This window comes from Streptomyces sp. NPDC102360 (assembly GCF_044766085.1).
Taxonomy (GTDB): domain Bacteria; phylum Actinomycetota; class Actinomycetes; order Streptomycetales; family Streptomycetaceae; genus Streptomyces.
In genome coordinates, this window is record NZ_JBIWLG010000001.1 from 576,338 (window position 1) to 632,223 (window position 55,886).

Here is a 55,886-nt window from a genome sequence, read left to right on the forward strand (position 1 = left end):
TGCCGCCGGTGTAGCTGATGACCTGGCGGTAGAAGCGGCGGGAGTCGACTCCGCGGGCGTTGCTCAGGACCAGCGCGCCGTTCGTGGAGAAGGGGGAGGTGTCCACGATCGTCGTCGAGACGGCGAGCGCGGCGATCAGGCCCGCGGCGTTGAGATGGCTGGACAGCAGCAGCGGTACGGCGACGGGGATGATCGCGGTAATGATCGCCGTGGAGGACGCGAAGGCCGAGGTGATGGCCACGGTGAAGCACAGCAGCAGGGCGACGAAGAGCGGGGCGCCCAGGCCCGCCGCGTGCTCGGAGATCTTCTCGATGATGCCGGCCTTCTCCAGCATGGCGATGTACGTCATCATGCCCGCGACCAGCAGCAGCGTCGACCAGCTGATCCCGTCCACGGCCTTCTCCTGCCGCTTCATGTCCACCAGCGCGAGCAGCGCGCCCGCCGCGAGCGCCAGCAGCCCGATCTCCAGATGGAAGCCGAGCGCGCCGACCACGAGGACGACCAGGGCGCCGAGGGTCAGCCACTGGCGCCAGTCCGGCATGGCGGTGACGGCCACGTCCTCGTCCTCAAAGGCCTCTTCCGCGTCCTCGGCCAGCGGTGCGGGGCGCTTCGAGAGGACCGCGTAAGTCACCGCCGACAGCACCAGGTTGATCACGAAGCTGGCCGTGAACAGGGTCACGGGGGAGACCTGAAGCGTGGTCTTGTCGACGACCCCCAGCACCAGCGCCCCGGAGACGGCAAGCGGCGAGAACGCCCCCGCGTGTCCGCCGCTGATCACCATCATGCCGACGACCAGCGGGTTCAGCTTGTAGCGGTGGGCGAAGTTCATGCCGATCGGGACGAGCAGCGCGACCGCGGCCGGGGTGAACGTGCCAAAGGCCGTAAGCAGCGCCGCTACCAGGAACAGCACCCACGGAATGAGCGCCACCTTCCCGCGCACCATGCGGACGCCCGCCGTGACGAGCCAGTCGATGGTGCCGTTGCGGCGGGCCACGGAGAACAGATAGGTGACCCCGACGATCGTCACGAAGAGATCCACCGGGAACCCTTCGAAGATCTCCTCCTGCGTGAGCCCGAGGGAGGCGGTGCCGACCACGAAGGTCGCGACGAAGGCGAGGATGCCCAGGTTGATCGGCAGCACGGTGCCGACCACGAACATCACCAACAGGGCGCCTATGGATATCACTAGAGCAGACATCATTGTCCTTGGTGCGGTGGGGACAGGGCAGTGCGGGGGGTGGGTGCGTTCGTGCGTCCCGGTCAGGCGGCGCGCGGTTCGCCTGTACCGGGTACGTAGATGCGCGCGTCGGCGAGCAGCCGTGCGGCCCGCCGTACGGTGACCCGGCCCGGCAGGCCGTCCCGTACGTCGGAGCAGCGGACCGCCACCACGCCCGCCGGGGTGCCGAGGCGCAGCCAGCCGTCGTCGCGGGCGGCCGCGACACCGTGGACCACGGAGTCCTTGAGGAGTCCCGCGGCGGCGAGGGCGACGGCCGAGGTGAGGCCGATCGCAGGGTGCGGCGCGTTCATGCTGAGCATGCGTACCGAGACGTCGTAGTCCTCGGCGGCGACGTGCTCGCCGAGCGTCGTGGTGTACGCCCCCGGGGACCCGACGAGGCCCACCTTCGGCACCGCGTCACCGGGCGTCCGTCCCGGCTCGACCAGACCCATCAACGGCGCGGCGGCATGCCGCACGGCGCGCAGCCACGGCACATCGGCCCGCACCTGGTCCAGGGACTCGGTGCCGCTCCGTCCCGCCCCGTCGGCGTCGACGAGGACGACCGGGGCTCCGGCGTCGACCATGCTCACGAGGACCGGCTCGGCGCCGTGGACCGGCAGCTTCTGCGTGACCTGCCCGGTCGGCAGCAGGGCGCCTGTGGTGCCGCCCGCCGGGTCGAGGAAGGTGAGGCCGACGGCGACACCGCCGGCCCGCGTGCCCGGAACGGTCTGCCTCCCGAAGTGCTGCACCACGCCTCCCGTGGTGTCCACGACACCCTCCAGGACCGCGCCGGTGTTGCTGTTGCGCATGACGACGCGGGTCCGGTCGCCCGCGATCGGCACCATTCCCTTCGCCACCGCGTACAGGGCGACGCCCGTGGCGCAGTTGCCGCAGTTGCTCGTCCACTCCACGGTGGAGTCGCCGATGCCCACCTGCGCGAAGAGGTAGTCGATGTCGACGCCCGGCTCGGGCGAGACACTGACGACCGCCGCCTTGGAGGTGGTGGGGGTGGCGCCGCCGACCCCGTCCAGTTCCACGGGGTCCGCCGCGCCGTACGCGGCGACCAGCATCCGCGCCAACTCCCCGCGGTCCGCGGGGACATGGACCTGGTGGAACAACCAGCACTTGCTGGTGCCGCCACGCACGAGCGTCGCAGGGGTGTGCACGTCTGAGGCTCTTCCTTGATCAGTGGGGAACGCCGGCGGAACGGGCCGCTCCGGCGATTGCCAAGACCATCGCAGAACCGAGACTTGGGGACAATGGCAGTTCACTTCACTCGGGTTTAGCTGCGCTAAAGTCGGCTAAGGTCGGACCCATGCTGAACGTGCGCCGCCTGCTGCTCCTCACCGAGGCCGCCGAGCGCGGCTCGCTCACCGCGGCCGCGGAGGAACTGGGCATGACCACCTCCGCGGCCTCCCAGCAGATGTCCCTCCTGGAGCAGGAGGCGGGGCAGCCGCTCGTGGAGCGGCTGCCCCGCGGCATCCGGCCTACCCCCGCGGGCGCCGCGCTGGCCGAGCGGGGCCGCGCGGTACGCCGTGAACTGCGCGCCGCCGAGGCCGACCTGCACTCCTTCGCCGCCCTCGACCAGGGCACGCTGCAACTCGGCTCGTTCCCCACGGCGAGCGCGTCGCTGCTGCCGCTGGCGCTCACCAAGTTCCGCCGCAGCCACACCGGAATCCGCATCGAGGTGCGGGCGGGCGTGCTCGCCGAACTACGCGAGATGCTGCACACGGGCGAGGTGGAGCAGGCGCTGCTGTGGGACTACGAGTGGAACCGGATCGACGACCCGGCCCTCGCGCTCACCCACCTCCTGGACGACCCCACCGTGCTGGTCGTCCCCGCCGACTCCCCGCTGCGCGCCCACTCACCCGTACATCTGGGCGGTCTCGCGGACCAGGAGTGGATCATCCGCGCGGACAACCATCCCGTCGCCGACGTGCTGCGCCGCAGCTGCCGCCAGGCCGGCTTCGAACCGCGGATCGCCTACGCCTCGCACGACTACCAGGAGGCGCAGGCGATGGTCGCGGCCGGGCTCGGCATCGCGCTCGCGCCCCGGCTCGCCCTCACCAGCCGGCGCAGCGACGTGCGGCTGCTGCCCTTCGCCTCCGACGTCGCCGCGCCGACCCGCCGCATCCTCCTCGCCCGCTCCACGTCCCGGCCCGCGACGCCGCCCGCGCAGGCGATGGCGCGCGTCCTGCGCACGGTGGCGCGGCGGTTCGCGGCGCCGGGACTCGACCGGGCGCAGCTCGGAGCGGTGCGCCGCGGCTGAGGCCGGTGTGACGGTGAGTTCAGATGGCCAGCGTCGCGGACCGCGTGGAGTCCGATGAGGGGCCCGTCTCGATCTCGTACGTACCCGGTTCCACGGCCAGGTCCAGGGACCGGGTCACCGAGGCGAGGACCGTGTCGTCGAGGGCGAAGGTGACCGTGGCCTTCTCGCCCGGCGAAAGGTCCACGCGCCGGAAGCCGCGCAGCTCACGGACGCGCGGCCAGGACGTCGCGCCGCCTATCCGGCGCACGTAGAGCTGCACCGTCTCGCGGACCGGCCGGGACCCGGTGTTGGTGACCTCGACCTCGCACACCCTCTCGGAAACACGTGGCGTGCCGAACTCCGTGGTGGTGTACGACAGTCCGTGGCCGAAAGGGTAGAGGGGTGTCCCCGGTTCGTCGACGTAGCCGCGGAAGCCGTGGTCCTTGGAGTTGTAGAAGACGGGGAGCTGGCCGGAGGAGCGCGGCACCGACACGGGCAGCCGTCCGCTCGGTTCGCAGGCGCCGAGCAACACGTCCGCGACGGCCCGGCCGCCCCACGGGCCCGGGTACCACGCACTCACCAACGCCCCCGCGCTGTCCGCGAGTTCGGGCACCGCGTGCGGGCGGCCCTGGATCAGCACCGCCACGCACGGTGTGCCGGTCGCCGCCACCGCCTCGGCGAGCGCCCGCTGCCCGGCGCCGAGCCGGATGTCGGCGAGGTCGACGCCCTCGCCGCAGGTCATCTCCGTCGGGTTGCCGGTGGCGATGACCGCGGCGCCGTTGTCGTCGAAGAGGGTGTCGTGTTCGCGTGCGCTGGAACCGCCGAGCACGAGCACCGCGACATCGGACGCGGCGGCCAGCTCCACGGCCTCCGCGACCCCCGAACGGTCGTCGCCCACCAGGTCGCAGCCGCGCGCGTACGTCACGTCCGCCCCGGCCTCCCGCAGCCCGGCGAACACCGAGACACCACTGCCCGGCCGCTGCGGCGACGTGTAGTCGCCGATCTGCTGCGGGATGGAGTCGGCATTGGGGCCGATGACGGCGATGCGCCGGGCATCGGGGCGGAGGGGGAGCAGCGCCCCGTCGTTGTGCAGGAGTGTGATCGAGGCGCGAGCGATCCGCTCACTCAACTCCGTTGTAGAGGAGGCCTGTTCGCGCCGATCGGTGACGTACGGCTGCTCGAAGAGCCCGAGGCGGAACTTCAGTGTCAGGACGCGGGCCACCGCCGCGTCGAGGGTCGCGGCCGGGACGAGGCCGCGCTCCACAGCCGTTCCCAGTTCCGGGAACACACCGTCCCACAGGCTCAGGTCCGTGCCCGCCGACAGCGCGAGCGCCGCCGCCGAGGGCCGGTCGCCGGTCAGTCGCACCAGGCGGTCGAGCGCACAGCCGTCCGCCATCACCAGGCCCTCGAAGCCCCAGCGTTCGCGCAGCAGGCCGGTGAGGAGGTCGTGCGAGGCCGCACATGGCAGGCCGTCGAACTCGTTGTACGCGGCCATCACACCCGCCGCCCCGGCCCGCACGCCCGCGAGGGCCGCCGGGAGGTGGATCTCGTGCAGCTCGCGGACACCGATCTCAGTGGCGGCGCTGTTCCGCCCGCCCACCGAACTCCCTTGTCCCGCAAAGTGCTTGAGCACGACGGCCGCCCGGTCCGCGCCGAAAGTCCCACCGGCGCCCTGCATCCCCTCCACCAGCGCCTCGGTGAGCCGCGCCGCCAGGTACGGGTCCTCGCCGAAGCACTCCTCCGCGCGTCCCCAGCGCGGATCGCGCGCCAGGTCGAGCGCGGACACGAGCGCGATGTGCCCGCCACGGGCCCGCAGTTCGGCCGCCGCGGCCGCCGCCGTCTCCCGGTACAGGTCCGGGTCCCAGGTGGCGCCGACCGCCAGGTTCACCGGCAGCACGGTGCCGTCGAGCGCCTGGTGGCCGTGCGGCACCTCCTCCACCATCAGGACGGGGATGCCGAGCCGTGTGTGCTCGACGACATGCCGCTGCACCGCGTCCGCGACCCGCGCCCCGTCCGCCGCCGTGATGCCGTCGGCGAAGGTGACACCGGACCACGGGTCGGCACGTTGCAGGCCGTACAGCGCGCCCATCCCGTCGAACCGCGACACCTCGTCGCGGAAGGCGTCCGTGAGCCGGTGCCCCTCCGCCGTGCGCTCGTAGGCGTCCCAGCCGTACATCCGCTGGTTGACCTGGCCGACCTTCTCGGTGAGCGTCATACGGCCGAGCAGGTCACGCACCCGGTCGGCGATGGGCGCGTCCGCGTCCTGGTACAGCTCCATGGGTCAGGCCTCCGTGTCCAGTTCGATGACCCGCACCCCGTACGGTGCGAGCGTCACCTCGTCGAGCGGCTTGCCCAGACGGTCCGCCGGGCGCACCGTCAGCTCTTCGTCCGCCTGGCTGACCAGCCACAGGAACCGCCGCCCGTCCTCGTGGACGAGGGTGTCCGCGCTGACCAGCGGCGTGTCCACGGTCACCGGCCGGGCCGCGCCCGCGACCTCGGCGAGCGCCGCGTACAGCCGGTGCGTCTGCTCCGGGTTCACCTGTGCCGTCCGCGCGGCCATGTGCTCCAGCGGGTACGTGGCGAGGACCGTGCGGCCCGCGCCGATCTCGTGGACGAGCAGGGCCGGGCGGCCGTGCGCGTCCGTCGCGACGACCCGCGCGCCGTCCGGGACGACCGGCAGCCACGCGCGGCTGTCCTCGTTGCCCGCGACGGCGAAGCGCAGCGTCTCACCGGCCCGCACGCCACCGAAGTCCTCGGTGAACGTCATGGCCAGCTCGTCGTCCTGGATCGGCTCCGCCACCCCGTACGACAGCTGCATCTCGACCCCGAACAGGCCGTCCAGATCGTGGAACCACGGCCCGCGCGTACCGGGGTGCTCGCCCGAGCAGAACGACATGTACACCGTCGCCCCCGCGCGCGCCCGCTCCTCCAGGCCGCGCCGCGTCCGCGTCGTCAACTGCCGCGTGGCCGGCAGCAGATACAGCTCTACGTCACCGTCCTCCGGCAGCCCGTCCACCTCGCGGACGAAGCCCACCGGGAGGTCCGCGCCGCGTGCGGCGACGTACCCCTGGTGCAGCGAGCTGAAGATCAGCGGCCGGTCGGCGGGGCGGCTGTACGGGTAGCCCTTCTCCAGGAACGCCGGAACCACGAGCGCCGCGCCGGCGTCCGTGCGCCGACAGCGAGGGAAGTCCACGGTCTTCAACACGTCGGCGAACGCGGCGAGTTCGCGCAGCGGCTCCTTCGGGCGGCCCGCGCTGTCCGTGATCCCGAAGTGCATCTCGAACGGATGGTGGTCGTACGGCGACTGCTCCCACAGGTCGTCGTAGTCCGTGTTGTTCCAGGCCATCCAGCCGGTCGCGCCGCCGAGCAGCGAGTTGTGCAGTGTCTGCCGGTAGTAGACGCCCGCGTTGCGCGCGGAGACGGTGTCCGTGGACACGCCGAACTCCTCCAGGATCACGGGCTTCCCGGTGACCGCCGCCAGCTCGCACTCGAACGCGGCCCGGTAGTGCTGGCGCGGCCGGTCCGTGTCCGAGCGGTAGACGTGCGGGCCGACGAAGTCCACGTACGCGTCGGTGTCGCGCAGGGAGAAGCCGTTGTCCTTGCCGGTGACCTCGATGCCCCACGCGCCGTCGCCGAGCGACACCGGCTGCGTGGCCCCGGCCGCCACCACGGCCTGACACATGAACTGCGCCCACGCCGTCACCACGTCCGATGACGGCGGGTCGACCTGGTAGATGCGGCCGTACCCAGGCATCTCGTTGGTGATCAGCCAGCCGGTCACCGCCGGGTGGTCCTTGAACCGGCGCGTCATCTCACTCGCGAACCACGCCTGGCGGCCGACCATCCACACGTCCTCGTACAGATCGCGGTTGCCGCGCCAGGCCGGGTCCCAGTTCTCGCCGGACATGTGGCCGACGATGAAGGTGGGCACGGACCCCATGCCGAGTTCCTCGTGCGCGTCGAGGAAGTCCCGGAAGCGGTCGCAGAGTTCCTCGTCGATACGGTGCGGCTCCGGGTGGAAGTCGGGCCAGTAGAAGAAGGAGCGTGTCATGTTGAGGCCGTGGTCGTGCAGGGCCCGGAGCTCCTCGCGCACGACGGCGGGGTCGTAGTTCCGCCACATGAGCGGACCACCTGTACGGGACCAGTAGTTGGCACCGAGCCAGGGCAGGACGGCGGGGTGGTGGGACAGCTGGGCGCTGTGGCGACGCATGGGAGTGCTCCAGAAGAGGTGGTGCGGGAAAAGTGTTACGGATAACGAAAAAGTGTCACGCTTCTACGAGACGGGGGTCTTCGAGGCGGGGCCGGTCGACTCCCGTACGACGAGCCGAGGGCTTTCGGTGAGCTCGGGCGCGGGCACGTGCTCCTCGCCGACCTCCGCGAGGAGTACCCGCGCTGCCGCCGCCCCCACCACGGTCACCCGCTGGTCGACGGTGGTCAGCCGTGGGTGCAGCCAGCGGCCGAGCGGCAGGTCGTCGTAGCCGATGACGGACAGATCGCCCGGGACCGAGAGGCCCGCGCGCTGGGCGGCGCCGATCCCGCACATCGCCATCGAGTCGTTGGCGTACACGATCGCGGTGGGCCGGGGGGAGAGGGCCAGCAGCCGCTCCGTCGCGGCGATCGCGGCCTCGGCGCCGAAGTCGGTGGGGATCACGGCGGCCGGGGTGAGCCCGGCCCCGGCAAGCACCTCGGTGAGCACGCCCTGCCGGAACCCGGAGTGGACCAGCTCCGGCGGCCCGGACACGTAGCCGATACGCCGGTGGCCGAGGGCGAGCAGATGCTCCACGGCCTCCGTGACACCGGTCTCCTGGTGGCTGAGCATCACTCCGTCCGGGCCGCCGAGGAGCACGAACGGCAGCCCCAGGCGCCGCAGTTGAGCCGGGCGCGGGTCGTCGATCCGGCTCTCCGTGAGCACCGCCCCGTCGACCCGGCCCTCGGCGGCGAGGCGCTCGTACAGTCGGCCCTCCTCGTCGACGTCCGCGACGAGGTGGAGGAGCAAACCGTAGCCGCGCGGCGCCAGCTCGCTCTCCAGACCGTTGATCAGCTCGCTGAAGTGCGGGTCCGTGCCCAGCACATCGCTGGGGCGGCGCACCACGAGGGCGACGGTGTGGCTGCGGGAGCGGCGCAGGGCGCTCGCCGCCGCGTTCGGCGACCAGCCGAGGCGCGCCGCGGCGTCCTGCACACGCTGCCGGGTCGGCTCGGAGATCCGGCCCGTACCGTTGAACACCTTTGACACCGCGGCCGGTGACACCCCGGCCTCGGCCGCCACGTCCTTGATGGTCGGGCGCCTGCCCGAGGTCGTCCGCGCACTCACATCTTCACCGCGCCACTGACCAGAGCCGTCTGCATCCTCTTCTGAAGCACCGTGTACACGATCCACACCGGGACGAGGGTGAGCACGGTGCCCGCCGTCAGTACACCGTAGTCCGTGCCGGTCACCGACTTCAGGGTGGGCAGGGCGACTTGGATCGTGCGCAGGTCCGGATCGGGGCCGATGAGGACGAGGGAGTACAGGTACTCGTTCCAGAAGCTCAGGAAGTTGAGGAGGAGCACCGTGGCGATGCCGGGCATGCACATCGGCGTGTAGATGTGCCGCAGTACCGCGAAGGTCGAGGCGCCGTCCATCCGCGCCGCCTCCTCCATCTCCTTCGGGATGGTCCGCATGAACTGCACCAGGATCACCACCGACAGCGGCAGCGCGGTCGCCGGGAGCAGCAGCACCATGAACGTACGGGTGTGGAACAGGCCGGCGGCGGCCGCGAGCAGGAACGTCGGGAACAGGGCGGCGAACGTCGGGATCAGGAACCCGAGCGAGAACACCTTCTCGATCACGGACGCCGCCCGGCCCTCGGAACGGGCGAGCGCGAACGCCGCCGGGACCGCGAGCCCGAGCGTCAACACCAGGGCCAGCACGGTCACCAGCGCCGAGTTCACCACAGCAGTGCCCAGGCCCGCGGTCCGGAACGCCGTCGTGAAGTTGTCGAGGCCGAAGGAGGTGGGCGGTGCGAGGGGGCTGCCGAAGATCGCGTCGTTGGACTTGAACGCGGAGGCGACGAAGTAGTACAGCGGCACAGCGAGCAGCACCGCGTACCCCCACACCAGGATGTGCGCGGGCCACCACGACCGGCCGAACTTCGTACGACGCTTGCTCAGGGGGAGACTCATGGGTGAACGGCTCCGATCGGCTCAGGGCTCAGTGGCTGGCGCGGAAGACACGGCGGACGGTCAGCAGGCCCACGAGCCCGGCCAGGAACAGGATCACGCCCACGGCCTGGCTGTATCCGAGGTCCGCCTCGATGAACGCCTTCTGGTAGACGAGGAAGGACAGCGTCGTCGACGAGGTGCCGGGACCGCCCTGGGTGAGCAGCAGCACGTTCTGCGCGGAGCCGAACAGCGTCCACAGCAGTTGCAGCATCGTCACCACACCCACGTAGTCCCGCACGACCGGGAAGTGGATGCGCCACATCGTCCGCCAGTGCCCCGCGCCGTCCAACTGCGCGGCCTCGCCGAGGTCCTCGGGGACGCTGGACAGGCGCGCCGCGAACAGCACGGCGGTGAAGCCGATGCCCGCCCAGATGTCCAGTGCGATCAGGCAGTACAGGGCGGTCGAGGGGCTGGCGAGCCACGCGTCGGTGAGGGAGTCGAGGCCGATTCCCGACAGGGCGCCGTTGAGCAGGCCGTCGGGGGAGAGGGCGGCGTAGAAGACCATCGCCTTCGCCGGTGTCGAGATCAGGCCGGGCACGAACAGCAGATACCGGATGACTCGATGGCCCGGCGGCTTCTGCGCCACGTAGTAGCCGATCATGTACGCGCACACGATCATCACCGGCAGCGCGATCACGAGCTGGACCGCCGTGTTGCGTACGGCCGCCCAGAAGGCCGGATCGGCGAAGACCGTGCGGAAGTTGTCGAGGCCCGCGAAGGACACCGTCTGGAGCATGCCCGGCCAACGCAGGGCCGCGATCACGAAGATCGCGACCATCGGGCCGACCATGAACAGCAGGTACCAGACGAGCGCGGGCAGCGCGAGGATGGTGCTGCCCTGGCGTCCCTTGCGGCTGCTGCCGGACTTTTCGGGGGTGGGGGCCCGGTCCGCGGTGACGCTGGGCCGGGACGAAGTGATCGTCATCGGGGTCGACTTCCGTTCTCGACGTGCTCGGCGCTGTCGGTGTTGTCCACGGGCGGGCTCAGGCGGAGCGGTACGCGGATTCCAGCGCCGTGCGGATGGCACGCGCGGAGGTACCGGGAGTGAACGCGGTCGACGTCGCCTGGATCAGCGGCTGGGCGGCTACCGACGGGATGTACTGGTCCGGAAGCACCACCTGGCCGACGGAGTCGCCGAGTCGCTGCGCCTTCGCCACCAGCGGGAAGTTCGTGCTGAGCGCCTCGGTGACCACCGACATGTCGCGGCCGCCCTCGGTGACGAACCGGTCGACGACCTCCGGCCGGTACATGAAGCGGACGAACCGCTCCACCGTCTTGATTTTCTTCACGCCGTTCGGGCTGATCCAGAAACCGGAGACGGTGTACGTGCGCAGGATCGTCGGCTTCTTCTGCGCGGCCCCGTCGGTGAGCGGGAAACCGCCGACCGAGGTGGTCTTGACAACGTTGTCGGGAACGCTGGCGAGAGCGGAGGACATCGCCGACTGCATGGCCGCGTGGCCGGTGTTGAACTGCGTCGTCATCGCGTCCGACGTGAGGCCCTGCGCCTTGTCGGCGAACACCCCGGCGTCGCGCAGATCCACGAAGTAGCCGATGCCCTCCTGTGCGCCGCGCGAGCCGCTGAAGTCACCGGTGCGGTACAGGTGCCGGGCCTCGGCGGGGGTGAGGAACGTCTGGATGATCTGGGCGAGCAGCTTCTGGCCCGTCCAGTCGTTGCCGCCCACCGTGAACGGGGTGATGCCCTTGCCGCGCAACTTCTTGGCGGCGGCGACGAGTTCGTCGGACGTGGTCGGCGGGGCGTCGACCCCGGCGCGCTCAAGGAGTGCGTGGTTGAAGGCGATCGGCCAGTTCGTCCCGATGTAGGGGAAGGCGCGCAGCCGGCCCTCGGTGTCGGTCCACTCGGTGACGGCCTTCGGGATGATCCGCTCGCGCAGTCCCCAGTCGTCGAGATACCCGCCGACGGGAACGGTGGCGCCGACCTCGGTCCACGACAGCGTCTTGTCGTAGAGGTTGACCATTACGACATCGGCCTCGGCGCGCGCGAGCCGCGAGGTCTCGTAGACCTGCCCGAGGTCATCGCCGTTGATCAGGTTCTTCACGGTGATGTCCGGGTTTTCCTTGCGGAACTGGTTCACGACCGCACGGAAGGTGGGGGAGCCGGGCGCGTTGCCGCCCATCTGGCTGTGGATCACGAGGGTGTCGGGGTCCGAGCCGTAGGCGTCGAGCGCACCGCACGCACTGAGCGCAGGCACCGCCGCAAGACCCGCACCCAGAGCCATGAAGCCGCGTCGATTCATCGGGGAGCGCAAGGCGGGAGGCCTCCTGTCGCGTTGGTATATCGATATACCTTCGGGGTGCGAGCACCGTAAGCAGGAAGCGGACCGGGGTCAACCCTTTGGTGTGGGTGACGTGTTGTGACCGGCTACCCCTGAGCCGTGGGCCGGACCACGATGTCACCTACGTCGACGTTGTCCGGCTGCTCGACGGCGAAGGCGATGGCGCGTGCGATGGCGTCCGGCGGGATGGCGATGTCGGCCATGGACGAGGCGAGTCGGTCCCGTACCGCAGGCGCCATGTGGTCGGCGAACTCCGTGCGGGTCATGCCTGGCGAGACGACCGTCACCCGCAGGCTGTCGCCGGCCTCCTGGCGCAGGCCTTCGGAGAGGGTGCGCACCGCGTTCTTGGTGGCGGCGTACACCGCCTGTGTCGGGACGATGCGGAGTCCCGCGGTGGACACGACGTTGACGAAGTGGCCAGAGCCCTGCTCCCGGAAGACGGGCAGCGCGGCGGCGATCCCGTACAGGACGCCCTTGAAGTTGACGTCGACCATGTTTTCCCAGTCCTCGACGCACAGGTCGTCGAGCGGGGAGATCGGTCCGATCCCGGCGTTGCTGACGAGTGCGTCGATGCGGCCGAAGCGGCTGCGCGCCAACTCGACGAGCGCGGCCAGGTCCTGGCGCTGCGTCACATCCGTGCGGATCCAGGCGACTTGGCCGCCCGACTTCTCGATGCGGCTCGCCAGATCCGCCAGGCGCTCGGTGCGTCGCGCGCCGAGGACGACCTTGGCGCCGCGTTCCGCGAGCAGCAGGGCCGTGGCCTCGCCGATGCCGCTGCCGGCACCTGTGATCGCCACGACTTTGCCTTCGATTCCCGACATCGGTGGTCCTTCCGGAGGGGGCTGGGTGGGCGTGGACAGGCCGGGCCGTGCCCACGGAGAGAAAGTGGGGAACCCCCCACTTAGGCTGATGGTGCGACCATAAGTGGGGTAGCCTCCACTTAGCAAGTGGGCACGGAAGGGGCCGGCGATGGACCGAGGTACTCAGCGGCCGCTGAGGGCGGACGCGCGACGCAACCGGGAGAAGATCCTGGCCGCCGCGGTGCGGGCGTTCACCGATGACGGCCTCGACGTGGGCCTCGAACGCATCGCCAAGGCCGCGGGCGTCGGCAGCGCGACCCTGTACCGCAACTTCCCGACCCGCGAAGCCCTGATCGAAGCGGCCTACCGCAACGAGGTGGCCCGACTCTGCGAAGCCGCCACCGAACTGCTCGCGGCGCACCCGCCGTACGAGGCGCTGCGCGCGTGGACCCGCCGCTTCATGGACTACGCGAGCGCCAAGTACGGCATGGCCGACGCGTTGCGCGCCATGGCCGCCGAGGGTGGCAACCCGTACGGGCACAGCCGCGACATGATCGAGGCGTCCATCGCCGAGCTGATGGACGCCTGTACGCGCGCCGGGGCGATCCGCTCCGACATCCCCACGAGCGACATCTTCGCCGCACTCGCGGGAATCGCCCTCACCTCGGCCGGGCCAGGACAGCGCGCCCAGGCCGAACGGCTCCTCGACCTCACCCTGGACGGGCTGAGGCGCACGGACTGACGCTCAAGCGGCTCGGGCGGCCGAGGAGGCTCAGGCGCGCAGCCCGGGGTGGGCGCGGGGCCTGCTGGGTGGGGGCAACTCCGCGAATTCCACGAAGAGTTCGGGGCGCTCGGCCTGGATCGTGCCGATGTCGTCGAACACGCCCTGGAGGTGACCGCGCAGCGCCTGCTCGGCCCCCGCCGCGTCGCGCAGTTCCAGGGCGTCGACCACCGCCCGGTGCTCGTCGATGAGGTGCTCGATGCGGCGCGGCAGCGGCAGACTCAGCCGGCGGGCGCGGTCGAGGTGCGCCTTGGCCGTGGTGACCGTGCGCCACAGTGTGCGGTGGCCGCTGGCCTCCATCAGGCGACGGTGGAAGGCCTCGTCCTGCTCGAAGAACAGGTCGTCGTCCGCCGCCTCGAACGCGGCGCGCTGCGCGTCGAGGATCGCGCGCAGCGCCGCGATGTCCTCGCCGTCGGCCCGCTTCACCGCCTCGCGCAGCGCGGCCAGTTCGAGCGCCTCGCGCATGAACTGGGCTTCCAGTACGGCGTCGACGCTGATCCGGGAGACGAACGTACCGAGCTTCGGGAAGATGTCGACCAGTGACTCCTCGCCGAGCAGGATCAGCGCCTCGCGCACCGGGGTGCGGCTGACGTCGAGCTCCGCGGCGAGTTCGTTCTCCGACAGCGGGGCGCCCGGCAGCAGTTCGAGCGATGTGATGCGCGAGCGCAGCAGTGCGTGCACGCGTACCCGGTTGGACTCCTTGGGTGTCGCCTCCTCCGGCGTGCGCCGGCCCGTCTTCCTGCTTCGTCGCTGCTCGTCCCGCATGCCGTCACCCTACTCACCTCAGCTGCGGAAATTCTTACATACAAGCCTTGTATGTAAGCGGTGGCGCAGGTAGAAAGTGACAGGCCCGCTTCCGACCGGAGGTCAATGATGACCAGCCATCCCGTCACCGGCACCGAGGTGACGACGCCGTCCGGCACGACCCCGCCGCCCCGTCCCCGCGGCCGTGGCAAGAACGTCCGCTGGGGCATCGCCGTGCTCTGTTTCGGCGGCCTCGCGGTCAACTACCTCGACCGCTCCACGCTCAGCGTCGCGCTGCCCACCATGTCCAAGGACCTGCACATCGGCCCCGAGACCCAGGGCTTCGTGCTCAGCGCGTTCTTCGTGACGTACGCGATCTGCCAGCTGCCCGCCGGCGCGCTTCTCGACAAGTACGGCGTGAAGCGGGTCTTCGCGCTCGGCGCGATCTGGTGGTCGGTGGCCACCATCGGCATGGGCCTGGTGCGCGGCGTCGGCTCGCTCGTCGGGGCGCGGATGCTGCTCGGCGCGGGCGAGGCCGCCGGCTATCCGGCGCCCGCGAAGGCCGTCTCGCGCTGGTTCCCGCGGCACGAGCGCACCCTCGCCAACAGCGTGTGGGACAACGGCGCCCGCGTCGGCACCGCCATCGCCCTGCCGCTCGTCACGATGCTGGTCTCGGTCTTCCACTGGCGGATCGCCTTCGTCGTCTGCGGACTGCTCGGCTTCCTGTGGATCATCGGCTGGTGGCGCCTGTACCACGAGCCCGCCGACCACCCGAGGCTCAGCGCGGAGGAGCGCGAGTACATCGAGGCCGGTGGCGCCCGCGTCGAGGAGACACCCGCCGAGCAGGACGGTGCGCCCAAGGTGCGCTGGCGCGACCTGTTCCGGTACCGGACGGTCTGGGGCATGATGCTCGGCTTCTTCTGCCTCAACTACGTCATCTACTTCTTCATCACCTGGTTCCCCAGCTACCTCGTTGACGAGCGCGGGTTCGACCTCCTCTCGCTCGGCTTCTTCGGCACCGTCCCCGGCCTCGTCGCCATCGCCGGATCGCTGCTCGGCGGCTACACGGCCGACCGCCTCCTTCGCAAGGGCTGGTCCACCACCAAGGTCCGCAAGACCTGCCTGATCTCCGGCACCCTGTGCTCCTCCGTCATCGCGCTCGCCGTCGTCGTACCGACCGCGTCCGGCGCGCTCGCGCTGCTCTCCCTGAGCTACGCGTCGCTGACCTTCGCCACCGCGTCCGTCGCCTCGCTGCCCGCCGACGTCGCGCCCACCGCGGGCCATGTCGCCTCCCTCGCGGGCATCCAGAACTTCGCCTCGAACGTCGCCGGCGCCCTCGGCCCGATCGTCACCGGCTTCCTGCTTGCGGCCTCCGGCGGCTCGTACCTGGTGCCGCTGCTCGTCTCCGGCGCGCTGTCGATCGTCGGGGCCCTGACCTACGCGTTCGTCATCAAGCGTGTGGAACCGCTGCCGGTTCGCGCCTGAGACCGTTGGTTCCACCTTCCGTCTTCCGTACGACAGAAAGAGATGCCCCGTGGCCACCACCACGCACCGCGCCGCCGTGCTGCACGGGCCCAAGGACCTGCGCGTAGAGGACCGTCCGCTGCCCGAGCCGGGTGACGGCGAGGTGCTCGTCGCCGTCCGCGCAGTCGGCCTGTGCGGCTCCGATCTGCACTACTACGAGCACGGTGAGAACGGTCCCAACGTGCTGCGGCAGCCGACCGTCCTCGGCCATGAACCGGCCGGGTTCGTCGTCGGTCACGGCGCCGGCGCGGACGACCTGCCCCACGGCACACCTGTCGCGATCGAGCCGGCACACCCTTGCGGGCGCTGCGCCCTGTGCCGGGCCGGGCGCTACAACCTGTGCCCGAAGGGCACGTGCTTCGGCTCGCCGCCCACGAACGGCGCGCTGACAGAACTCATCGCCGTACCAAGGGACTTCGTGCATCCACTGCCCGAGGGTATGGACGTGAAGCTGGGCGCGCTCGTCGAACCTCTCGCGGTCGCCGTGCACGCCGTGCGCCGCGCGGGCGTAGCGCCGGGTGAGCGGGTCCTGGTCACCGGCGCCGGGCCGATCGGGGTGCTCGTCGCCCAGGTCGCCGCTGCCTGCGGTGCTCTCGTGACCGTGTCCGATGTGGCGTCGGCCCGGCGCGAGTTCGCCGCCCGGCTCGGCGCCGGGACCATCGACGCGACGGCGCTCACCCCCGACCCCGACCGGGCGCACGCGCTCGCCGACCCGGACGGCTACGACACCGTCCTCGACTGCTCAGGCGTCGGCCCCGCCCTGGTGTCCGGGATCCGCGCGCTGCGCCCCGGCGGCACCGCCGTCGTCGTCGGCAACCCGAACCGCCCGGAGACCGAGCTGCCGTTGGCCTGGATGCAGCGGCAGGAGATGTCCCTGCTCACCTCCTTCCGGTACGCCGCCGGGGACTTCGCGGCGGCCGTGCGGCTGGCCGGGTCCGGCCGCGTACGCCTCGACGAGCTGGTCACCGCGGAGTTTCCCCTGGAGCGTGCCGGTGAGGCGTTGCGCTCCGCGCTGGTCGACCGGACGCAGATGAAGGTGCTCGTCACGCCCGGCGGGGTGGGCGTGTGAGCGGGATCGACTGGCGGGGGCTGCCGCGGCTGGGTAAAGGCTGGGGCTCCGCCCCCTACCTCGCGCCTCAATCGCCGGCGGGGCTTGAGGGGGCCTCCGGCATCGTCCACCTCGGCCTCGGCAACTTCCACCGCGCCCACCAGGCCGTGTACACCGCCGACGCGCTGCGGCACACCGATGGGCCCTGGGGGATCACCGGTGTGGCCACCACGCCCGGTGACCGGCCCCGGCCGGTGATCGAGGGGATGGCCGCGCAGGACGGGCTCTACACCGTGCTCACCCTGCACCGCGGCGGTGCCGTCGCCGCGAGCGTGCCCGGCGTGCACCACCCGGGGCTGGTCGCCGACGGACAGGGCGCGGACGTGGTCGCCGCCATCGGCGCCGCCACCACCCGCATCGTCTCCCTCACCGTCACGGAGAAGGGCTACACGTTCGGCGCCGACGGCCGCCTGGACCTCGACGACCCGCTCATCCGCGCCGACCTGGCGAGCGGCGCCACTCCGCGCACCACCATCGGCCTCATCGCGCGCGGACTGCAACAGCGCCAGCGGACCGGTGCCCCGCCCGTGACGGCCCTCAGCTGCGACAACCTCATGGACAACGGGCACCGGCTCCGGTCCCTGCTCGACGAGTTCATCGCCGCGCTGCCCGCCGCCGAGCGCGAGGACCTCCAGGCGTACGCCGACGCCTGCGTGTCGACACCGAACAGCATGGTCGACCGGATCGCGCCCGCCACCACCGACGAGCACCGTGCCCTGGCCGCCCGCGCGTTCGGCGTCCGCGACACCGTGCCGGTGCCCACGGAACCGTACAAACTGTGGGTCATGCAGGACGACTTCCGTGCGGGGCGGCCCGCGTGGGAGCAGGCGGGCGCGGTCTTCACCGACGACGTGGCACCGTACGAGCTGATGAAGCTGCGCCTGCTCAACGGCGCGCACTCGCTGCTCGCTTACCTCGGGCTGCTGCGCGGCCACCGCTCCATCGACCGGGCAGTCGGCGACGAACTCCTCGGCGGGGTGGTCGAGTTCGCGATGCGGGAGGAGATCCTGCCGACCGTTCCCGAGCCGCCTGACATGCCCGGAGCGGGCTACATCGGCGAACTCCTCGACCGCTTCGCCAACCCGGCGCTCGGCCACCGCACCGCCCAGGTCGGCTCCGACGGCTCCCTGAAGATCCCCGTGCGCTGGGCCGGCACCCTCACCGAGTCACTGGCCGCCGGACGTGTGCCGCGCGTGCTGGCGCTCGGTTTCGCCGCGTACGTACGGATGATCACGGCGGACGACGCGTACGACGAGCGGAGTCTGGGCACCGTCCACGACGGCGCCCGAGCCCGGCTGACCGAACTGGCGTCGCGCGCGACCGGCCCCGACGGGAAGGCCCGCCTACTGCTCGCCGAAGGCGGGCTGCTGCCCCAAGAGGCGGCCCAGCACCTGGAGTTCGCGAACACCGTCGCCGAGTTCGCCCGGGTTCTGGACGTGCACGGGGTCGAAGCCGCGCTGCGGGCCGCCGCCCGCGACTGACACACCACCCAACGACGCCACCCCCCGAGAGAACGGCACCGCATGTCCTCCACCATCACCTCCGCCGAGGTCTTCGTCACCTGTCCCGGCCGCAACTACGTCACCCTGAAGATCACCACCTCCGACGGTGTCACCGGCATCGGAGACGCCACCCTCAACGGCCGAGAGCTGTCCGTCGCCTCCTACCTGCGCGACCACGTCTGCCCCACGCTCATCGGCAAGGACCCGGCCCGCATCGAGCACGTGTGGCAGTACCTCTACAAGGGCGCCTACTGGCGGCGCGGCCCGGTCACCATGACCGCGATAGCCGCCGTCGACGTGGCGCTCTGGGACATCAAGGGCAAGGTCGCGAACCTGCCCGTCTACCAGCTGCTCGGCGGCGCCGCCCGCGACGGTGTCACCGTCTACGGCCACGCCAGCGGCAACACCATCCCCGAACTCCTCGACGACGTACGCCGGTTCAGGGACAAGGGCTTCCGCGCGGTCCGTGCCCAGGCCGCGGTCCCGGGCCTGGAGCGCGTCTACGGCATGCGCAAGGGCGACGGCGACACCTACGAGCCCGCTGACGGCAGCCTGCCGAGCGAGGAGTTCTGGGACACCGGCGCCTACCTGGACTTCGTACCCGAGTACATGGCCGCCGTCCGCGAGGAGTTCGGCTTCGGGTTCCACCTGCTGCACGACGTGCACCACCGGCTCAGCCCGATCGAGGCGGGCCGGCTCGGCAAGTCCCTTGAGCCGTACCGCATGTTCTGGATCGAGGACCCGACGCCGGCCGAGGACCAGGAGGCCTTCCGGCTGATCCGGCAGCACACCACGACGCCGCTCGCGGTCGGCGAGATCTTCAACTCGATCTGGGACTGCCAGCACCTCATCACCAACCGGCTGATCGACTACATCCGCGCCTCCGTCTCCCACGCGGGCGGCATCACACACCTGTGCCGGATCTTCTCGCTCGCGGAGCTCTACGGGGTGCGCTCCGGTTCGCACGGCGCGGGCGACCTCTCCCCGGCCTCGTTCGCCGCCGCACTCCACATCGACCTGTCGGTACCGAACTTCGGCATGCAGGAGTACATGGCCCACCTCCCCGGATACGAGGAGGTGTTCCACACGTCATGGACCTTCGAGGACGGTCTGATGCACCCCGGCGACCGCCCCGGCATCGGCGTCGAGTTCGACGAGAAGGCCGCCGAACGGTTCCCGTACGAGCGCAAGTACCTGCCGGTGAACCGGCTGAAGGACGGGGGCGTGCACGACTGGTGAGTCAGTCGAGGCAGTCCTGCGGCGCGGTCCCCGCCGCCGTCAACGGCAGTCCCAGCTGGGCGCGTTCAGTGACCCAGCGGGTGGGGCGGTGGCGGGGATCGCCGGTGCTGGTGTGCAGGCTGCGCTGCAGCTCCAGCATGCGGGCGGTGCCGACCTGATCGCCCCAGGCCAGCGGCCCCGTGGGGTAGCCGAGGCCGAGTGTCACGGCGAGGTCGATGTCCGCAGGGGCGGCGAGAGAACGCTCGGCGATGGAGGCGGCGACCGACACCACTGAGGCGAGGAGGCGCTGCGCCACGGAACCGGCGGTGTCACGGACGAGCGTCACGGTGTGTTCCGCGCGGGCCAGTACCGCGCGGGCATCGCGGGCGGCGGTCGCGTCGGCTGCCGGAGTCACCGACAGCACCCGTCGGCCAGTCGCCACGGACAGCGGGTCCACGCCGAACGTGCGCGCGGCGGGGAGTCCGTGGGCGGCGACCGCGTCGGCCACGGTGGTGCCCCAGACCGGGACCAGGACGAGAGCGTCGGCCGACGGCTGTTCACTTGTCTCGACGGTGGCGCCGGTGACGGTCAGGGTGTCGCGCAGCGCCGTGTCGTCGCCCGCCACGAACACCGGCCGGTCGGCGTTCCCCGTGACCGGTGCTTCCGTGGCGGAGCCGGGGGCATCGGGACCGTACGCGTACCAGCCCTGTCCGGTCTTGCGGCCGAGCAGGCCCGCCGTGACCCGGTTCGGAGTGAGGTAGGAGGGGCGGAGCCGGGGCTCGTGGCGGAAGCCCTGCCAGATGGAGTCGATGACCGCCGACGTGACATCGAGCCCGGTGAGGTCCATCAGTTCGAACGGGCCCATCCGCAGGCCCAGTACGTCGCGGGCGACACGGTCGATGTCCGCCGGTGTCGCCACCGACTCCTCAAGGAGTGCGAGCGCCTCGGTCACAAGGCCGCGCCCGGCGTGGTTGACCAGGAAGCCGGGGGTGTCGGCGACCGTGACCGCGCGGTGACCGCAGCTCTCGACCAGCGCCGTGAGGGCGGGTGCGATCTCGGGGCGCGTCGCGGCGCCCGGCACCACCTCCACGATCCGCATCAGCGGCACGGGGTTGAAGAAGTGCAGGCCCGCGAGGCGCGTGGGGTCGTCGAGCGTCGCCGCGATCCGTGTCACCGACAGGGAGGATGTGTTGGTCGCGAAGACGGTGGTGGCCGGGAGCGCCTGCTCCAGTTTCCCGAGGACCTCCGCCTTCGTGCCCAGGTCCTCCCGTACGGCCTCAACCACCAGCTCCACGTCAGGACCCGGCGCCCACGGGTCGTCCAGCGGGAGCAGCCGTGCCACGGCCGCCGCACAGTCCTCGGCGGTCATGCGGTCCTTGGCGACCGCGCGCTCCAGCATGGACCGTACGAAGTCCACGGCCTCCCGCACCGCCTCCGCCCGGACGTCTCCCAGCTCGACGGTGTGTCCGGCACTGGCCGCCCACTGGGCGATGCCGCGGCCCATGGCTCCGGCGCCGACGATCCTGATACGCATGGCAGTTGTAGACCTTTCGTAGGTACGGGAGACGGGCCGACGGGAAGCGGGTGTCAGCGGAGGTAGACCCGGCCGGGGTCGACGTCCTCGCGCAGCAGCCGCAGCTCCGCCGCGCTCGGCGGCTCCACCGTCTCGACACGGTTGGCCACTTGGAGGTCCCAGCCCGTCGCCTCCTTGACCTGCTCGACCGTGACACCGGGGTGCACGGCGGTCAGCCGCAGCTCCTCGCCGACGCCCTCGCGGGCCAGGATGCCCAGCTCGGTGATGACACGCGTGACACCGACGCCCAGCGGCCGGATGCCCTCCGCGAGCGCGCGGTCGGGCCCTGGTGTGGTGCAGAAGTCCAGGGTCTCGGTGAAGGAGCGCGGGTTGTGCCGGCGCATCACGACGAAGACCTCACGGGAGTTGGCCATCACCTCGATGCCGCCGCCGGATCCCGGCAGCCGCACCGACGGGTTCTCCCAGTCCCCGATGACCGAGGTGTTGAGGTTGCCCCAGCGGTCGATCTGCGCGGCGCCGAGGAAGCCGACGTCGATGTGTCCGCCCTGGAGCACGCAGCCGAACAGGGCCGGCATCGAGAGCACCGCCTCCGCGCCCGAGATGAGCACGGCGTCCGCGATGGTCTCCGGCAGATGCGAGGGGTGCGCGCCGCACACCCCGGACTCGTACACGACCTCGATCCGCGGGGCGACCGTCAGGTGCGCCAGTTCGGTGGCGAGGGTGGGAAGCCCGATTCCGGCGAACACGGTGCGACGGGCGGCCAGTTCGCGTGAGGCGACTACGGAAAGCAGCTCCGAAGAGGTGACCGTCCCGGCGGTCTCGGGCGCCTCGGATGTCTTGGACGTCGACGTCCCGGGCATGGCGGCAGTCATAGGGGTCAGATCCTTCTCGTGTGTCGCGCTCACAGTCGCCGTCCGTAGTTCACCGGTTCGCTGAGTGCCTCGCCGACCGCGAGGCCCGCCCAGAACTCCTCGCCCTGCTTGGCGACGTACTCGGCGTGGTCGGCCGTCCCGTACACCCACTCCGCCAGCCACTCCTCGAGGCGCTGCGGGTCCTTGCTGATGTGTGACCAGGCGCGGTAGAAGGCGTTGTCCCGGTCGTAATAGCCCTGGGCGAACGACGGGTGCGCGCCGCGCGGGCAGACGACGACGGCGTCCACGGCGTGCGCCGGGACGAGCGTGCGGTTGGGGTCCGAGCGGACCACGTCGTCCTCGACGAGCTCCTCGACCACGACGATCGCCTTGTCGGCCGCGTACACCGCCTCGGCCTGGATGCCGGTGAGACCCCAGATCTGGGTGTTGCCCCGGCGGTCGGCGCGCTGCGCGTGGATGATCGTGACGTCCGGGTTCACGGGCGGGACGACGTAGATCTGCTCGTCCTCGCCGTCAGGACCCGGATACGGTGAAGTCACCTTGCGCAGCGCGTTGTTGATGCCGGGCAGGTCGCTGCCGCCGTACGAGCGCAGGGGGTAGAACGGCAGCCGCTGGGAGCCGGCCAGGTAGCGGCAGATCATCCCGTAGTGGCTGTACTCCTCGAAGGCGAGCGGCGCCGGGTCGGCCCGCTCGATCCTGCGGCGCAGCTCACCGAGCGAACCCGCGGAGGAGTTGCCGACGAAGGAGGAGACGAGGCGCGAGACGCAGCCCGCGGCGAGCATCTGGTCGACGACGATGTCCGCCGTCATCCGGACCACGGTCAGATCCTTGCGGCCCTGCCGGATGATCTCGTGTCCGGCGGCGGTGGGGACGAGGTGGGTGAAGCCCTCGATGCCGACGGTGGCGCCGTCCTGCACGAAGGTGGCGATGGCCTCCTTCATCGACATGACCTTTGGTGACACGGTGCTCCTCGGTGAGTGCCTGGTGGTCGCTCTACCGTGTCAGCGCCTATTGATTGCCGTCCAATACCAAATTAAGGTCGGATCAAGACAGCTGATTAATGAATGGGGGCGGGCTCGTGGAGCTGCGTCATCTCACCGCGTTCACCGCCGTCGCCGAAGAGCTGCACTTCGGCCGGGCCGCCAAGCGGCTTCAGATGGCGCAGCCGCCGCTGAGCCAGCAGATCCGGCAGCTGGAGAAGGAGCTCGGCGTCCAGCTCTTCGAGCGCAACACCCGCTCCGTGCGCCTCACGACTGCGGGGGAGTCCTTCCTCGAACCCGTACGGACCGTGCTCGACGACCTCGACACCGCGGTGCGGGCCGCGAAGGCGGCCGGGCGCGGGGAGTTCGGCCGGGTCACCATCGGGTTCGCGGGCGCCTCCAGCCACGAGACACTGCCCCGCCTCACCCGCGCCGTACGGGCCGCGCACCCGGCCATCGAACTGGTCATGAAGGGCCAGACGTACGCCAACGTCGCGCTCGACCGGGTCGCGGACGGCTCGCTCGACCTCGGCTTCGTGCGGCTCCCGGTGACGCAGCCGGGCGTGGCCCACCGGGTCATCGACGAGGAGGAGCTGCTGTGCGCGCTGCCCTCCGACCACCACCTCGCCGCGCTCGACGAGATCCCCATCGGCATCCTCGCCGAGGAGCCCTTCGTCTCCTTCCCCGCGAACGCCGGGTCCACGGTCCGCGACGCGATGGTCGAGACCTGCGAGGCGGCGGGCTTCAACCCGCGTGTGGTGCAGGAGGCCCCCGACTCGTACACGATCCTGGCGCTCGTCGCGGCGGGCGTCGGCGTCACGCTCACGGTGTCCTCGGTCCGGCACATCCAGCAGACCGGGCTCGTCTACCGGCCCCTCGCGGGGCCGCCCATCCGGCGCCAGGCGGCCCTCGCCTGGCGGGCCGACAACCCCTCTGCCGCGCTGCGTGCGGTGCTCGCGGTCTGCGAGGAGGCGCTGCCGACTCCCGGAAGCGCTGAGGGAGAGGTTGCGGGATCGAGAGATTGAGACGTCATCCGTCTTGATGGATCGAAAACTTGGTATTGGACCGACTCAGCGGTCGGGTGCGATGGTCGGCTCACCTCCCTGAGCCGCCCGAAAGGTGTTCCGCCGTGCCTGAATCCCCGCACGACCAGGCCGATGTCGTCATCTGCGAACCACTGCGCACCCCCATCGGGCGCTTCGGCGGCGCCTTCGCCCGGCAGACGCCGGCCGCCCTCGCGGCCCGCGTGATCTCCGAGCTCGTCGCCCGCACCGGGATCGACCCTGACCGGGTCGACGAGGTGATCCTCGGGCAGGCCTATCCCTCCTCCGACGCCCCGGCCATCGGCCGCGTCGCCGCGCTGGATGCCGGCCTTCCCGACTCCGTCACCGGCGCCCAGATCGACCGGCGCTGCGGGTCCGGGCTGCAGGCCGTCCTCGACGCCGCCATGCAGATCAGGGCCGGGTTCAGCGAGGTCGTGATCGCCGGCGGCGTCGACGTGATGAGCGCCGCCCCGTACTACACGCACGACGGCCGCTGGGGCATCAAGGGCCCGGGGCTCCAGCTCCACGACTCCCTCGCACGCGGCCGGGTCACCGCGGGCGGCATCCACCACCCCGTGCCCGGCGGCATGATCGAGACCGCCGAGAACCTGCGCCGCGCGTACGCCATCAGCCGCGCCGACCAGGATGCCCTCGCCCTGCGCTCGCAGCAGCGCGCGGCCCGTGCCATCGAGGAGGGCCGCTTCGACGCGGAGACCGTGCCCGTCACCGTACGGGGCCGCAAGGGTGACACCGTCGTCAGCGCCGACGAACACCCGCGCCCGGACACCACCGCCGAGCAACTCGCCGCGCTGCGGCCCATCATGGGTAAGACCGACGCGGAGGCCACCGTCACCGCCGGCAACGCCAGCGGCCAGAACGACGCGGCCGCCGCCTGCCTCGTCACCAGCTCCGCCACCGCCGAACGGCTCGGGCTCACCCCGCTGGTCCGCCTCGTCTCCTTCGCCCGCGCCGGTGTCCCCGCCGCGACCATGGGCATCGGCCCCGTCCCGGCCACCCGCGCCGCCCTGGAGCGCGCCGGACTCACCCTCGCCGACCTCGACCTGATCGAGCTCAACGAGGCGTTCGCCGCCCAAGTCCTCGCCTGCACCCGCGAGTTGGGCCTCGGCGAGAAGGACCACGAGCAGCGCATCAACGTCAACGGCTCCGGTGTCTCCCTCGGCCACCCCGTCGGCGCCACCGGTGCCCGCATCCTCGCCACGCTCGCCCGCGAGATGCAGCGCAGCGAAGCGCGCTACGGCCTGGAGACCATGTGCATCGGCGGCGGCCAGGGCCTCGCCGCGGTCTTCGAGCGCATCGCCGCGTAACAACTCCCCATGTTTCGCAGCAGTTCCCCGTCCCCATCCGCTTGATCAACGACGTTCACGGAGCGACCCATGAGTGCGTCCACCGCCACCTCACGTGCGGAGACCAGAACCGCCAACAGAGCGGGATTCGGTGCCTTCGTCGGCTCCACCATCGAGTGGTTCGACTTCTACATCTACGGCACCGCGGCGGCGCTCGCCTTCGACAAGGTGTTCTTCCCCGAACTGGACGGCGCCGTCGGCACGTTGGTCGCCTTCGCCACCTTCTGGGTCGGCTTCCTCGCCCGCCCGATCGGCGGCATCGTCTTCGGTCACTTCGGCGACCGCCTGGGCCGCAAGAAGACACTCGTCATCACGCTGCTCATGATGGGCATCTCCACCACCGCGATCGGCCTGCTGCCGAGCTACGCGTCCATCGGCGTCGCCGCGCCGATCCTGCTGGTCTGCATCCGCATGATCCAGGGCATCGGCCTCGGCGGCGAGTGGGGTGGCTCCGTCCTCATCGCCTCCGAGAGCGCACCCAAGGGCAAGTCGGTGCTGTACGGGGCGTTCGCCCAGCAGGGCTCGCCCGTCGGCAACACCCTTGCCACGCTGAGCTTCCTGGCCATCAGCCAGCTGCCCGACGACTCCTTCGTGTCCTGGGGCTGGCGCGTGCCGTTCCTCGCCTCCGCGGTCCTCGTCCTGGTGGGCCTGCTGGTCCGCCTCAAGGTCGCCGAGTCCCCGGCCATGGCCAAGCTCATCGAGGAGAAGGAAGTCGTCAAGCTCCCGCTCACCGAGGTGCTGCGCAGCCACCCCGGCCTGATCGCCCTCGGCATCGGCGCCTGCACCATCGGCCTGTCCGCGACGTACTTCAAGTCGACGTTCGCCCTGTCGTGGGCGACCACGTCGCTCGACTTCGACCGCAGCACCTTCCTGACGATCATCCTCGTCGCCAACATCACGCAGGTCATCGTCCAGCCCTTCGGAGCCGTGCTCGCCACCAGGATGAAGAGCTGGGCCCGCGCGGTCACCGTCATGCTGGTGCCCGAACTGGTCCTCCTGCCGGTGATGTTCCTGCTGATCAGCACCAACAACTACGGCCTCGCGATGCTCGGCGTCGCCGTCGCCACCATCCCGCACTGCCTGTACTACGCGGCCCTCGCCGGCATGCTCGCCAGCCGCTTCCCCGCCCACCTGCGCTACACGGGCATCTCCCTGTGCTACCAGCTGTGCGGCACGATCCTCGGCGGCACGACCCCGATCGTCGGCCAGTTCCTGCTCAACCGGACGGGATCCATCAGCGCGGTCATCGCCTACGCCCTGTTCCAGGTCGCGTTGACGCTGGGCTGCATGCTGCTCCTGCTCAAGCGCCCCAACCACGACGAGCTGGCACTTGAAGCCCCGCTTGAGGACGAGAGCCGGCGGGGTCCGGGGCGGAGCCCCGCGACCGCAACCCCGAACGGAGCCGACTCATGCCTCTGACCGTGCACGGCATCCCGGAGATTCTCCGCCTCGCCGGACGCGACCTCGGGCACTCCGACTGGAAGGAGATCACCCAAGAACTCATCGACGCGTACGCGTACGTCTCCGGGGACCACCAGTGGATCCACACGGACGTCGAGCGCGCCGCGTCGGGGCCGTACGGGCGCACCATCGCCCACGGCTACATGGTGCTCAGCTGGGGCATCCCGATGTTCGGCGAGCTGCTCCAGGTCAAGGGTGTGGGCCGGGCGCTCAACTACGGGGTCAACCGGGTCCGTTACCCGGCTCCCGTGCCCGTCGGCAGCCGCGTGCGGCTGCATGCCTCCGTCACCGAGGTGACGGAGGTCGCGCGGGGCGGTGTGCAGATGACGCGGGCGTTCACCTTCGAACTGGAGGGCTCCGAGAAGCCCGCGTGTGTGGCGGAGTCGCTCACGCACTTCTACCCGTAGACGGCTGGTGTCTCAGTCGCGGTCCAGCGGGGCCGGCCGTTTCACGGAGGAGAGCACCGTGAGCGCGCCGGACTCCGGGGACGCGAGGGACATCCGCTCCAGTACGTCCAGCACGTGGAAGGCGAACTCGCCGGACGCGCGGTGCGGGCCGCCGTCCAGGTGCCGGGCCAGGTCGAGGACGCCGAGTCCGCGGAACGGTCCGGTGGCGGGCGCCTTCGCCTCGGTGACGGCGGGGAGTTCGCTCCACTCGGTGTCACCGCGGCGCTTGACGCGCACCGGGCGGTCGAAGGTGTTGGGGTCGGGCAGGGAGAGCGTGCCGCCGGTGCCGTAGATCTCCAGGTGTGGCAGCTCGGTGTCCCACACGTCGAAGGAGTACATCACCGTCGCCAGCACCCCCGAGTCGAAGCGGAGGATGGAGGTGGCGTGCGTGGGCACCTCCACCGGCACCGACTCGACGGTCCGCTCGGGGGCCGTCACCGCGAGCTCTTTCTCGGCCATCGTGTTCGCGCCCATGACGTCGCGCACCGGGCCCAACAGGTTGACCAGGGCGGCCACATGGTACGGACCCCAGTCGAGGACAGGACCGCCGCCCGCCTGGAAGAAGAAGCCGGGGCTCGGGTGCCAGGCCTGGACCCGGCTGGAGCGCACGAAGCTCGTCGCGGCGAACGGCGTGCCGATCAGGCCCTGGTCGATCGCGGCGCGCGCCGTCTGCCCGGCCGTGCCGAGGAACGTGTCCGGCGCGCCGCCCAGTGTGCGGCCCGTCTCGGTCGCGGTCTCCAGGTTGGCGCGGGCCAGCTCGGTGGTCGCGGCCAGCGGCTTCTCGGTGTAGACGTGCTTCCCGGCGCGCAGGGCGGCCTCGTTGAGGGCCGCGTGCACGGCGGGCGGGGTGATGTTGACGACGATCTCCACGTCGTCGTCGGCAAGGAGTTCCTCGGTGGTGCCCGCGGCCGGGATGCCGAACTCGGCCGCGGCCGTGCGGGCCCGCTCCAGGTCCACGTCGGCGACGCGGGTGACGGTCAGCTCGGGGAGGGTGGCGATGCCGGCGGCGTAGGCACGGAAGATCGAACCGGTGCCGAGTATGCCGACGTTGACGCTGCGGCTCATGAGGGTGTGACGTCCCTTCGGGCGGGGTGGGTTCGGGGGACGAGACCTCCGCCGGGAAGCACACGATCTTGTGTCAATCAAACACCGGGCTCGGGGGATGTCAAGGGTGCGCGCGTCGACTCATGAGGCCGGGACGCCCTGTGCGCCCCGGCCCAGGTGACGCTCCATCAGGTCCACCACGCCGTCCGGTGAGAGCACGTGTTCCACCGCGAGGACGGTGCCACCGACCCGTCCGGCCCGGTCGGCGAGGGTGCTCGGTTCGAGGACGAGTCTGCGGGTGGCCAGGGGGAGTGCCTGGCGGTAGACGACCGAGCGCACCCCGGCGAGCAGTTCGTCGCCCGCGCCGGCGAGGGCTCCGCCGAGGACCACGCGGGCCGGGTTGTAGACGTGCAGCAGCAGGGCCACCACCTCGCCGATCCGCTCGGCTCCCGCGCGGACGACGCGCAGTGCCTCGGGGTCGCCGTGGGCCACGAGGCGGGCCAGGTCGCCGGTGCCGCTCAGCTCCGAACCCATGCTGTCCCGGGCCGCGTTGAGGTGGCGGATCATCACCGCCGCCGAGGCGACCGCCTCCACGCAGCCGCTCTTCCCGCACCGGCACACCACCTTCGAGGCGCCGCCAGAGATGACCGGAAGGTGTCCGATGTCGCCCGCGGCGCCGTCCGCCCCGCGGTGCAGTTCGCCGTCGGCGGAGATCAGGCCGCCCCCGATGCCCGTCGACACCTTCACGAACAGCAGCGGGAGTTGGTCCTCGGGCAGGCTGCGGGCCTCGCCCAGCGCCATCAGGTTCACGTCGTTGTCGACGAGCACCGTGCAGCCGAAGCGCTCCGCGAGTGCGTCGCCCACGGGGTACCCGTCCCAGCCCGGCATGATCGGCGGCCGGACGGGGGACCCGGCGGCGTGATCGACGGGCCCCGGAAGGCCGACCGCCACCGCGCACAGCGGAACACTTCCGTCGGCCGCCGAGGTGAGCAGCTCGCGCAGGGCCGCCTCCACCTCCCCGAGCACCGCCCCGGGGCCCTGCGCCAGATCCACGGCTATGTGGCCGGTGGCGAGGGGGTTCTGCGAGAGGTCGGCGACGGCGAGGCGGGCGTCGCGTGCCCCGATGTCCACCGCGGCCACGAGCCCCGCCCGTGGGTTGAGCGTCAGGAGCTGGGGCGGACGCCCCCGACCGGCGCGGGCGGCGCTCCCGCCCTCGGACACCACACCGGCCTCGATCAGCGCGTCCAGGTGCCGGGTGACGGTCGAGCGGGCGAGGCCCGCACGTTCCACCAGGTCACCGCGGTGCACGGCGGTGCCGGACGCGATGAGGCGGGCCAGGGTGGAGTACAGCAGCCCGCCGCCGTCCCGGAACCGCAAGGTGGGCACGGAGAGTCGGGCGCGGGGGAGTGTCGAGGTGGACATGGCTGCATACCGTACGCGCTCATCTCCATTTATGACTCTCAAGATGCAGTAACTTTCCCTTGTCAGGGCCAAATTGAATGTCCTACGTTCAAGACCGGGACGAGTTACCTCCGCCGACGGAGTGCACGACGCCATGTGTGTCACATACGTCGTATGTGTCACGTACGTCATGTGTGTCATGTGTGTCATGTGTCGACGTCGAAAGGAGGGCGGCCGCGATGGCCCCGCCCGCACCACCAAGCCCTGACCCGACGGCCGTTCAGGTCCGCTCCGCGATCGTCGGTGCGGGCATGATCGCAGAGGTGCACCGCCGCTCCGTCCGCACCGCCGGAGGCCGGCTGACCGGTGTGCTCGCCTCCACTCCGGAGCGTTCCGTGCAGGTCGCCGCCGGCTGGTCGGCGCCCGGTCAACCCGTCGCCGCCTACGGTGACTTCGACGACCTGCTCGCAGACGCGGACGTCGACGTCGTGCACATCTGCACCCCCAACCGCACCCACGCCGCATACGCCGAACGCGCCCTCGCGGCAGGGAAGCACGTGGTGTGCGAGAAGCCCCTGGCGACCTCCGTGGCCGACGCCGAACGCCTGGCGCAGGCCGCCGAGCGGGCCGGAACCGTCGCCGCCGTGCCGTTCGTGTACCGCTACCACCCCCTCGTACGGGAACTGCGCAGCCGGGCCCGTGCCGGGGAGTTCGGCAACTGGCATCTGCTGCACGGCAGTTACCTCCAGGACTGGATGCTCGACCCGGACGCGTCCGGCTGGCGCGTGGACCCGGCGGCCGGGGGAGAGTCCCGCGCCTTCGCCGACATCGGCTCGCACTGGTGCGACCTCGTCGAATGGGTCACCGGCGAACGCTTCACGGAACTGACCGCGCACCGTACGGTCACGGTCCCGGAACGGCCCGGCACGGAGGTCAAGTCCTTCGCGAGGGTGGCCGGTTCAGGGGAGCGGGCCACCGTCACCACCGAGGACGCCGCCGCGCTGCTCCTGCGCACCGAGAACGGGGCGCTCGCCTCCACCGTGGTGTCCCAGGTCTCCGCGGGCCGCAAGAACCGCCTCTGGTTCGAACTCGACGGCTCCGCCGGCAGCGCCGTCTTCGACCAGGAGAACCCCGACACCCTCTGGCTCGGCGGCGATGACTCCTCCCGCATCCTGCACCGCGGCGCGGGACACTCCTCTCCCGAGCAGCGTCGCCTCAACGTCGTCCCGCCCGGTCACCCGCAGGGCTACGTCGACTGCTTCGCCGCGTTCGTCGCGGACGTGTACGCGGCCGTCACCACCGGCGAGGCACCCGAAGGGCTCCCGCTCTTCGACGACGGGCTGCGCTCCGCCCGCCTCGTCGACGCCTTCCTGACCTCATCCGCCAACGGCGCCTGGACAAAGGTGAACTGACAGATCATGAGTGACATCAAGCTCGGCATGCTCACCGCCTGCCTGCCCTCCTGGGACCTCGACAAGATCGCGGAATACGCCTCCGGCCGCGGCTACCAGGCTCTGGAGGTCGCGGTCTGGCCCGGCACCGGAGGCCGCGACTTCGAGGCCGCCCACCTGCCCGTCGCCACCTTCAACGGCGAGGACGAGGAACGCACCCGCGCCCTCCTCGACCGACACGGCCTGGAGATCTCCGCACTCGCCTACTACGAGAACCACCTCCACCCCGACCCCGACCAGCGCGCCGCCTACGGAACCCACCTCAAGCACGCCATCGACTCCGCGCAGCGCCTCGACATCCCGTACGTGGGCACCTTCGTCGGCCGCGACTGGACGAAGCCGGTCGCCGAGAACCTCGCCGAAGCCGAGCGCATCTTCCCGGAGTTGGTGGACTACGCGGGCGAACGCGGCGTCAAACTCATCATCGAGAACTGCGTGATGGAGGGCTGGCACCCCGACGGCTACCCCGGCAACCTCGCCTACTCCCCGGAGCTGTGGGAGTGGATGTTCGACCTGGGTCTGTACCTCAACTGGGACCCCTCGCACCTCACCTGGATCGGCATCGACCCGGTCGAGACCATCGCCCCGTACGCGGACCGGATCGTGCACGCCCAGGCCAAGGACGTCGAACTGCGCCCGCACGACCGGCAGCGCTACGGCCACTTCGGGCCCGCCCGCGACCGCTCCAAGAACGCCTGGGACATGGGCTGGTGGCGCTATCGCGTCCCCGGGCGCGGCCAGGTCGACTGGGGCACCGTCCTCGACCGCCTCTACGAGCACGGCTTCACCGGCACCCTCTCCGTCGAGCACGAGGACCCCGTCTGGGGCGGCACCCCCGAGAAGGTCGTCCAGGGACTCGACATCGCCCACAGCACGCTCCGCCCCCTCATCGTCGACTGACATCGCCCATCGTCTCGGAGGACCCGCACCCATGACCGCAACGAACGCCCCCACCGGCACCCTCGCCGTCCAGCTGTTCAGCCTCCGCGAGGACCTGGAAAAGGACCGCGCCGGCACCCTCATCCGGCTCGCCGGCCTCGGCTACCGGCATGTCGAGCCCTTCGGCTTCGGAGACTGGCGCACCCCTGCCGAAGAGCGTCTCGCCAAGGCCCGTGCCCTGCGCGCGGACCTGGACGCGGCGGGCCTGTCCGTCTGCTCGCTGCACGCGTCCCTCGCGGCCGAGGGCCTCGACACCCTCGCCGAAGAGTGCCGGATCCTCGGCACCGACACCGTCTTCATCCCGATCCCCGGCGTCGTCGAGGGCTTCGACGGCGGGGACCACTTCGGCCGTGACGTGTTCGGCGACCTGGACACCCTGACCCGGTTCGCCGCCCGTGTCGACGAGGCCGCCACCGAACTGGCCGGGCACGGCATCCGGCTCGGCTACCACAACCACGAGCTGGAGTGGACGACGCTGTCCGACGGCCGCCACGGGTACGACGTGTTCTGGGAGCTGGTCGGCCCGCAGGTCGTCGCCGAACTCGACGTCTACTGGGCGACCGTCGCGGGCCAGGATCCGGCGGCGGTGCTGCGTGCGCTCGACGGGCGGGTGGTGGCCGCGCATCTCAAGGACGGCAAGGCGGTGCGCCAGGAGCCGCAGACTCCGATCGGTACGGGTGACGTCGACGTCCCCGCGGCCATCGAGGCCGGCGGCGCCGCGATGGCCTGGCACATCGCCGAGATCGATGCCACCGAGTTCGACCGGTTCGACCTCCTGGCCCGCAACCAGAGCGCGCTCATCGAACTGGGCCGCACGCAGGCCTGACCCGCCACGCCGGCCCCACGCCTCGGGGCTCCGCCCCGGACCCCGCGCCTCAATCGCCGGCGGGGCTCAAAAGATCGGGGCTCCGCCCCGGTGTGTCCGCCCGCAGCGGGCGACCGCCGCTGCCTTGGGCAGTCTGCCGCCTTGGGCGGCAGGGTGGGCAAGGCGGCCCCCGGTGCTGCGCAACGAGAACCACAGGCTTCGCCCCGTCGGAGCGGGACACCCCCACGCGTCAGCGCAACCGTCCCGGTCCGGCGTCCCCCCATCCGCCCTGGCTCGCAAGGAGGCGAACCATGGGATCGACCACGCCCGGGACCGACCACACGGCAAGAGCCGACACCGCGTCCGTCCCGCCACCCACCCGCAAGGCCCCGCCCCGGCTGCTCGTCTTTCTGGCGATCGCCCAGGCCGGCCTCTACCTCGCACTTCTCACACCCGTCTACGTCAGCCTCACCCTGAAGCTGCAGACCCTCACCGTCGACGGCGACGCCATCACCGCCCTGGCCACCGTCTCCTCGATCGGCGCGGTCGGCGCCTTCCTCGCCAACCCGGTCTTCGGCCGGATCAGCGACCTGACCACGGGCCGTTTCGGTCGCCGCCGCCCCTGGCTGGTGGCCGGAGCCGCCGGGCTCACCTGCTGCCTGCTGGTGATCGCCCTGGCCCCCAACGTCGCCACCGTCGCCGTGGCCTGGTTCTTCGCCCAGGTCAGCGCCAACGCCGCCCTCGCCGCCTACCTGGCCTCGGTCGCCGACCAGGTGCCGAGCCGTCAGCGCGGCAAGGTCTCCGGTCTCATCGGCCTGATGCAGAACGCAGGTGTGCTGGGCGCCGCGTACGCGGGTCAACTCCTGGGCCGCGACATGCTGTTGCTGTTCATGGTGCCCGGCCTCGTGGGCCTCGCCGCCATGGTCCTGTACGCCGTGATGCTCCCGGACGTCCCGCTGCGCGAGCGCCCGCGGACCGACGGCGGCTGGCGCACCGCGGCCAAGACGTTCTGGGTGAACCCGCGCCAACACCCCGACTTCGCCTGGGCGTTCGCCTCCCGCTTCATGGTGATCCTGGCGTCGTACATGTTCACCACGTTCCGGCTCCTGTACCTGGAGCACCAGCTCGACCTGTCCGCGAGCGAGGCCACCGGGGCGATGGCCACCGGCATCCTCGTCTACACCGTCGCCCTGATGGTCGCCTCGCAGACCGCCGGCTGGCTGTCGGACAAGACGGGCCGACGCAAGGTGTTCGTGGGGGCGGCCACGCTGCTCTTCGGCATCGGCACGTACATGCTGGTGCACGTGGACTCCGTGGGCGCCTTCTACTGGGCGGAGCTGGTGCTCGGCCTCGGCTACGGCATGTACATCGGCGTCGACATCGCCCTGGTCATGGACGTCCTGCCGGACCCGGACAACGCGGCGAAGGACCTCGGTGTCTTCAACGTCGCGAACGCGGGCCCCCAAGCTCTGGCTCCGGGCCTCGCGGGCTTCCTGGTCACCACGGTCGGCGGTGACAGCTACGCGACGATGCTGCATGTGGCCGCGGCGATCTGCGTGGTGGGCGCGCTGGTGGTGATCCCCATCAAGAAGGTGCGCTGAAGGAACGGCCGAGGGCGTGGCACGCATCGCGCGCCACGCCCTCGATTCACCGCACGGGCGGCTGCGTTACTTCTTGACCGGAGTCATCTTCTCCGCGAAGCCCGGGTGCTTCTTCAGCCAGGAGCGCACCGCGTTCTGCTGCTCACCCTTGTCGACCTTGTTGATCATGGACTCAAGCTCCATGAGCTGCTTTTCGCTCATCTTGAAGTTCTTGAGCCAGCCGGCCACCCGCGGGTGCGCGTCGGAGAAGCCCTTGCGGCCGACACCGCGCAGGTCGTCGCCCTTGCCCCAGGCGTGCTTGGGGTCCTTCAGGTTCTTCATGTCGTAGTCGGCGTAGGCCCAGTGCGGGGTCCAGAGGCTGACGACGATCGGCTTCTTCGCCGCGTACGCGCGCTTGAGTTCGGCGAGCATCGCGGGCGTGGAGCTGTCGACGACCTTGAACCTGGAGCGGAGGCCGTAGGCGGGCATGACCTGCTTCTTCAGGAGCGCCGTCAGACCCGCGCTGGCCTCGATGCCGGTGATCTTCCCGCCGAACTCGCCCGCGTGGCTGTTCAGGTCGGCGAGGGAGTCGACGTCCTTCATGTACGCGGGCACGGCCAGCTTGTTCTCCATCTTGCCGGTGTACCAGGTGCCCAGGGACTCGACGTCCTTGCCGTACTTCTTCCAGTACGGCGCGTGGGTGACCGGGAGCGAGGCGTCCGTCTGGAAGTCCACGTCGCCGCGGGACAGCGCGGTCCACAGCGGCCCGAGCTCGAACTGCTTTACCTGCACCTCGTAGCCGCGCCGCTCCAGGGCCTCCTTCCACAGATACGTGGTGGCGGTCGCCTCGTCCCAGGGGATGTAGCCGATGGTGACCTTCTCGCCGTTGCCGACGCCGGACACCGTGGACTTCTCCGTGCCGCCGAAGGCGCCGAGGCCGCCGGCGACGAGCGCGAGGACGACGACGCCGATCCCGGCGAACGCGGGGCGGGGGCGGTGGTTCCAGAGCTGCCGTCCGAAGCCGGTGGTGTGCCGCCGCTCGGCGAGGCGCCGGCCCAGCGGCGAGACCTGGGTGCCGAGCGCGCCGGTCATCCGGTCGAGGTAGACGGCGAGCAGCACGATGGCGATGCCCGCCTCCGCGCCGAGTCCCACGTTGAGCTGGCCGATGGCCTCGTTGACGTCGGCGCCGAGGCCTTCGGCGCCGACCATGCCCGCGATCGCGGCCATGGAAAGGGCCAGCATGATGACCTGGTTGACGCCGGTCATGACGGTGGGCAGCGCCAGCGGGAACTGCACACGCAGCAGCGTCTTGCGGGGCGTTGTGCCGAACGCCTCGGCGGCCTCCACCAGTTCGCGGTCGACCTGGCGGATGCCCAGCTCGGTGAGACGGACGCCGGGCGCCAGGGCGAAGATGAGGGTGGCGACGATGCCCGCGGGGGCGCCACTGCCGAAGAACAGGATCGCCGGGATCAGGTAGATCATCGCCGGCATCGTCTGCATGAGGTCGAGGACCGGCCGCACCGTCGCGCTGACCCGCTCGGAGTACGCGGCCCAGACGCCCACCGGCACCGCGATGACCAGCGCCAGGATCGTGGCGACGAGCACGAGCGACAGCGTCATCATCGCGTGCTGCCACAGCCCGAGGGAGTCGATGAAGGCGAAGCCGACGAAGGAGAGGACACCGGCGAGCAGCCCGCGCAGCCACCACGCGCAGACGGCGAAGATGCCCGCGAGGAGCAGGGGTTGCGGGGCGTCGAGCACGGCGAGGATGCCGTCGTAGCAGCCCTCGAAGATGGCCTTGAAGAAGTCGAAGAGCCAGGCGGCGTTGTTCAGGAGCCAGTTGACGACGGTGTTGACCCAGTCGCCGAAGGGGATTCTAGGCACGAGCGGTCACCGGGTCCCCGGCCGCACCGAGCACGGCCAGCAGCCGCTCCTGGCTCACCACGCCGACCAGTACCTCGTCCTCGACGACGGCGACGGGCTCGGCGGCCCGCTGCGCGCAAGGCGCGAACAGCTCGGCGAGCGGAGTGTCGGGGCCGACGCGTGCGGGTGCCTTGGCGAGGAGTTCGGTGTCGGTGAGGTCCGTGCGGCCCGAGACCGAGCCCGAGCCCGAGCGCAGTGCTTCGGGGGACTCCATGACGGCGCCGGCGGTCAGCACCCGCGAGCGGTCCACGTCCTGGATGAAGTTGGCGACGTAGTCGTCCGCCGGGCGGACCAGGATGTCCTCGGGTGTGCCGTTCTGCACGATGCGGCCGTCGCGCATGACGGCTATTCGGTCGCCCAGGCGCATGGCCTCGTTGAGGTCGTGCGTGATGAAGACGATGGTCTTCTTGAGCTTCTTCTGCAGCACGAGCAGCTGGTCCTGCATGTCACGCCGGATCAACGGGTCGAGGGCACTGAACGACTCGTCCATCAGCAGCAGTTCGGCGTCGGTGGCCAGCGCGCGGGCCAGGCCCACGCGCTGCTGCATGCCGCCGGACAGCTCGTCGGGGAAGGACTTCTCCCAGCCCTCGAGCCCGGTCAGCGCGAGGGCCTCCGCGGCACGCTGCTCGCGCTCCGCGCGCGGCACACCCTGCACCGCGAGGCCGTAGGCCGCGTTCTCGAGCACACTGCGGTGCGGGAACAGCGCGAAGTGCTGGAAGACCATGCTGATCTTGTGGGAGCGGACCGCCCGCAGTTCCTTGGCGGGCAGGGCGGTCAGGTCATCGCCGTCGAACTTCACGTGTCCCGAGGTCGGCTCCGACAGGCCGTTGAGCATGCGCAGCAGCGTCGACTTCCCCGAACCGGACAGACCCATCACGACGAAGATCTTGCCGGATTCCACCGAGAAGGAGGCGTCGATCACGCCGGCGGTGGTCCCTTCGGACCGCAGCTCCTCGCGGTCGGCCCCGGTGCGGAGCCGCTCGACCGCCTCTTCTTGTCGACTGCCGAACACCTTGTACAGGTGCTCCGCCTCCAGCCTGACTGACACGTGAACCTCTATCTCTTCGACCTGCGAAAAGTTGCAGCATCAAGCAACGTTCGTCGGTCGTGGCGCCTGCCCCGCCGCACGCGGCGTAAACGGACGGCCTCCTCCCGTCCATGTGGCCGTCGCCGTCACTACCCCGCGCCGCGCACCCCGAACGCAGGAACTCCACGCCGGGATGGCGGTAATAGCGCAGTACATGAGAGTTGAGCGGGCTGATCGCGGCGCGGGCGGTGCGCCCCGCCAGATCCTCCATGGAGCCGTCCGTGTGCCCGGACAGCTCGTGCCCCGCCCACACCGCGAGGACCCGGCCCTCCGTCAGCACCACGGGACCCACGGTCACATCGGGCTCGACGACCGGCAGCCACAGCACAAGCATGTCGACCTCGCCGCGGCGCAGCGGCCCGTACGGATCGCTGAAGTGGATCTCCTGCAGCCGTACGTCGCATTCGGGGCACAGCTTGCGGAAGTGCCCGATGTGGGAGCGCAGTTCATGGCCAAGCGCGCCCATCACTCCGAGGCTGAGCGCGCCGGAGACACCGCGGGCGGCGGCGGTGGCCTCCGCGATCGCCGCGTCGATGGCGTCCTGCCCCTGGCGCAGGCCCTCGGCCAGGCGCCGACCGATCGGTGTGAGCCGCACCGACCGGCTGGTCGTGGAACCGCTCGTCTCCTACGGGGTCCCGGAGACCTGGTGGCCCCGCCTCGCCGCGGCCAAACTCCTGGGCGCGGCGGGCCTGTTGGTCGGGCTTGCCGTGCCGGCCATCGGGGTCGCGGCCGCGATCGGACTGGCCCTGTACTTCGTCGGGGCGGTGATCACGGTGCTGCGGGTGCGCTCCTACAAGACGGTCGCGTTTCCGGTGCTGTACCTCGCACCGGTGGTCGCCACGCTTGCTGTGGGGTGGTAGGTGAGCGCAGCGTGCCGCACCGGCGCGCGCGGTTGTCACGGCCGGCTCTCCGGAGCGTAGAAGTCGGGGCGCTTCGGGATGTCCGTCGTGACGACCCGGCCCGAGGTGCGGGACTCGACGGTGGCGCCGGTGATGACCGTGGCCGCGTAGCCGTCCCAGGCGGAGGGGCCCGTGGGCGCCCGGCCCGCCGTCAGGTGCGCGATCCACTCGCGGAACTCGGTGTCGAAGGCGTCGGCGAAGCGGCCCGTCCAGTCCGGCAGGATCGCCGTGCTGTGCGCGCCCGCCGTGCGCACGCCGACCGCCGCCGGGTCGGGCAGCCGTACGAGGCCCTCCTCGCCGACCGTCTCGCACTGGATGTCGTAGCCGTAACGGCAGTTGACGAAGACCTCCAGGTCGATGCGGACGCCCCGCGCGGTCTCGAAGAGCATGAACTGGGGGTCGGTGAGGTGCGGGAGTTTCCGCGTCGTCGAACGCGGGACGATCACCTGGGCGGAGACGATCTCGTCGTCCAGGAGCCAGCGCAGCACGTCGATTTCGTGCACCGCTGTGTCCAGGGCGGCCATGTCGGAGGTGTACGAGTCCACGGACGAGGCGTTGCGGTGCGCGCAGTGCACCATCAGCGGCGTGCCGATCCGGCCCGCGTCGATGACCTCCTTCATCTGCCGGTAGCCCTGGTCGAAGCGGCGCATGAAGCCGACCTGGACCAGCCGGCTGCCGTGCGCCCGCTCCGCCTCGACGATCTTCAGGCAGTCCTCGGGAGTGGTCGCGAGGGGCTTCTCGCAGAACACGGGCTTGCCCGCCGCGATGGCGTTCAGGACGTGCTCGGCGTGGGTCGGGCCCCACGACGTGACGAGCACCGCGTCGACGTCCTCGGAGGCGATCAGCGAGGCACCGTCGGCGTGCACCCTCGCGCCGGGATGGCGCGCCGCCTCGGCCGCGCGCTCCGCGTCGATGTCGGTCACCGCGGTGACCCGGGCCCCGACGATCACATCGGTGAGCCGCCGGATGTGCTCCTGGCCGATCCAGCCGGCCCCGATGACACCTATGCGCACGGTCTTCTCGTCGGACGTCACCGTTCACCTCACGGAGCTGGGGGCCTGCTTCTGGCCCGAGTACGATCGTCCTTGTTCAAATGTCCTGTCAATGGGTGGTCGGCCGCTCGCGGCGACCCCAGGTACCCGAGAAAGGCCGACCGGTGACACCGAGCCTTCCCGCCGACCCGACCGCGCTGCACCCGATGCCCGAACAGCCCCGGGTCGTCCTCCTCAAGCCCCTGGTCACGTCGCCGCTCATCGAGGTCGGCGAGTTCTCGTACTACGACGACCCGGACGACCCGACCGCCTTCGAGACCCGCAACGTGCTGTACCACTACGGGCCGGAGAAGCTGGTCATCGGAAAGTTCTGCGCGCTGGGGGAGGGGATGCGGTTCGTCATGAACGGGGCCAACCACCGGATGGACGGCCCCTCCACGTTCCCGTTCCCGATCATGGGCGGGTCCTGGGCCGAGCACTTCGACCTCATCACCGGCCTTCCGGGGCGGGGCGACACCGTGGTCGGCAACGATGTGTGGTTCGGCTACGGCGCGATGGTGATGCCCGGCGTCCGCATCGGGCACGGGGCGGTGATCGCGTCGGGGGCCGTGGTCGTCGACGACGTCCCCGACTACGGCATCGTCGGCGGCAACCCGGCCCGTGTCATCCGCCGCCGGTACAGCGAGGCCGACATCGAGCGGCTGCTTGAAGTGGCGTGGTGGGACTGGCCGTTGGAGCACATCACCGCGCACGTACGGGACATCATGTCGGGGAGCGTCGACGACCTGGAGCGGGCCGCGCCGACCGGGTGAACCGGGGTGGCGCGGCCCGCGTCGGTCAGTGCAGGCAGAGACAGAAGGGGTGCCCCGCCGGGTCCGCGTAGACCCGCCAATTGGTGTCGGGACGGATCTGGTCCGTCCGCTCGAGGAGCGTCGCGCCCAGAGCGAGCACCCGCTTCTCGTCCGCTTCGAGATCGTCCACGTCGAAGTCGAGGTGGATCTGCTGCGGGCGCTCCTGGCCCGGCCACTGCGGCGCCTCGTACCCGTCCACCCGCTGGCAGGCGAGGGGCGTCCCCTCGAACCCGACGACGTCGACCCAGTCGGGATCGTCGGGGTCCACGACCACCCGGCCGCCGAGCAGCTCCGCGTAGAACTCGGCGAGCTGTACGGGGTCGGCACAGTCCAGGGCGACAGCCTGCAGTTTTCGAATCACTTCCGGCACTCCTCGCTCATTCGCCGCTTCTGCGACATCCTGCACGCGAAGTGTCGTACCCGCCACCGCGGCGGACACACCCGCCGCGGTGGCATGCGGTCAGCCGCGGCCGATCAAGTCCGGTGCGGGGTCCGCCAGTTGCTCGCCCGCGGCGTCGGTGCCGGTGTCGATACCGGTGCCCGCGGCGATGTCGGAGTTCTCGCCGCCCGCCCGTCGCCACAGCGGCTTCAGCCGGTACGTGAACAGGTACACGATCACCGCGACCCCCGCGGCGACGAGCATGCTGAGGTCACCGGCTCCCGGGTGGGCCGAGGCGAAGGCTCCGGTGTAGATGTCGGACACCCAGAAGGGCACGGAGGCCAGCACGCCGGCCGCCCAGGCCACCAGGCCCCAGTCGACCACCCGGGAGCGGTCGTACAGCTCGGCGATCCTGCGGGGGTCGCCGCGCCCGCCCAGGTAGAAGTCGATCAGGAGCACGGCGGCGAACGGGGCGATGAAGTACGCGGTCAGGTTGAGGAAGACCTTGAACTTGTCCTCCGTGCCGGAGGCGCCCCACAGGCTGATGCCGTAGGCAAGGACGCAGATCCCGGCCACCGCCTGGGTGCGGGTCACGGGGATCTTGAGGGTCTGGACGGAGATCGCGCCGCCGTAGACGTTGAGGAAGTTCTGGGCCAGGGCGGACAGACCCACGGCCACGAGGGCCGGGATGGCGAACGGGCCCATCAGCTGGTGCAGGGCGGTGATGGTGTCGTCGCTGGAGGCGGAGGCGCCGACCACGACGCCCAGGATGCCGAGCCAGGCGATGGTGAGGAAGTTGCCGAGGGCGGTGTACCAGGTGGTCTCCCGGACGACCTTCGCCGTGTCGGGCAGGTAGCGCGAGTAGTCGGAGGCGAAGGGCATCCACGCCACGAGGAACGCCAGGAACCAGCCGCCCAGCGTGATCGAGCCGCCCGCCGTGCCGACATACCCGTCCGCGTGCGGATTCGCCTCGAAGAGGCTGCCGCCGCGGACCACCGCCACGACCGTGATCAGCACGAACAGCGGGGTGAGGACGTACGTCAGCGCCCGCTGAAGGAAATTGATCATGTTGTAGCCGAAGATGGCCACGACGAGCTCGACCACGGTGAGCAGCAGGGCGCACAGCCAGTACGGCAGGTGGCTCAGCTCGGCGAAGGCCTTGCCGCCGAGGATGACCGTGACGGCCGCCCAGCCCACACCGGAGAACACGTTGATATAGGCGACGGGCACGAAGTTGCCGAAGAAGCCCAGCGGCCCCCTCGCCTGGATCTGCTGCGGCACACCCAGCCGGACACCCATGCGGGACATGACGGCCATCAGGACGGCGCCGACACCGGCGCCGACGACGATCGCGCCGGCGGCGGTGGCGAAGCTGAGCCCGAAATACGCGGCGCTGAAGCCGAGCAGGATGACCGGGAAGTTCAGCCCCGCGGCGAACCACACGAAGAACTGTGAACTCGGTTTACCGTGTCGCTCGCTGTCGGGGATGTGGTCGACACCGAACGGCTCGACCTTGGTGACGGCGCTGCCGTAGACGGGCGGGCCCTGGGAATCATGGGTCATGGCGTGCTCCGGGGGACGGGGATGCGGGGGCGGACGCGAGTCACCACGGAAGGGGCGCCGTCTGCGAGATGTCGAAGAAGCCGCCACCGCTGTAGACGAGCGGGGCGAGGTCAGAATGACTCGCCGACACTACACGTCCGGTGAAGACCGTGTGACTTCCGGCCTCCAGGCGCTCCCCGATCTCGACCTCCAGCTGGGCGGCGGAACCGTCGAGGAGCGGGGCGCCGTGCTCGCCGGGCGCCCAGTCGAGGGCGGTGAACTTGTCGGTGCCCTTGCTCGCGAACACCTTCGCCACGTCGAGCTGTCCTGCCGCGAGGATGTTGATGCCGATGTGGGTGGCACGGTGCAGCGCGGGGTGTGTCGACGAGCTGCGCTGGACGCACACCAGGACCATCGGCGGATCCAGCGAGATGCTGGAGAACGCGTTCACCGCGAGCCCCTTCGGCGTCCCGTCGTCGTCCGTGGTCACCACGGTGACACCGGTGATGAACTTGCGGTGCACCCCCTTGACCAGGTCGGCCTCGACGGCTGCCTCGTGCGCCGTCGTGATGATGCCGAGTGCCTCGAGGAGCTGCCGTGAGTCGAAGGTCACGGATTCCTCGGTGACGGTGTCACCGTCGAAGCGGGCGAACGTGGCGCCCGACACCTCGACGGGCCGGCCGGTGGGCGGCACGCCCATGAACGTGTCCGTGTGCCGGCCCGTGCTGCGCCAGCGGACCGCCAGCCGGTCCCCGTCCACGACCAGGTCCTCGATCTCCGTCTGCAGATCGGGGAACGCCGCCCGCACCGCGCTGATGCTCTCCTTGAACCCGGCGCGGTCCTGAGCGGTGCCGGCCGGCCCGCGGCGGCGCACGTAGCCGGGGCTCAACACGGCGTCCAGGGCGTCGACTTCACCCCGGTTCCAGGCCGCGTCCCAGGCGGCGCGGAGGCGGGCGGGGCGGTCGGTGGTGTGTTCCAGGGTGAGTGACATGACGGCTCCATCGATCGGATCGGCCTGCTCTTGCATGGCAGATCTGTTGTATGGCAGTGGACCGTAGGAATCGGGCATCCGCCGTGTCAATGGTTCGGACGAAATTCGCCGCCCCTAAAGCCCTATTACTGGAAAGTGCCAGGTCGGGGGTGGCTATTTGCTGGCACCCCTTGACGGCTCCCTGGGGCACTCTTAGCCTCACTGCCATGGCACAGCAACAATCAGCAGGCCAACAGCTGTGGGCCACGCCCACACGAGGCAGACTGCGCAAGGTCGTGACCGTGGTGGACGAGGTCCTCCTGGAACTGGGGCGGCCGGTCGCGACTCCCGTACGCCGCGTCGCCGTGGCCGCCGTGATCGAGAACCCCTGGGCCGGGCGCGGCTTCGTCGCCGACCTGCAGCCCGAGGTGGAGGACGTCGCGCCCGGCGTCGGCCGCCTCCTCACCGACCGGCTGATCGAGACGCTGGGCGGCGTGGGGCACGTCGAGGCGTTCGGCAAGGCGGCCGTCGTCGGGCTCGACGGGGAGATCGAGCACGGCGGGGCATTGATTCACACCCCCTACTTCGGCAATGTGCTCAGGGAGCTGACCGAGGGCACCTCGATCATCGTGTTCAGCGACGACCGGCTCGCGGCCGGCGAGCCGCTGACCGTCCCGGTGTGGCACAAGACCGCCGCCGCCACCCGCTCCCACTACCAGACCGTCCAGATCCGGGTGCCGGACGCACCGCGCCCCGACGAGATCGTCGTCGTGGCCGCCGCCGCCTCGGGGCCGCGCCCCAACGCCCGTATCGGAGACCGCCGCCAGGACCCCGTGGTCCGCCTCGCCGACTTGGAGACCGCCCGATGAACCTCCGCAAGATCCTGACCTACGTCGAAGACATCCACGCCGAGGGCGGCCGCCCCGTCGACTCGGTGGCGCGCACCGCGGTCGTCCTCGCCGTGATCGAGAACCCGTGGGCCGGCCAGGGCTTCGTCACCGATCTGATGCCCGGCATCGACGAGGTGGCGCCCCAGCTCGGCGAGCTGCTCGCGCCGCGCGTCGTGGAGGCGCTCGGCGCGCCCGTCGAGGCGTACGGGAAGGCCGCCATCGTCGGCCTCGACGGTGAGGTGGAGCACGGCAGCGCCCTGATCCACACGCTGAAGTTCGGCGACCACTTCCGCAAGGCGGCGAACGCCACCACGCTGCTCCCGGCCGTGGAGAAGCGCGCGGCCGCCGGAGGTGTCTTCGACATCCCGCTCAAGCACATCACCGACGCCACCATCCGCTCCCACCACCAGAGCATCGAGGTACGGGTCCCGGACGGCCCGCGCGCCGACGAGATCGTCATCGGCCTCGCCGCCGCGGCCCAGGGCCGCCCGCAGGCCCGCCTCGCCCCGCTCGCCACCGAGCAGTAGGCACCGCCATGGACAAGCCGCCCCTCGTCCTCCTGCACGGCGTCGGCCTCGACCGCACCATGTGGGAGCCCGTCACCGCCCTGCTGGCCGACCGGTTCACGGTGATCGCGATCGACCTGCCGGGGCACGGCGCCCGCCCGCCGGTGCGCGGCGACGTGACCCTGGCGGAGCTCGCCGACGGGGTCGCCGGGCAGATCCCGGCAGGCTCGCACCTGGTCGGGTTCTCGCTCGGCGCCCTGGTCGCCCAGCAACTCGCGCTGCACCGGCCGGAGTTGACGCGCACGCTCACCTCGGTGAGCTCGGTCTGCCGCCGCACCCCCGACGAGCGGGCGGCCGTCCAGGCCCGGCTGCGAGCCGCAGAGAAGAACTTCGCGGCGAGCACCGCGGCGTCCATCGAGCGCTGGTACGCGGGCACCACCGTGCCGGACGAGGTCATCGACCGGACGCGGGCCACGCTGAGCGCCAACGACGTCGACTCCTTCCTCGGCTGCTACCGGGTGTTCGCGGGAGCCGACGCCGAGCTCGGCCCGCGCCTCGGTGACATCACCGTGCCCGCGCTCGCCGTGACCGGCGAGAACGATCCCGGCTCCACTCCGGAGATGACACACCGGCTCGCCGCGGCGCTGCCCTCCTGCCGGGCCGTGATCGTGCCCGGGGCGCGGCACATGCTGCCCGTCGAGCGCCCGGAGGTGTTCACCGAGGCCCTCACGACCTTCCTCACGCAGAGCGCACAGCACATCGACACACAGAGCGCACAGCACACCGACGAGAGCGCACATGGAGACACCGCACATGTCTGAGCCCACGACGCTCACGACCTGGAAGCACTTCATCGGCGGCAGGTGGGTCGAGCCCGCCGCCGGTGAGTACTTCGACAGCACCGACCCGGCCACAGGACGCACCCTCTACCGCGCCGCCCGCGGCACCGCCGCCGACATCGACAAGGCCGTCGCCGCCGCGCGCGCCGCCTTCGAGGACCCGGCCTGGCGCGACCTCAACCAAACCAAGCGGGGCCACCTCCTGCGCCGCCTCGGCGAGCTGATCGCCGAGAACGCCGAGGAACTCGCCCTCATGGAGTCGCGGGACAACGGCAAGCTGCTGCGCGAGATGCGCGGCCAACTCGCCTCGCTCCCCGAGTACTTCCACTACTACGCGGGCCTCGCCGACAAGATCCACGGCGAGACGATCCCCACCTCCGACCGCGCCGTCCTCAACTACACGGCGCGCGAGCCCCTCGGCGTCGTCGGCGCGATCACGCCGTGGAACTCGCCGCTGACCCTGACCACCAGCAAGCTGGCCCCCGCCCTGTGCGCGGGCAACACGGTGGTCGTCAAGCCTTCCGAGTACACCTCGGCCAGTGGCCTGCGCCTGGCGCAGCTCGCCCTGGAGGCCGGCTTCCCGCCCGGCGTCGTCAACGTCGTCACCGGGTACGGCGCCGAAGCGGGAGAGCCCCTCGTCGACCACGAGGACCTCGCCAAGATCTCCTTCACCGGCTCCACGGCGACCGGATCGAAGATCGCCGCGTCGGCCGCGGGCCGCTTCATCGGCTCCACCCTCGAACTCGGCGGAAAGTCCCCGCAGATCGTCTTCGAGGACGCGGACGTGCCGAACGCCGCCATGGGTGTCATCGCCGGTGTCTTCGCCGCGGCCGGGCAGACCTGCATCGCAGGCAGCCGCGTCTTCGCCCACCGCTCCGTCTATGACGAGCTGCTGGAGCGGGTCTGCGAGCGCGCCAAGTCCATCCGCATCGGCGACCCCCTGGACGAGGCCACCGAACTCGGCCCGCTCGCCTTCGAGGCGCAGCGCGACAAGGTCGCCGCCTACGTCGACCTCGGCCGCGAGGAGGGCGCCCGCGTGCTGACCGGCGGCGCGCCCACCGACGGCGGCACGGGCGGCTGCTTCTACGAGCCGACCGTCCTGGTCGACGTCGACAACAGCATGCGTGTGGTCCGCGAGGAGATCTTCGGCCCGGTCGTCGCGATCATGCCCTTCGACACCGAGGACGAGGTCGTCGGCCTCGCCAATGACACCCAGTACGGCCTGGCTGCCGGGATCTGGACCACCAACCTGTCCCGCGCCCACCGGGTCGCGGGCCGCCTCGACGCGGGCACGGTCTGGGTCAACACCTACCGGGCCATGTCCCCGATGTCCCCGCGCCAGGGCTTCAAGGCCAGCGGCGTCGGCGTCGAGCACGGCACCGAGACCATCAAGGAGTACACCCGGCTCAAGAGCGTATGGATCAACACGAGCGAGGAGCCCGTGGCCGATCCGTTCACGATGCGGAGCTGAGGGCCGCCATGCCACAGATCACCGTCACGCTCGCCGAGGGCCGCACCCCCGAGCAGATCAGGACCCTGCAGCACGAGGTCCATGAGGCCGTGCTGCGCTCGATCGACACACGGCCCGAGTACATCCGGATCGTCGTCCACGAGGTGCCCGCGACGCACTGGGCCACCGGCGACACCACCATCGCCGAGATGCGCGCGGCCACCCGCACCACCGCAGAGAGGGAGCTGTCATGAGGTTTTCGCTGTTCGTGCACATGGAGCGCTGGGACGAGAGCACCACCCACCGCGAACTCTTCGAGAACCTCACCGAGCTGACGCAGATGGCCGAGGCCGGCGGGTTCAGCACGGTGTGGGTCGGCGAGCACCACGCCATGGAGTACACGATCTCGCCCAGCCCGATGCCGATCCTGGCCCACCTGGCGGCGAAGACCGACACCATCCGGCTCGGCGCGGGCACCATCATCGCCCCGTTCTGGCACCCGGTCCGGGCCGCGGGGGAGACCGCGCTGCTCGACGTGATCAGCAACGGCCGCGCCGAGGTCGGCATCGCCCGCGGCGCCTACCAGATCGAGTTCGACCGCCTCGCGGACGGCCTGAAGGCCTCCGACGGCGGCAAGCACCTGCGTGAACTCGTCCCCGCCGTACGGGCGTTGTGGCAGGGAGACTACGCGCACGAAGGCGAGATCTGGCAGTTCCCGACGTCGACCAGCGTGCCCAAGCCGGTGCAGCAGCCGACCCCGCCGATGTGGGTCGCCGCCCGCGACCCCTCGTCACACGACTTCGCCGTCTCGCAGGGCTGCAACGTCATGGTGACCCCGCTGATGAAGGGCGACGAGGAGGTGGCCGCGCTCAAGGAGAAGTTCGACACTGCCGTGGCCAACCACCCCGAGGTCGAGCGGCGCCCCGACATCATGGTGCTGCGCCACACCCACGTGCACGCGCCCGAGGACCCGGAGGGCTGGCGCCCGGCGGCCGAGGGCATCAACAAGTTCTACCGGACCTTCGACGCCTGGTTCGGCAACAAGAACGCCCCGGTCAACGGCTTCCTGGAGCCGAGCCCCGAGGAGAAGTTCGCCGAGCGCCCCGAGTTCGCGCCGGAGGCCCTGCGCAGGACCGCGATGATCGGCACGCCCGCCGAGGTGATCGAGCGGCTGCGCGGCTACGAGGAGCTGGGCGTCGACGAGTACAGCTTCTGGATCGACAACACGCTCTCGCACGAGGAGAAGCGCGAGTCGCTCAAGCTGTTCATCAAGGAGGTCGTCCCCGCCTTCCAGTAGGAGGCAGCACCGCCACGGCATTGCCCGGACGCTTGCATGGCAATTCCGCGAACCCCTGTCAGTGAATCCCTGTCAATTGACGCTGGACAACCCAGCAGACTAGGTTCCCGTGCCATGCAACAGACCAGCATGCAGGCGAAGGTCGCCGAAGAGCTGCGCCGGATGATCATCAGTGGAGAGCTGCCGCCACGCTCCAGCCTCTCCGAGATGACGCTGTCGCAGACCTTCGGCGTCAGCCGCACCCCGATCCGCGAGGCGCTCAAGCAGCTCCAGATCGAGGGGCTGGTGGAGGTGCGCCCGCGGGTCGGCACGTTCGTCGCCGTCCCCTCGCGCCGCGAGATCACCGAGCTCTTCCAGATGAAGGAACTCCTCGAAGGCGCGGCGGCCCGCCTCCTCGCCTTCCGTGGCAACGTTCCCGAGGTGGAACGGCTCGCCGCCAACATGAGCGCCGCCGACGACGCGGTGCGCGCCGGCGACTCGGAGCAGTACGAGAAGCTGGTGCACGACTTCCACGAGCTGATCATGGTCGGGGCGGACAACTCCAAGCTGGAGGCCCACTACCGCACCCTGATGAACCAGCTCGCCTACGCCCGCCTGGTGCGCACCTCCCTCTCCCAGCCGGGCCGACTCACCGAGTCCGACCACGAGCACCACCGCGTACTCGACCTCATCCGCGCCAAGGACGGCGACGGCGCGGAGCGCGTGATGCGCGAACACGTGCGACGCAGCCATCAGGCGCTCATGGCGGGGATGGACGACGACCGGTTCAAGGACTGACGGCGGTTCGGGGGTCCGTATCCGGCGGGGGCGGCAGTCGATGGCGTCGGCGGAATTCAGGTGCGGGCACGGGCTCCCGTGGTGTGTCATCGGCAGCATGGCCATCGAGTTGAGGACACCTGGCGTCGACGAGCTTGACGAGGCCGTCGACGCGCTGCGCGCGTGGCAGCACGACACGGCGCCCATGCAGCTGCACCCCGGCGACCTGGGCTGGTACTGGAGGACCGGAGCGGAGCGCACCGCCGCGAGCGTGCGGGCCTGGCGGCGCGGTGGGCGTGTGGTTGCCGTCGGGCTCCTGGACGGCCCCACCCTGCTGCGGCTGACCCTCGCGCCCGACGCCCACCAAGACGTAGAACTGGCACGGCAGTTGCTCGCCGATGTGGGCGATCCGAAGCGCGGGGTGCTGCCCGAGGGGCCGGTCGATATCGAGGCTCCGCGGGGCGTGCTGCTGCACGACCTCCTGGCCGCTGCCGGCTGGCGCACCGGTGAGGCGTGGACGCCGCTGCGCCGCGATCTCACCGAACCGGTCCGGCCCCCTGCCGTGCGCATCGAGGTGGCGGGGCCCGACCGGGCGGACGCGTACGCCGCCGTGCACCGGTCGGCGTTCGACGGGTCGGCGTTCGACGGGGCGCGGTGGCACGCGATGGCGGCCGGGGCGCCGTACGCGCAGGCGCGGTGTCTGCTCGCGTACGACGACGAGGGCGCGGCCGTGGCGGCGGTGACGGTGTGGTCGGCGGGGCCGGGGCGGCCCGGGCTGCTCGAACCGATGGGTGTGCACCGGGATCACCGCGGCCGTGGACACGGGGCGGCGATCTGCCTCGCCGCGGCGGCCGCACTCCGCGAACTCGGCGCGTCCAGCGCCCTCGTGGGCACACCGAGCGCCAACACCGCGGCGGTCGCCACCTACAAGGCGGCGGGCTTCCGGTCGTGGCCCGAGGTCAGGGACCGCAGCAGACCTTAGACCTCAGTCACCCACCACGCCGTCGGCCATCTCCCGCAGGATGTCGATGTGCCCGTTGTGCCGCGAGGTCTCCTCGACCAGGTGCATCAGGATCCAGCCGAGGGTGACATGGGTGCCGTCCCTGACCGGGCGCTTCGCCGTCGCCGACAGGTCCGTGTCCGCGACCAGCCGACGGTAGCGGGCGCTCTGCTCCTCGTACTCGGCGACGAGTTGGCGGACGGGGGTCCGCGCGCCGAGCCGCATCTCGCGGTCCGGGTCCTCGTCCGTCCACGGGCCCGCGTCCTCCTCGCCGAGGAAGATCACCTGGATCCAGTGGTACTCGACCCACCGAAGGTGGTTGATCAGGCCGCCCAGTGTCATGAGCGGCGAACCGGGCAGCGGCGCCGCGCCCCCGTGCTCGGGGGCGAGGTCGGCGCACTTGGCGACGGCCGTGGCGCGCGCGTAGTCGAGGAAGGTCGTGAGCATCGTGCGCCCGTCCCAGGACGGCGGCATGTCGGTGCGTGTCATGGTGTGATCCAAGCACGCGGCGGCAGGCCCGGGCAGCGGATTTCACCGCCGGCGCGGGGGCTCGGCTACGCCGTCCCGGCCCCGCCCAGACGCTCCCGCAGCGTGCCCGCGAACTCCTCCGCGCGACCAAGCTGTTTGCGCAGGTCCGCGACTCGGTCGGCCGCCGCCTGCTCGAAGTGGCGTACGCGGTCCAGGAGTTGCTCGCGCTCGGCGCCCTCGGGTGGTGGGCTCGCGTCGAGGCGGTCCGTGGCGTCCAGCAGGTCCCGCATCTGGTCGAGGGTGAAACCGAGCGGCTTCATGCGGCGGATCACCATCAGGCGGGCCACGTCATGCTCGGTGTAGAGGCGGAAGCCGCCCTGCGAGCGGGCGGACGGGATGACGAGGCCCGTCTCCTCGTAGTGCCGGATGGTGCGCAACGACAGCTCGGTCCGCGTGGCGACCTCGCCGATCTGCATGTGCTCGCTGCTCACGCGGCGCCCTTCTCCGTGTCTACGTGGTGTCACCGAGGCCACAGTTGGTGACGCCGATCTCTACCCTAACGTCAGGGTAGAGTTGCTGGTCGTCAGGGTCGGCCGTGCGCCGCCCGTCCTTTTCGTACGCACAGGCCGCGTGACGGCGGTGTGCCCCGACCACGACAGGTTACTTTCTCTTGTCCCCCTCCTCCGCGCCTTCCGTCCCGTCCCCGGCCGCCCGGCCGTGGCGCCTGCGCCGCCCCGACTGGTGGTCCGACCCGAAGGTGTGGCGCACCGAGATCCTGGGCGGGCTCGTGGTGGGGCTCGCGCTGATCCCCGAGGCGATCTCGTTCTCGGTCATCGCCGGGGTCGACCCGCAGATCGGTCTGTTCGCCGCGTTCACCATGGCCGTGACCATCTCCGTCGTCGGCGGTCGGCGCGCCATGATCTCGGCGGCCACCGGCGCCGTCGCGCTGGTGATCGCGCCGCTCAACCGGGAGCACGGGTTCGGTTATCTCGTCGCCGCGGTGATCCTGGCCGGTGTGTTCCAGATCGTCCTCGGCGCGCTCGGGGTGGCGAAGCTGATGCGGTTCGTGCCGCGCAGCGTGATGGTCGGCTTCGTCAACGCCCTCGCCATCATGATCTTCATGGCACAGGTGCCCGAGATGACGGACGTGCCGTGGGCCGTCTATCCGCTGATCATCGGCGGGCTCGCGCTGATGGTGTTCTTCCCGAAGGTCACCAAGGTGGTCCCGGCGCCGCTTGTCTCCATCGTCATCCTGACTGTCATCACGGTCGCTGCCGGAATCGCGGTGCCGACTGTCGGGGACAAGGGCGAGCTGCCGTCCTCCCTGCCGGTGCCGGGGCTGCCGGACGTGCCGTTCACCTTCGAGACCCTGAAGATCATCGCCCCGTACGCGCTCGCCATGGCCCTGGTGGGGCTCATGGAGTCCCTGATGACGGCGAAGCTGGTCGACGAGATCACCGACAGCCGCTCCTCCAAGACCCGCGAGTCGATCGGGCAGGGCATCGCCAACATCGTCACCGGCTTCTTCGGTGGCATGGGCGGCTGCGCCATGATCGGGCAGACGATGATCAACGTAAAGGTGTCAGGGGCCAGGACCCGGCTGTCCACGTTCCTCGCGGGCGTGTTCCTGATGGTGCTGTGCGTGGTCTTCGGGCCCATCGTCTCCGAGATCCCGATGGGCGCCCTGGTCGCCGTCATGGTGATGGTGTGCTTCGCGACCTTCGACTGGCACTCCATCGCACCGAAGACGCTGAAGCGGATGCCGGCGGGCGAGATCGTGGTGATGGTGCTGACGGTCGTGGTCGTGGTGGCCACCAGCAACCTCGCGATCGGCGTCGTCGTCGGCTCGGTCACCGCGATGGTCGTCTTCGCCCGGCGGGTCGCCCACGTCGCGAACGTCACCTCGGTCACCGACCCCGACGGAGGCCAGGTCGTCTACTCGGTCACCGGCGAGCTCTTCTTCGCCTCGTCCAACGACCTGGTGACGCGGTTCGACTACGCCGGTGACCCCGACGAGGTCGTCATCGACCTCTCCGCGACGCACGTGTGGGACGCCTCGTCCGTCGCCGCGCTCGACGCGATCGAGACCAAGTACGCGGAGCGCGGCAAGAGTGTCGAGATCGTCGGCTTCAATCCGGACAGCGCGGCCCTGCACGCAAAGCTGAGCGGCGAACTCACCGGCGGCAATTGAGGTTCGACGCGTTGCGATAGCGTCGCTCCCTTTGGGTCTTCGGGTCTTCGGGGCAAAGGAGAGTGGACGGTGCGGGTTCAGGTGCAGGGGCGGAATGTTCCGAGGTGGGTTCCGCTGGGAGTGATGGCGTTCGGCGGGGTGTTCGTGATCGTCGGGCTGATCCTGGCGTGGTCGTCGATCTCGCTGCTGCAGGACGCGCGGCGAACCGAGGGCACCGTGGTGGGCATCGAGTGGCGCGGCGGTGAAATCCGTACGTCCGGCAAGTCCCGCCACCGCGACGAGCCCGCCGCGTATCCGGTGGTCGAGTTCGCCACGGCGGACGGCGTCCGCCGGACGTTCCACAGCTCGACGGGCTCCAACCCGCCCGCGTACGAGCAGGGCGAGCGCGTCGAGGTGCTCTACCGGGCCGATTCCCCGCAGGACGCGAAGATCGACGGGTTCCTGTCGCTGTGGCTGCTGCCGCTCATCTTCGGGGGGATCGGACTGTTCGTCGCGGCCATCGGCGCGGTGATCGCCATCGTACGAGGGCGGTTGCGGGCACAGCCGGTGCGGTGAGTGCGCCGGCCGTGCCCGCGGTACGAGCCGGATCGGCTACTTGGGTTCCGTCGCGATCTGAATGAGGTTGCCGCAGGTGTCGTCGAGCACGGCGGTCGTGACCGGGCCCATGTCGAGGGGCTCTTGGGTGAAGTGCACGCCGAGCGCGGTCAGCCGCTCGTACTCGGCCTGTACGTCGTCGACGGCGAACTGGGCGAGTGGGATGCCGTCCGCGATCAGCGCGTCCCGGTAGGGCTTGACGGCCGGGTGGCCGGAGGGCTCAAGGAGCAGCTCGGCGGCGTCGGGCTCCTCGGACGACACGACGGTCAGCCAGCGAACGCCCTCGCCCAGATCCACGTCGTGCTTCGTCTTGAAGCCGAGGATCTCGGTGTAGAAGTGCGCCGCCTTGGCCTGGTCGTCGACGAAGACGCTGGTCATGTGGATCTTCATGGGGTGCTCTCTTCCGGGTCCTGTGGGTCCTGCGGGTCCTGTGGGTCCTGTGCAGGGGCTGCTGGCGTGAGCCACCGCTCCGATATCTGGCGCAGCGGTGCGGTGTTCAGCTCGTGGAACTTGTAGCGGCCCTCCCGCCTGGCCTCGACGAGTCCGGCCGCCTCCAGCACGGCGAGGTGCTGGGAGACGGCCTGCCTGGACAGGTTCAGCTGATGCTTCATGGTCAGCCGGGAGCAGATCTCGAACAGGGTCTGCCCCGACCTCTGCGTCAGCTCGTCGAGGATCGTGCGGCGGGTGGGGTCGGCCAAGGCTTTGAACAGGTCATCGGCCACGACGCCAGCATAGGCAAGTGTTCGCTTGCCTATCAACCGGAAGAGTCCGGGCAGGTCACTGCCGGCGCACCGCCACCTTCTCCTCGAACGCGGCGAAGCGGCCGGGGTGCATGCCCCGTGAGGCCAAAGGCCCCGGCCGCCACCTCGGTCGTCGCACGCGCCAGATCGGCGTCGGTACACACCAACGCCGCGTTGTGCCAGCCGAGTTCGAACTGCGCACGGCGAGATCTTCGTGGGCGGCCCGTGACCGGGGGCGGGGTCAAGGCTTCGGCTCGGGCTGCTTGAGCCGTGGCCGGCCGCCGGCCGTCGTACTCGCACCCGTCGGCTCCGGCAGTGTCCGGAACAGGAGCCAGCTCAGCAGGGGCATGAGGATGAGCGGGGTCAGGGCGGTGCGCAGCGACGTCTGGTCGGCGACGGTGCCGATGAGGGGGCTCGCCAGGCCGCCGATGCTCACCGTGAGACCGAGGGTGATGCCGCTCGCCGTACCGACGCGCGAGGGCAAGTAGTCCTGCCCGAGCGTGACTTGGAGCGAGAACGGGACGTACAGGCCGGCCGACGTGAGCGCGAGGAAGGCGTAGAGCGCCGGGCCGGGCACCCACACCACGCCCGCCACCGCCGCGGCCGTCAGCAGGTACGACCAGCGCGAGACGGTGACCCGGTCCCAGCGGCTCGCCAGGGCGCCGCCCAGGACACTGCCGACCGCGCCGCCCACGTAGAGCACGAACAGGGCCGCCGTGCCCGCCGCCTTGCTGCCGCCCATGCGCTGCGTCGCGTACAGGGAGACGAAGGTGCTCAGGCCCGTGAAGACGATGGAGCGGCACACCACCGCGAGCGACAGGCGGACGAACGCCGGCACGTCGTCCGGGGCGGGGGCCTGCGTGGTGGCGGACGAGGTGTTCTCGCGGCGGGCCAGCGCGCGCAGCACCGGCAGGCAGATCGCGGCGCCGGCCGCCGCGGGCAGCGCCAGCAGGGGAGTGAACCGCAGCCCGCCCGTGGCCACCGCGGCGGCGACCAGGAGCGGGGCCAGCGCGAACCCGACATTGCCGCCGAGCGAGAACCAGGCCATCGCGCTGTGGCTGCCGCGGCTCGCGAGGCGGGCCACCCGCGCCGACTCCGGGTGGTAGGCGGCCACACCGATCCCGGACACCGCGACGACGGCGAGGGTCACAGGGTACGAATCGCTCACCCCGCTCAGTGCGACGCCCACGCCCGCGAGCAGCGTGCTGAGCGGCAGCAGCCACGGCATCGCCCTGCGGTCGGTGAGCAGGCCGAAGACCGGCTGCGCCACCGACGAAAGCAGCGAGGCCGCCAGCACGGTGCCGGACACGGCGGCGTAGCTGTAGGCACGTTCGGCGACGAAGTACGGCACGAGCGAGGCGACGGAGCCCTGGTAGACGTCCACGCACGCGTGCCCGACGGAGAGCAGAGGGATGGAGGTGTTGGATGTGTTGGACGGGTTCTTTCGCACTCGGTCATCGTCGCGAGGGGCGCGCTGTCCCGCTTCCGATAACCTGCCAGACAATGTCGAAGAACCGCCACGCCGTCAGCCGTGCTGTTCGGCACACCCCGGTGGCCCCCACCCGCACCAGGTACCTGGTGCACGGGGCCGAGATCGACGCCCACCGGCACGACGACCACCAGATCGCCTACGCGGGCCGGGGCGTCGTCGCGGTCACCACCGACGCCGGGTCCTGGGTCGCGCCGGGAACGCGCGCCCTGTGGGTACCCGCCGACACCGTGCACGCCCACCAGGCCCACGGCGACGTCGAACTGCACTTCGTGGGGCTGCCCGCGACCGAGAACCCGCTCGGCCTCGACACCCCGGCCGTGCTCGCCGTCGGCCCGCTGCTGCGCGAGCTGATCATCGAGTACGCGCGCACCGGGTCACCGGACACCACGGACGTCGGCAGCCCCGAACGGGCCCGTCTGCGTGCGGTGTTGCTCGACCAGTTGAAGCTGTCACCGCAGCAGCCA

General features: G+C 70.8%; 53 protein-coding genes and 1 pseudogene (2 of these 54 running past the window's edge). 27 read left to right on the top strand and 27 right to left on the bottom strand.

Annotated features, from left to right (window positions below):
• Together ACIRHA_RS02640 and ACIRHA_RS02645 are read right to left on the bottom strand one after the other, a co-directional pair.
• Window positions 1-1,198: the 5' portion of an SLC13 family permease gene (locus ACIRHA_RS02640; protein WP_403839057.1), read on the bottom strand. 56 nt of this gene lie to the left of the window's left edge; the window shows 1,198 of its 1,254 coding nt (coding positions 1-1,198); it begins with the start codon at window positions 1,196-1,198; its stop codon lies off the left edge, out of view.
• 62 nt (window positions 1,199-1,260) lie between these two features.
• Window positions 1,261-2,382 (bottom strand): PrpF domain-containing protein, encoded by a 1,122-nt coding sequence (locus ACIRHA_RS02645; protein WP_403839059.1) that lies wholly within the window; start codon window positions 2,380-2,382, stop codon window positions 1,261-1,263.
• Window positions 2,383-2,531: 149 nt separating this feature from the next.
• On the opposite strand from ACIRHA_RS02645, the gene ACIRHA_RS02650 reads away from it, so the two are divergent.
• Complete coding sequence (locus ACIRHA_RS02650) at window positions 2,532-3,485, top strand: LysR family transcriptional regulator (RefSeq protein WP_403839061.1); 954 nt, start codon at window positions 2,532-2,534, stop codon at window positions 3,483-3,485.
• Window positions 3,486-3,504: 19 nt separating this feature from the next.
• Here ACIRHA_RS02650 and ACIRHA_RS02655 read toward each other — a convergent pair whose 3' ends face one another.
• The 7 genes from ACIRHA_RS02655 to ACIRHA_RS02685 form a co-directional block, all read right to left on the bottom strand.
• Entirely contained in the window at window positions 3,505-5,742 is a 2,238-nt protein-coding gene (locus tag ACIRHA_RS02655) for a glycoside hydrolase family 3 N-terminal domain-containing protein (RefSeq protein ID WP_403839063.1), read from the bottom strand.
• A 3-nt stretch (window positions 5,743-5,745) separates the two neighbouring features.
• Window positions 5,746-7,674 (bottom strand): cellulase family glycosylhydrolase, encoded by a 1,929-nt coding sequence (locus ACIRHA_RS02660; RefSeq protein WP_403839065.1) that lies wholly within the window; start codon window positions 7,672-7,674, stop codon window positions 5,746-5,748.
• A 63-nt stretch (window positions 7,675-7,737) separates the two neighbouring features.
• On the bottom strand, window positions 7,738-8,775 hold the full coding sequence (locus ACIRHA_RS02665) for a LacI family DNA-binding transcriptional regulator (RefSeq protein WP_403839067.1): 1,038 nt from the start codon (window positions 8,773-8,775) through the stop codon (window positions 7,738-7,740).
• On the bottom strand, window positions 8,772-9,626 hold the full coding sequence (locus tag ACIRHA_RS02670; RefSeq protein WP_403839069.1) for a carbohydrate ABC transporter permease: 855 nt from the start codon (window positions 9,624-9,626) through the stop codon (window positions 8,772-8,774). The genes ACIRHA_RS02665 and ACIRHA_RS02670 overlap by 4 nt, the downstream gene beginning before the upstream one ends.
• 28 nt (window positions 9,627-9,654) lie before the next feature.
• A complete protein-coding gene (locus ACIRHA_RS02675; protein WP_403839071.1) occupies window positions 9,655-10,590 on the bottom strand; it encodes a carbohydrate ABC transporter permease in 936 nt (311 codons plus the stop codon).
• A 58-nt stretch (window positions 10,591-10,648) separates the two neighbouring features.
• Window positions 10,649-11,932 (bottom strand): ABC transporter substrate-binding protein, encoded by a 1,284-nt coding sequence (locus tag ACIRHA_RS02680; RefSeq protein ID WP_403839073.1) that lies wholly within the window; start codon window positions 11,930-11,932, stop codon window positions 10,649-10,651.
• A gap of 113 nt (window positions 11,933-12,045) precedes the next feature.
• Window positions 12,046-12,780, bottom strand: coding sequence for an SDR family oxidoreductase (locus tag ACIRHA_RS02685; RefSeq protein ID WP_403839075.1), 735 nt, complete (start codon window positions 12,778-12,780; stop codon window positions 12,046-12,048).
• A 148-nt stretch (window positions 12,781-12,928) separates the two neighbouring features.
• Here ACIRHA_RS02685 and ACIRHA_RS02690 point away from each other — a divergent pair, with 148 nt between their 5' ends.
• Complete coding sequence (locus ACIRHA_RS02690) at window positions 12,929-13,501, top strand: TetR/AcrR family transcriptional regulator (protein ID WP_403839077.1); 573 nt, start codon at window positions 12,929-12,931, stop codon at window positions 13,499-13,501.
• Between the two features lie 30 nt (window positions 13,502-13,531).
• On the opposite strand, the gene ACIRHA_RS02695 is transcribed toward ACIRHA_RS02690, so the two are convergent.
• On the bottom strand, window positions 13,532-14,305 hold the full coding sequence (locus tag ACIRHA_RS02695; protein WP_403839079.1) for a GntR family transcriptional regulator: 774 nt from the start codon (window positions 14,303-14,305) through the stop codon (window positions 13,532-13,534).
• A 108-nt stretch (window positions 14,306-14,413) separates the two neighbouring features.
• Here ACIRHA_RS02695 and ACIRHA_RS02700 point away from each other — a divergent pair, with 108 nt between their 5' ends.
• The 4 genes from ACIRHA_RS02700 to manD are packed head-to-tail and all read left to right on the top strand — an operon-like array spanning window position 14,414 to window position 19,657.
• Window positions 14,414-15,769 (top strand): MFS transporter, encoded by a 1,356-nt coding sequence (locus ACIRHA_RS02700; RefSeq protein ID WP_403839081.1) that lies wholly within the window; start codon window positions 14,414-14,416, stop codon window positions 15,767-15,769.
• A gap of 49 nt (window positions 15,770-15,818) precedes the next feature.
• Window positions 15,819-16,877, top strand: coding sequence for an NAD(P)-dependent alcohol dehydrogenase (locus tag ACIRHA_RS02705; RefSeq protein WP_403839083.1), 1,059 nt, complete (start codon window positions 15,819-15,821; stop codon window positions 16,875-16,877).
• Complete coding sequence (locus ACIRHA_RS02710) at window positions 16,874-18,397, top strand: mannitol dehydrogenase family protein (RefSeq protein WP_403839085.1); 1,524 nt, start codon at window positions 16,874-16,876, stop codon at window positions 18,395-18,397. Before ACIRHA_RS02705 ends, ACIRHA_RS02710 begins: the two co-directional genes overlap by 4 nt.
• Window positions 18,398-18,439: 42 nt before the next feature.
• A complete protein-coding gene (gene manD, locus ACIRHA_RS02715) occupies window positions 18,440-19,657 on the top strand; it encodes a D-mannonate dehydratase ManD (RefSeq protein WP_403839087.1) in 1,218 nt (405 codons plus the stop codon).
• Between the two features lies 1 nt (window position 19,658).
• On the opposite strand, the gene ACIRHA_RS02720 is transcribed toward manD, so the two are convergent.
• From ACIRHA_RS02720 to ACIRHA_RS02730, 3 genes are read right to left on the bottom strand one after another with little or no spacing between them, the layout of a single operon-like run.
• Window positions 19,659-21,170: a 3-hydroxyacyl-CoA dehydrogenase gene (locus ACIRHA_RS02720; RefSeq protein ID WP_403839089.1), complete on the bottom strand. Its 1,512-nt coding sequence runs from the start codon at window positions 21,168-21,170 to the stop codon at window positions 19,659-19,661.
• Window positions 21,171-21,223: 53 nt separating this feature from the next.
• Window positions 21,224-22,030, bottom strand: coding sequence for a CoA-transferase subunit beta (locus ACIRHA_RS02725; protein WP_403842057.1), 807 nt, complete (start codon window positions 22,028-22,030; stop codon window positions 21,224-21,226).
• A gap of 41 nt (window positions 22,031-22,071) precedes the next feature.
• Complete coding sequence (locus tag ACIRHA_RS02730) at window positions 22,072-22,989, bottom strand: CoA transferase subunit A (protein WP_403842059.1); 918 nt, start codon at window positions 22,987-22,989, stop codon at window positions 22,072-22,074.
• A gap of 131 nt (window positions 22,990-23,120) precedes the next feature.
• On the opposite strand from ACIRHA_RS02730, the gene ACIRHA_RS02735 reads away from it, so the two are divergent.
• The 4 genes from ACIRHA_RS02735 (at window position 23,121) to ACIRHA_RS02750 (ending at window position 27,297) form a co-directional block, all read left to right on the top strand.
• Window positions 23,121-24,047, top strand: a complete 927-nt coding sequence (locus tag ACIRHA_RS02735) for a LysR family transcriptional regulator (protein WP_403839091.1) — start codon at window positions 23,121-23,123, stop codon at window positions 24,045-24,047.
• A gap of 104 nt (window positions 24,048-24,151) precedes the next feature.
• On the top strand, window positions 24,152-25,390 hold the full coding sequence (locus ACIRHA_RS02740; RefSeq protein ID WP_403839093.1) for an acetyl-CoA C-acetyltransferase: 1,239 nt from the start codon (window positions 24,152-24,154) through the stop codon (window positions 25,388-25,390).
• A gap of 69 nt (window positions 25,391-25,459) precedes the next feature.
• Window positions 25,460-26,848, top strand: a complete 1,389-nt coding sequence (locus ACIRHA_RS02745) for an MFS transporter (RefSeq protein WP_403839095.1) — start codon at window positions 25,460-25,462, stop codon at window positions 26,846-26,848.
• On the top strand, window positions 26,839-27,297 hold the full coding sequence (locus ACIRHA_RS02750) for a MaoC family dehydratase (RefSeq protein WP_403839097.1): 459 nt from the start codon (window positions 26,839-26,841) through the stop codon (window positions 27,295-27,297). Before ACIRHA_RS02745 ends, ACIRHA_RS02750 begins: the two co-directional genes overlap by 10 nt.
• 12 nt (window positions 27,298-27,309) lie before the next feature.
• Here the strand turns inward: ACIRHA_RS02750 and ACIRHA_RS02755 are convergent, their stop codons facing one another.
• Both ACIRHA_RS02755 and ACIRHA_RS02760 read right to left on the bottom strand, forming a co-directional pair.
• Complete coding sequence (locus tag ACIRHA_RS02755) at window positions 27,310-28,401, bottom strand: Gfo/Idh/MocA family protein (RefSeq protein ID WP_403839099.1); 1,092 nt, start codon at window positions 28,399-28,401, stop codon at window positions 27,310-27,312.
• Window positions 28,402-28,521: 120 nt separating this feature from the next.
• The gene (locus ACIRHA_RS02760) at window positions 28,522-29,802 is read right to left on the bottom strand and encodes an ROK family protein (RefSeq protein ID WP_403839101.1); all 1,281 of its coding nucleotides are present in this window, start codon (window positions 29,800-29,802) and stop codon (window positions 28,522-28,524) included.
• Between the two features lie 218 nt (window positions 29,803-30,020).
• Here ACIRHA_RS02760 and ACIRHA_RS02765 point away from each other — a divergent pair, with 218 nt between their 5' ends.
• The 4 genes from ACIRHA_RS02765 (at window position 30,021) to ACIRHA_RS02780 (ending at window position 34,577) form a co-directional block, all read left to right on the top strand.
• Window positions 30,021-31,193 carry a Gfo/Idh/MocA family protein gene (locus ACIRHA_RS02765; RefSeq protein WP_403839103.1) on the top strand — a complete coding sequence of 391 codons (1,173 nt, stop codon included), beginning with the start codon at window positions 30,021-30,023 and terminating at the stop codon, window positions 31,191-31,193.
• Between the two features lie 6 nt (window positions 31,194-31,199).
• The gene (locus ACIRHA_RS02770; RefSeq protein ID WP_403839105.1) at window positions 31,200-32,132 is read left to right on the top strand and encodes a sugar phosphate isomerase/epimerase family protein; all 933 of its coding nucleotides are present in this window, start codon (window positions 31,200-31,202) and stop codon (window positions 32,130-32,132) included.
• A gap of 31 nt (window positions 32,133-32,163) precedes the next feature.
• Window positions 32,164-32,997: a sugar phosphate isomerase/epimerase family protein gene (locus ACIRHA_RS02775; protein ID WP_403839107.1), complete on the top strand. Its 834-nt coding sequence runs from the start codon at window positions 32,164-32,166 to the stop codon at window positions 32,995-32,997.
• A gap of 290 nt (window positions 32,998-33,287) precedes the next feature.
• Entirely contained in the window at window positions 33,288-34,577 is a 1,290-nt protein-coding gene (locus ACIRHA_RS02780; RefSeq protein ID WP_403839109.1) for an MFS transporter, read from the top strand.
• Between the two features lie 66 nt (window positions 34,578-34,643).
• On the opposite strand, the gene ACIRHA_RS02785 is transcribed toward ACIRHA_RS02780, so the two are convergent.
• From ACIRHA_RS02785 to ACIRHA_RS02795, 3 genes and pseudogenes are all read right to left on the bottom strand, one after another.
• Entirely contained in the window at window positions 34,644-36,440 is a 1,797-nt protein-coding gene (locus tag ACIRHA_RS02785; RefSeq protein WP_403839111.1) for an ABC transporter permease/substrate binding protein, read from the bottom strand.
• On the bottom strand, window positions 36,433-37,527 hold the full coding sequence (locus ACIRHA_RS02790; RefSeq protein WP_403839113.1) for a glycine betaine/L-proline ABC transporter ATP-binding protein: 1,095 nt from the start codon (window positions 37,525-37,527) through the stop codon (window positions 36,433-36,435). The genes ACIRHA_RS02785 and ACIRHA_RS02790 overlap by 8 nt, the downstream gene beginning before the upstream one ends.
• 286 nt (window positions 37,528-37,813) lie before the next feature.
• Window positions 37,814-38,032, bottom strand: a pseudogene (locus tag ACIRHA_RS02795) (LysR family transcriptional regulator); the annotation flags it as partial.
• Window positions 38,033-38,075: 43 nt separating this feature from the next.
• On the opposite strand from ACIRHA_RS02795, the gene ACIRHA_RS02800 reads away from it, so the two are divergent.
• On the top strand, window positions 38,076-38,426 hold the full coding sequence (locus ACIRHA_RS02800) for a DoxX family protein (protein WP_403839115.1): 351 nt from the start codon (window positions 38,076-38,078) through the stop codon (window positions 38,424-38,426).
• Window positions 38,427-38,461: 35 nt separating this feature from the next.
• Here the strand turns inward: ACIRHA_RS02800 and ACIRHA_RS02805 are convergent, their stop codons facing one another.
• Window positions 38,462-39,499, bottom strand: a complete 1,038-nt coding sequence (locus tag ACIRHA_RS02805) for a Gfo/Idh/MocA family protein (RefSeq protein WP_403839117.1) — start codon at window positions 39,497-39,499, stop codon at window positions 38,462-38,464.
• Between the two features lie 164 nt (window positions 39,500-39,663).
• Between ACIRHA_RS02805 and ACIRHA_RS02810 the strand changes: the two genes are divergently transcribed.
• Window positions 39,664-40,269 carry a CatB-related O-acetyltransferase gene (locus ACIRHA_RS02810; protein ID WP_403842062.1) on the top strand — a complete coding sequence of 202 codons (606 nt, stop codon included), beginning with the start codon at window positions 39,664-39,666 and terminating at the stop codon, window positions 40,267-40,269.
• A 25-nt stretch (window positions 40,270-40,294) separates the two neighbouring features.
• Here ACIRHA_RS02810 and ACIRHA_RS02815 read toward each other — a convergent pair whose 3' ends face one another.
• The 3 genes from ACIRHA_RS02815 to ACIRHA_RS02825 form a co-directional block, all read right to left on the bottom strand.
• On the bottom strand, window positions 40,295-40,669 hold the full coding sequence (locus ACIRHA_RS02815) for a VOC family protein (RefSeq protein WP_403839119.1): 375 nt from the start codon (window positions 40,667-40,669) through the stop codon (window positions 40,295-40,297).
• A 99-nt stretch (window positions 40,670-40,768) separates the two neighbouring features.
• Window positions 40,769-42,250 (bottom strand): purine-cytosine permease family protein, encoded by a 1,482-nt coding sequence (locus ACIRHA_RS02820; RefSeq protein ID WP_403839121.1) that lies wholly within the window; start codon window positions 42,248-42,250, stop codon window positions 40,769-40,771.
• Between the two features lie 40 nt (window positions 42,251-42,290).
• Window positions 42,291-43,220: a flavin reductase gene (locus ACIRHA_RS02825; protein WP_403839123.1), complete on the bottom strand. Its 930-nt coding sequence runs from the start codon at window positions 43,218-43,220 to the stop codon at window positions 42,291-42,293.
• Between the two features lie 206 nt (window positions 43,221-43,426).
• On the opposite strand from ACIRHA_RS02825, the gene ACIRHA_RS02830 reads away from it, so the two are divergent.
• From ACIRHA_RS02830 to ACIRHA_RS02865, 8 genes are all read left to right on the top strand, one after another.
• Window positions 43,427-44,068, top strand: coding sequence for an amino acid synthesis family protein (locus ACIRHA_RS02830; RefSeq protein ID WP_403839125.1), 642 nt, complete (start codon window positions 43,427-43,429; stop codon window positions 44,066-44,068).
• Entirely contained in the window at window positions 44,065-44,616 is a 552-nt protein-coding gene (locus ACIRHA_RS02835; protein ID WP_403839127.1) for an amino acid synthesis family protein, read from the top strand. Before ACIRHA_RS02830 ends, ACIRHA_RS02835 begins: the two co-directional genes overlap by 4 nt.
• Window positions 44,617-44,624: 8 nt before the next feature.
• Window positions 44,625-45,416 (top strand): alpha/beta fold hydrolase, encoded by a 792-nt coding sequence (locus ACIRHA_RS02840; protein ID WP_403839129.1) that lies wholly within the window; start codon window positions 44,625-44,627, stop codon window positions 45,414-45,416.
• A complete protein-coding gene (locus ACIRHA_RS02845) occupies window positions 45,409-46,905 on the top strand; it encodes an aldehyde dehydrogenase (protein WP_403839131.1) in 1,497 nt (498 codons plus the stop codon). The genes ACIRHA_RS02840 and ACIRHA_RS02845 overlap by 8 nt, the downstream gene beginning before the upstream one ends.
• An 8-nt stretch (window positions 46,906-46,913) precedes the next feature.
• Window positions 46,914-47,138, top strand: coding sequence for a 4-oxalocrotonate tautomerase family protein (locus tag ACIRHA_RS02850; protein WP_403839133.1), 225 nt, complete (start codon window positions 46,914-46,916; stop codon window positions 47,136-47,138).
• Window positions 47,135-48,181 (top strand): LLM class flavin-dependent oxidoreductase, encoded by a 1,047-nt coding sequence (locus ACIRHA_RS02855; RefSeq protein ID WP_403839135.1) that lies wholly within the window; start codon window positions 47,135-47,137, stop codon window positions 48,179-48,181. The genes ACIRHA_RS02850 and ACIRHA_RS02855 overlap by 4 nt, the downstream gene beginning before the upstream one ends.
• A gap of 114 nt (window positions 48,182-48,295) precedes the next feature.
• Complete coding sequence (locus tag ACIRHA_RS02860) at window positions 48,296-48,958, top strand: GntR family transcriptional regulator (RefSeq protein ID WP_403839137.1); 663 nt, start codon at window positions 48,296-48,298, stop codon at window positions 48,956-48,958.
• A gap of 97 nt (window positions 48,959-49,055) precedes the next feature.
• Window positions 49,056-49,919 carry a GNAT family N-acetyltransferase gene (locus ACIRHA_RS02865; RefSeq protein ID WP_403839138.1) on the top strand — a complete coding sequence of 288 codons (864 nt, stop codon included), beginning with the start codon at window positions 49,056-49,058 and terminating at the stop codon, window positions 49,917-49,919.
• A gap of 3 nt (window positions 49,920-49,922) precedes the next feature.
• Here the strand turns inward: ACIRHA_RS02865 and ACIRHA_RS02870 are convergent, their stop codons facing one another.
• Together ACIRHA_RS02870 and ACIRHA_RS02875 are read right to left on the bottom strand one after the other, a co-directional pair.
• Window positions 49,923-50,426, bottom strand: coding sequence for a DinB family protein (locus ACIRHA_RS02870; RefSeq protein ID WP_403839140.1), 504 nt, complete (start codon window positions 50,424-50,426; stop codon window positions 49,923-49,925).
• Between the two features lie 65 nt (window positions 50,427-50,491).
• Window positions 50,492-50,896, bottom strand: a complete 405-nt coding sequence (locus tag ACIRHA_RS02875; protein ID WP_403839142.1) for a MerR family transcriptional regulator — start codon at window positions 50,894-50,896, stop codon at window positions 50,492-50,494.
• Window positions 50,897-51,075: 179 nt separating this feature from the next.
• Between ACIRHA_RS02875 and ACIRHA_RS02880 the strand changes: the two genes are divergently transcribed.
• Together ACIRHA_RS02880 and ACIRHA_RS02885 are read left to right on the top strand one after the other, a co-directional pair.
• Window positions 51,076-52,596 carry a SulP family inorganic anion transporter gene (locus ACIRHA_RS02880; RefSeq protein ID WP_403839144.1) on the top strand — a complete coding sequence of 507 codons (1,521 nt, stop codon included), beginning with the start codon at window positions 51,076-51,078 and terminating at the stop codon, window positions 52,594-52,596.
• A 123-nt stretch (window positions 52,597-52,719) separates the two neighbouring features.
• Window positions 52,720-53,151 (top strand): DUF3592 domain-containing protein, encoded by a 432-nt coding sequence (locus tag ACIRHA_RS02885; protein ID WP_403839146.1) that lies wholly within the window; start codon window positions 52,720-52,722, stop codon window positions 53,149-53,151.
• Between the two features lie 36 nt (window positions 53,152-53,187).
• Here ACIRHA_RS02885 and ACIRHA_RS02890 read toward each other — a convergent pair whose 3' ends face one another.
• The 3 genes from ACIRHA_RS02890 to ACIRHA_RS02900 form a co-directional block, all read right to left on the bottom strand.
• Entirely contained in the window at window positions 53,188-53,580 is a 393-nt protein-coding gene (locus ACIRHA_RS02890) for a VOC family protein (protein WP_403839148.1), read from the bottom strand.
• A complete protein-coding gene (locus ACIRHA_RS02895; RefSeq protein WP_403839150.1) occupies window positions 53,577-53,912 on the bottom strand; it encodes an ArsR/SmtB family transcription factor in 336 nt (111 codons plus the stop codon). Before ACIRHA_RS02895 ends, ACIRHA_RS02890 begins: the two co-directional genes overlap by 4 nt.
• 259 nt (window positions 53,913-54,171) lie before the next feature.
• Entirely contained in the window at window positions 54,172-55,380 is a 1,209-nt protein-coding gene (locus ACIRHA_RS02900; protein ID WP_403839152.1) for an MFS transporter, read from the bottom strand.
• Between the two features lie 53 nt (window positions 55,381-55,433).
• Here ACIRHA_RS02900 and ACIRHA_RS02905 point away from each other — a divergent pair, with 53 nt between their 5' ends.
• Window positions 55,434-55,886, top strand: partial view of an AraC family transcriptional regulator gene (locus ACIRHA_RS02905; protein ID WP_403839154.1) — the 5' portion only. It continues 324 nt past the right edge of the window; the window shows 453 of its 777 coding nt (coding positions 1-453); its start codon is at window positions 55,434-55,436; the stop codon falls past the right edge of the window.

Bases quoted from the DNA above. Each gene is read 5' to 3' on its own strand.
- ACIRHA_RS02650 (WP_403839061.1), top strand. From the start codon at position 2,532: ATGCTGAACGTGCGCCGCCTGCTGCTCCTCACCGAGGCCGCCGAGCGC.
- ACIRHA_RS02655 (WP_403839063.1), bottom strand. From the start codon at position 5,742: ATGGAGCTGTACCAGGACGCGGACGCGCCCATCGCCGACCGGGTGCGT.
- ACIRHA_RS02660 (WP_403839065.1), bottom strand. From the start codon at position 7,674: ATGCGTCGCCACAGCGCCCAGCTGTCCCACCACCCCGCCGTCCTGCCC.
- ACIRHA_RS02670 (WP_403839069.1), bottom strand. From the start codon at position 9,626: ATGAGTCTCCCCCTGAGCAAGCGTCGTACGAAGTTCGGCCGGTCGTGG.
- ACIRHA_RS02675 (WP_403839071.1), bottom strand. From the start codon at position 10,590: ATGACGATCACTTCGTCCCGGCCCAGCGTCACCGCGGACCGGGCCCCC.
- ACIRHA_RS02685 (WP_403839075.1), bottom strand. From the start codon at position 12,780: ATGTCGGGAATCGAAGGCAAAGTCGTGGCGATCACAGGTGCCGGCAGC.
- ACIRHA_RS02690 (WP_403839077.1), top strand. From the start codon at position 12,929: ATGGACCGAGGTACTCAGCGGCCGCTGAGGGCGGACGCGCGACGCAAC.
- ACIRHA_RS02695 (WP_403839079.1), bottom strand. From the start codon at position 14,305: ATGCGGGACGAGCAGCGACGAAGCAGGAAGACGGGCCGGCGCACGCCG.
- ACIRHA_RS02700 (WP_403839081.1), top strand. From the start codon at position 14,414: ATGACCAGCCATCCCGTCACCGGCACCGAGGTGACGACGCCGTCCGGC.
- manD (WP_403839087.1), top strand. From the start codon at position 18,440: ATGTCCTCCACCATCACCTCCGCCGAGGTCTTCGTCACCTGTCCCGGC.
- ACIRHA_RS02720 (WP_403839089.1), bottom strand. From the start codon at position 21,170: ATGCGTATCAGGATCGTCGGCGCCGGAGCCATGGGCCGCGGCATCGCC.
- ACIRHA_RS02725 (WP_403842057.1), bottom strand. From the start codon at position 22,030: ATGCCCGGGACGTCGACGTCCAAGACATCCGAGGCGCCCGAGACCGCC.
- ACIRHA_RS02730 (WP_403842059.1), bottom strand. From the start codon at position 22,989: ATGTCGATGAAGGAGGCCATCGCCACCTTCGTGCAGGACGGCGCCACC.
- ACIRHA_RS02745 (WP_403839095.1), top strand. From the start codon at position 25,460: ATGAGTGCGTCCACCGCCACCTCACGTGCGGAGACCAGAACCGCCAAC.
- ACIRHA_RS02750 (WP_403839097.1), top strand. From the start codon at position 26,839: ATGCCTCTGACCGTGCACGGCATCCCGGAGATTCTCCGCCTCGCCGGA.
- ACIRHA_RS02755 (WP_403839099.1), bottom strand. From the start codon at position 28,401: ATGAGCCGCAGCGTCAACGTCGGCATACTCGGCACCGGTTCGATCTTC.
- ACIRHA_RS02760 (WP_403839101.1), bottom strand. From the start codon at position 29,802: ATGTCCACCTCGACACTCCCCCGCGCCCGACTCTCCGTGCCCACCTTG.
- ACIRHA_RS02765 (WP_403839103.1), top strand. From the start codon at position 30,021: ATGGCCCCGCCCGCACCACCAAGCCCTGACCCGACGGCCGTTCAGGTC.
- ACIRHA_RS02770 (WP_403839105.1), top strand. From the start codon at position 31,200: ATGAGTGACATCAAGCTCGGCATGCTCACCGCCTGCCTGCCCTCCTGG.
- ACIRHA_RS02775 (WP_403839107.1), top strand. From the start codon at position 32,164: ATGACCGCAACGAACGCCCCCACCGGCACCCTCGCCGTCCAGCTGTTC.
- ACIRHA_RS02780 (WP_403839109.1), top strand. From the start codon at position 33,288: ATGGGATCGACCACGCCCGGGACCGACCACACGGCAAGAGCCGACACC.
- ACIRHA_RS02810 (WP_403842062.1), top strand. From the start codon at position 39,664: ATGCCCGAACAGCCCCGGGTCGTCCTCCTCAAGCCCCTGGTCACGTCG.
- ACIRHA_RS02820 (WP_403839121.1), bottom strand. From the start codon at position 42,250: ATGACCCATGATTCCCAGGGCCCGCCCGTCTACGGCAGCGCCGTCACC.
- ACIRHA_RS02825 (WP_403839123.1), bottom strand. From the start codon at position 43,220: ATGTCACTCACCCTGGAACACACCACCGACCGCCCCGCCCGCCTCCGC.
- ACIRHA_RS02830 (WP_403839125.1), top strand. From the start codon at position 43,427: ATGGCACAGCAACAATCAGCAGGCCAACAGCTGTGGGCCACGCCCACA.
- ACIRHA_RS02835 (WP_403839127.1), top strand. From the start codon at position 44,065: ATGAACCTCCGCAAGATCCTGACCTACGTCGAAGACATCCACGCCGAG.
- ACIRHA_RS02840 (WP_403839129.1), top strand. From the start codon at position 44,625: ATGGACAAGCCGCCCCTCGTCCTCCTGCACGGCGTCGGCCTCGACCGC.
- ACIRHA_RS02845 (WP_403839131.1), top strand. From the start codon at position 45,409: ATGTCTGAGCCCACGACGCTCACGACCTGGAAGCACTTCATCGGCGGC.
- ACIRHA_RS02850 (WP_403839133.1), top strand. From the start codon at position 46,914: ATGCCACAGATCACCGTCACGCTCGCCGAGGGCCGCACCCCCGAGCAG.
- ACIRHA_RS02855 (WP_403839135.1), top strand. From the start codon at position 47,135: ATGAGGTTTTCGCTGTTCGTGCACATGGAGCGCTGGGACGAGAGCACC.
- ACIRHA_RS02860 (WP_403839137.1), top strand. From the start codon at position 48,296: ATGCAACAGACCAGCATGCAGGCGAAGGTCGCCGAAGAGCTGCGCCGG.
- ACIRHA_RS02865 (WP_403839138.1), top strand. From the start codon at position 49,056: ATGGCCATCGAGTTGAGGACACCTGGCGTCGACGAGCTTGACGAGGCC.
- ACIRHA_RS02870 (WP_403839140.1), bottom strand. From the start codon at position 50,426: ATGACACGCACCGACATGCCGCCGTCCTGGGACGGGCGCACGATGCTC.
- ACIRHA_RS02885 (WP_403839146.1), top strand. From the start codon at position 52,720: ATGGCGTTCGGCGGGGTGTTCGTGATCGTCGGGCTGATCCTGGCGTGG.
- ACIRHA_RS02890 (WP_403839148.1), bottom strand. From the start codon at position 53,580: ATGAAGATCCACATGACCAGCGTCTTCGTCGACGACCAGGCCAAGGCG.